Source organism: Nocardioides hwasunensis (genome assembly GCF_014779665.1).
Classification (GTDB): Bacteria; Actinomycetota; Actinomycetes; order Propionibacteriales; family Nocardioidaceae; genus Nocardioides; species Nocardioides hwasunensis.
Genome location: NZ_JACXYY010000007.1, coordinates 1 through 54,355, shown reverse-complemented (window position 1 = coordinate 54,355; position 54,355 = coordinate 1). Strand labels below are relative to the sequence as shown.

General features: G+C 71.8%; 57 protein-coding genes. 25 read left to right on the top strand and 32 right to left on the bottom strand.

Translation table 11 applies throughout. The features are described 5' to 3' along the window. Positions 1-80: 80 nt before the first annotated feature. Positions 81-2,522 (top strand): immune inhibitor A domain-containing protein, encoded by a 2,442-nt coding sequence (locus IEZ25_RS16635; protein ID WP_191200583.1) that lies wholly within the window; start codon positions 81-83, stop codon positions 2,520-2,522. Between the two features lie 4 nt (positions 2,523-2,526). Here IEZ25_RS16635 and IEZ25_RS16630 read toward each other — a convergent pair whose 3' ends face one another. Next, complete coding sequence (locus IEZ25_RS16630; RefSeq protein ID WP_191200582.1) at positions 2,527-2,808, bottom strand: hypothetical protein; 282 nt, start codon at positions 2,806-2,808, stop codon at positions 2,527-2,529. A 164-nt stretch (positions 2,809-2,972) separates the two neighbouring features. Further along, on the bottom strand, positions 2,973-4,100 hold the full coding sequence (locus tag IEZ25_RS16625; protein ID WP_224749175.1) for an alpha/beta hydrolase family protein: 1,128 nt from the start codon (positions 4,098-4,100) through the stop codon (positions 2,973-2,975). Between the two features lie 99 nt (positions 4,101-4,199). On the opposite strand from IEZ25_RS16625, the gene IEZ25_RS16620 reads away from it, so the two are divergent. After that, positions 4,200-5,066, top strand: a complete 867-nt coding sequence (locus IEZ25_RS16620; RefSeq protein WP_191200581.1) for a sigma-70 family RNA polymerase sigma factor — start codon at positions 4,200-4,202, stop codon at positions 5,064-5,066. A gap of 68 nt (positions 5,067-5,134) precedes the next feature. Continuing rightward, positions 5,135-5,371, top strand: coding sequence for a DUF1059 domain-containing protein (locus tag IEZ25_RS16615; protein WP_191200580.1), 237 nt, complete (start codon positions 5,135-5,137; stop codon positions 5,369-5,371). Between the two features lie 52 nt (positions 5,372-5,423). On the opposite strand, the gene IEZ25_RS16610 is transcribed toward IEZ25_RS16615, so the two are convergent. Beyond that, complete coding sequence (locus tag IEZ25_RS16610) at positions 5,424-5,735, bottom strand: hypothetical protein (protein WP_191200579.1); 312 nt, start codon at positions 5,733-5,735, stop codon at positions 5,424-5,426. A 58-nt stretch (positions 5,736-5,793) separates the two neighbouring features. On the opposite strand from IEZ25_RS16610, the gene IEZ25_RS16605 reads away from it, so the two are divergent. Continuing rightward, a complete protein-coding gene (locus IEZ25_RS16605; RefSeq protein ID WP_191200578.1) occupies positions 5,794-6,087 on the top strand; it encodes a putative quinol monooxygenase in 294 nt (97 codons plus the stop codon). A 13-nt stretch (positions 6,088-6,100) separates the two neighbouring features. On the opposite strand, the gene IEZ25_RS16600 is transcribed toward IEZ25_RS16605, so the two are convergent. Together IEZ25_RS16600 and IEZ25_RS16595 are read right to left on the bottom strand one after the other, a co-directional pair. Then, the gene (locus IEZ25_RS16600) at positions 6,101-6,349 is read right to left on the bottom strand and encodes a hypothetical protein (protein WP_224749174.1); all 249 of its coding nucleotides are present in this window, start codon (positions 6,347-6,349) and stop codon (positions 6,101-6,103) included. A 36-nt stretch (positions 6,350-6,385) separates the two neighbouring features. Further along, positions 6,386-7,477 carry an oxidoreductase gene (locus IEZ25_RS16595; RefSeq protein ID WP_191200577.1) on the bottom strand — a complete coding sequence of 364 codons (1,092 nt, stop codon included), beginning with the start codon at positions 7,475-7,477 and terminating at the stop codon, positions 6,386-6,388. Between the two features lie 97 nt (positions 7,478-7,574). Here IEZ25_RS16595 and IEZ25_RS16590 point away from each other — a divergent pair, with 97 nt between their 5' ends. Continuing rightward, a complete protein-coding gene (locus IEZ25_RS16590; protein WP_191200576.1) occupies positions 7,575-8,153 on the top strand; it encodes a mycothiol transferase in 579 nt (192 codons plus the stop codon). A 19-nt stretch (positions 8,154-8,172) separates the two neighbouring features. Continuing rightward, positions 8,173-8,397, top strand: a complete 225-nt coding sequence (locus IEZ25_RS16585; protein WP_191200575.1) for a hypothetical protein — start codon at positions 8,173-8,175, stop codon at positions 8,395-8,397. Between the two features lie 18 nt (positions 8,398-8,415). Here IEZ25_RS16585 and IEZ25_RS16580 read toward each other — a convergent pair whose 3' ends face one another. After that, positions 8,416-8,625: a hypothetical protein gene (locus tag IEZ25_RS16580; RefSeq protein WP_191200574.1), complete on the bottom strand. Its 210-nt coding sequence runs from the start codon at positions 8,623-8,625 to the stop codon at positions 8,416-8,418. Positions 8,626-8,734: 109 nt separating this feature from the next. Here IEZ25_RS16580 and IEZ25_RS16575 point away from each other — a divergent pair, with 109 nt between their 5' ends. Further along, positions 8,735-9,112 carry a DUF1304 domain-containing protein gene (locus IEZ25_RS16575; RefSeq protein ID WP_191200573.1) on the top strand — a complete coding sequence of 126 codons (378 nt, stop codon included), beginning with the start codon at positions 8,735-8,737 and terminating at the stop codon, positions 9,110-9,112. Between the two features lie 47 nt (positions 9,113-9,159). Here IEZ25_RS16575 and IEZ25_RS16570 read toward each other — a convergent pair whose 3' ends face one another. The 6 genes from IEZ25_RS16570 to IEZ25_RS16545 form a co-directional block, all read right to left on the bottom strand. Next, complete coding sequence (locus IEZ25_RS16570) at positions 9,160-10,821, bottom strand: NAD(P)/FAD-dependent oxidoreductase (RefSeq protein WP_191200572.1); 1,662 nt, start codon at positions 10,819-10,821, stop codon at positions 9,160-9,162. 97 nt (positions 10,822-10,918) lie between these two features. Next, positions 10,919-12,763, bottom strand: a complete 1,845-nt coding sequence (locus IEZ25_RS16565; protein ID WP_191200571.1) for a Na+/H+ antiporter — start codon at positions 12,761-12,763, stop codon at positions 10,919-10,921. Between the two features lie 70 nt (positions 12,764-12,833). After that, a complete protein-coding gene (locus IEZ25_RS16560; RefSeq protein ID WP_191200570.1) occupies positions 12,834-13,397 on the bottom strand; it encodes a dihydrofolate reductase family protein in 564 nt (187 codons plus the stop codon). Positions 13,398-13,433: 36 nt separating this feature from the next. Then, positions 13,434-13,922 carry an SRPBCC family protein gene (locus tag IEZ25_RS16555; RefSeq protein ID WP_191200569.1) on the bottom strand — a complete coding sequence of 163 codons (489 nt, stop codon included), beginning with the start codon at positions 13,920-13,922 and terminating at the stop codon, positions 13,434-13,436. A gap of 5 nt (positions 13,923-13,927) precedes the next feature. Then, the gene (locus tag IEZ25_RS16550) at positions 13,928-14,290 is read right to left on the bottom strand and encodes an ArsR/SmtB family transcription factor (protein WP_191200568.1); all 363 of its coding nucleotides are present in this window, start codon (positions 14,288-14,290) and stop codon (positions 13,928-13,930) included. 115 nt (positions 14,291-14,405) lie between these two features. Next, positions 14,406-15,089, bottom strand: a complete 684-nt coding sequence (locus IEZ25_RS16545; protein ID WP_191200567.1) for an alpha/beta fold hydrolase — start codon at positions 15,087-15,089, stop codon at positions 14,406-14,408. A gap of 94 nt (positions 15,090-15,183) precedes the next feature. Between IEZ25_RS16545 and IEZ25_RS16540 the strand changes: the two genes are divergently transcribed. Continuing rightward, positions 15,184-16,137, top strand: coding sequence for a helix-turn-helix transcriptional regulator (locus tag IEZ25_RS16540; protein WP_191200566.1), 954 nt, complete (start codon positions 15,184-15,186; stop codon positions 16,135-16,137). Between the two features lie 22 nt (positions 16,138-16,159). Here IEZ25_RS16540 and IEZ25_RS16535 read toward each other — a convergent pair whose 3' ends face one another. After that, the gene (locus IEZ25_RS16535) at positions 16,160-16,792 is read right to left on the bottom strand and encodes a hypothetical protein (RefSeq protein ID WP_191200565.1); all 633 of its coding nucleotides are present in this window, start codon (positions 16,790-16,792) and stop codon (positions 16,160-16,162) included. A 29-nt stretch (positions 16,793-16,821) separates the two neighbouring features. Between IEZ25_RS16535 and IEZ25_RS16530 the strand changes: the two genes are divergently transcribed. Further along, positions 16,822-17,007, top strand: coding sequence for a hypothetical protein (locus IEZ25_RS16530; protein WP_191200564.1), 186 nt, complete (start codon positions 16,822-16,824; stop codon positions 17,005-17,007). 147 nt (positions 17,008-17,154) lie between these two features. On the opposite strand, the gene IEZ25_RS21900 is transcribed toward IEZ25_RS16530, so the two are convergent. Then, positions 17,155-17,433, bottom strand: a complete 279-nt coding sequence (locus tag IEZ25_RS21900; RefSeq protein ID WP_318152283.1) for a LysE/ArgO family amino acid transporter — start codon at positions 17,431-17,433, stop codon at positions 17,155-17,157. Next, complete coding sequence (locus IEZ25_RS21895) at positions 17,409-17,756, bottom strand: LysE/ArgO family amino acid transporter (RefSeq protein WP_318152282.1); 348 nt, start codon at positions 17,754-17,756, stop codon at positions 17,409-17,411. The genes IEZ25_RS21900 and IEZ25_RS21895 overlap by 25 nt, the downstream gene beginning before the upstream one ends. Before the next feature lie 123 nt (positions 17,757-17,879). Between IEZ25_RS21895 and IEZ25_RS16520 the strand changes: the two genes are divergently transcribed. The 4 genes from IEZ25_RS16520 (at position 17,880) to IEZ25_RS16505 (ending at position 23,458) form a co-directional block, all read left to right on the top strand. Continuing rightward, positions 17,880-18,659 (top strand): ABC transporter ATP-binding protein, encoded by a 780-nt coding sequence (locus IEZ25_RS16520; RefSeq protein WP_191200563.1) that lies wholly within the window; start codon positions 17,880-17,882, stop codon positions 18,657-18,659. After that, entirely contained in the window at positions 18,659-21,214 is a 2,556-nt protein-coding gene (locus tag IEZ25_RS16515; RefSeq protein ID WP_191200562.1) for an ABC transporter permease, read from the top strand. The genes IEZ25_RS16520 and IEZ25_RS16515 overlap by 1 nt, the downstream gene beginning before the upstream one ends. Before the next feature lie 62 nt (positions 21,215-21,276). Then, on the top strand, positions 21,277-22,755 hold the full coding sequence (locus IEZ25_RS16510) for a peptide MFS transporter (protein ID WP_191200561.1): 1,479 nt from the start codon (positions 21,277-21,279) through the stop codon (positions 22,753-22,755). Between the two features lie 10 nt (positions 22,756-22,765). Next, positions 22,766-23,458: a ZIP family metal transporter gene (locus tag IEZ25_RS16505; RefSeq protein ID WP_191200560.1), complete on the top strand. Its 693-nt coding sequence runs from the start codon at positions 22,766-22,768 to the stop codon at positions 23,456-23,458. Here the strand turns inward: IEZ25_RS16505 and IEZ25_RS16500 are convergent. Beyond that, positions 23,455-24,498, bottom strand: a complete 1,044-nt coding sequence (locus IEZ25_RS16500) for a DNA polymerase IV (protein WP_318152281.1) — start codon at positions 24,496-24,498, stop codon at positions 23,455-23,457. The two genes, IEZ25_RS16505 and IEZ25_RS16500, sit on opposite strands and share 4 nt — an antisense overlap. Before the next feature lie 334 nt (positions 24,499-24,832). Between IEZ25_RS16500 and IEZ25_RS16495 the strand changes: the two genes are divergently transcribed. Together IEZ25_RS16495 and IEZ25_RS16490 are read left to right on the top strand one after the other, a co-directional pair. Beyond that, the gene (locus IEZ25_RS16495; RefSeq protein WP_191200559.1) at positions 24,833-25,537 is read left to right on the top strand and encodes a slipin family protein; all 705 of its coding nucleotides are present in this window, start codon (positions 24,833-24,835) and stop codon (positions 25,535-25,537) included. Positions 25,538-25,735: 198 nt separating this feature from the next. Further along, complete coding sequence (locus IEZ25_RS16490; protein ID WP_191200558.1) at positions 25,736-25,978, top strand: hypothetical protein; 243 nt, start codon at positions 25,736-25,738, stop codon at positions 25,976-25,978. 48 nt (positions 25,979-26,026) lie between these two features. On the opposite strand, the gene IEZ25_RS16485 is transcribed toward IEZ25_RS16490, so the two are convergent. Both IEZ25_RS16485 and IEZ25_RS16480 read right to left on the bottom strand, forming a co-directional pair. Then, positions 26,027-27,226 (bottom strand): cysteine desulfurase-like protein, encoded by a 1,200-nt coding sequence (locus IEZ25_RS16485; protein ID WP_191200557.1) that lies wholly within the window; start codon positions 27,224-27,226, stop codon positions 26,027-26,029. A 10-nt stretch (positions 27,227-27,236) separates the two neighbouring features. After that, the gene (locus IEZ25_RS16480; protein WP_318152280.1) at positions 27,237-28,184 is read right to left on the bottom strand and encodes a succinylglutamate desuccinylase/aspartoacylase family protein; all 948 of its coding nucleotides are present in this window, start codon (positions 28,182-28,184) and stop codon (positions 27,237-27,239) included. A gap of 210 nt (positions 28,185-28,394) precedes the next feature. On the opposite strand from IEZ25_RS16480, the gene IEZ25_RS16475 reads away from it, so the two are divergent. Then, positions 28,395-33,380: an Ig-like domain repeat protein gene (locus IEZ25_RS16475; protein ID WP_191200555.1), complete on the top strand. Its 4,986-nt coding sequence runs from the start codon at positions 28,395-28,397 to the stop codon at positions 33,378-33,380. Positions 33,381-33,393: 13 nt separating this feature from the next. Here the strand turns inward: IEZ25_RS16475 and IEZ25_RS16470 are convergent, their stop codons facing one another. Continuing rightward, positions 33,394-33,906, bottom strand: a complete 513-nt coding sequence (locus IEZ25_RS16470; RefSeq protein WP_191200554.1) for an ATP-dependent zinc protease family protein — start codon at positions 33,904-33,906, stop codon at positions 33,394-33,396. A gap of 52 nt (positions 33,907-33,958) precedes the next feature. Between IEZ25_RS16470 and IEZ25_RS16465 the strand changes: the two genes are divergently transcribed. Further along, entirely contained in the window at positions 33,959-35,149 is a 1,191-nt protein-coding gene (locus tag IEZ25_RS16465; RefSeq protein ID WP_191200553.1) for a RimK family alpha-L-glutamate ligase, read from the top strand. Between the two features lie 21 nt (positions 35,150-35,170). Here IEZ25_RS16465 and IEZ25_RS16460 read toward each other — a convergent pair whose 3' ends face one another. From IEZ25_RS16460 to IEZ25_RS16445, 4 genes are read right to left on the bottom strand one after another with little or no spacing between them, the layout of a single operon-like run. Beyond that, complete coding sequence (locus IEZ25_RS16460) at positions 35,171-35,563, bottom strand: hypothetical protein (protein WP_191200552.1); 393 nt, start codon at positions 35,561-35,563, stop codon at positions 35,171-35,173. Beyond that, positions 35,560-35,919 (bottom strand): hypothetical protein, encoded by a 360-nt coding sequence (locus IEZ25_RS16455; protein WP_191200551.1) that lies wholly within the window; start codon positions 35,917-35,919, stop codon positions 35,560-35,562. The genes IEZ25_RS16460 and IEZ25_RS16455 overlap by 4 nt, the downstream gene beginning before the upstream one ends. Before the next feature lie 40 nt (positions 35,920-35,959). Continuing rightward, positions 35,960-36,670 carry an EcsC family protein gene (locus tag IEZ25_RS16450; RefSeq protein WP_191200550.1) on the bottom strand — a complete coding sequence of 237 codons (711 nt, stop codon included), beginning with the start codon at positions 36,668-36,670 and terminating at the stop codon, positions 35,960-35,962. A gap of 32 nt (positions 36,671-36,702) precedes the next feature. Further along, complete coding sequence (locus IEZ25_RS16445; RefSeq protein WP_191200549.1) at positions 36,703-37,263, bottom strand: TetR/AcrR family transcriptional regulator; 561 nt, start codon at positions 37,261-37,263, stop codon at positions 36,703-36,705. 89 nt (positions 37,264-37,352) lie between these two features. On the opposite strand from IEZ25_RS16445, the gene IEZ25_RS16440 reads away from it, so the two are divergent. Both IEZ25_RS16440 and IEZ25_RS16435 read left to right on the top strand, forming a co-directional pair. After that, positions 37,353-38,246, top strand: coding sequence for an SDR family oxidoreductase (locus tag IEZ25_RS16440; protein WP_191200548.1), 894 nt, complete (start codon positions 37,353-37,355; stop codon positions 38,244-38,246). A 110-nt stretch (positions 38,247-38,356) separates the two neighbouring features. Continuing rightward, the gene (locus IEZ25_RS16435; protein WP_224749173.1) at positions 38,357-39,763 is read left to right on the top strand and encodes an alpha/beta hydrolase family protein; all 1,407 of its coding nucleotides are present in this window, start codon (positions 38,357-38,359) and stop codon (positions 39,761-39,763) included. 12 nt (positions 39,764-39,775) lie between these two features. On the opposite strand, the gene IEZ25_RS16430 is transcribed toward IEZ25_RS16435, so the two are convergent. From IEZ25_RS16430 to IEZ25_RS16415, 4 genes are read right to left on the bottom strand one after another with little or no spacing between them, the layout of a single operon-like run. Next, positions 39,776-42,082: a heavy metal translocating P-type ATPase gene (locus IEZ25_RS16430; RefSeq protein ID WP_191200547.1), complete on the bottom strand. Its 2,307-nt coding sequence runs from the start codon at positions 42,080-42,082 to the stop codon at positions 39,776-39,778. Beyond that, positions 42,072-42,989, bottom strand: a complete 918-nt coding sequence (locus IEZ25_RS16425) for a hypothetical protein (RefSeq protein WP_191200546.1) — start codon at positions 42,987-42,989, stop codon at positions 42,072-42,074. The genes IEZ25_RS16430 and IEZ25_RS16425 overlap by 11 nt, the downstream gene beginning before the upstream one ends. Continuing rightward, entirely contained in the window at positions 42,986-43,189 is a 204-nt protein-coding gene (locus IEZ25_RS16420) for a heavy-metal-associated domain-containing protein (protein ID WP_191200545.1), read from the bottom strand. The genes IEZ25_RS16425 and IEZ25_RS16420 overlap by 4 nt, the downstream gene beginning before the upstream one ends. A 13-nt stretch (positions 43,190-43,202) precedes the next feature. After that, positions 43,203-43,505 (bottom strand): metal-sensitive transcriptional regulator, encoded by a 303-nt coding sequence (locus tag IEZ25_RS16415; protein ID WP_179619099.1) that lies wholly within the window; start codon positions 43,503-43,505, stop codon positions 43,203-43,205. Between the two features lie 201 nt (positions 43,506-43,706). Here IEZ25_RS16415 and IEZ25_RS16410 point away from each other — a divergent pair, with 201 nt between their 5' ends. Further along, on the top strand, positions 43,707-44,375 hold the full coding sequence (locus IEZ25_RS16410) for a helix-turn-helix transcriptional regulator (protein ID WP_191200544.1): 669 nt from the start codon (positions 43,707-43,709) through the stop codon (positions 44,373-44,375). Here IEZ25_RS16410 and IEZ25_RS16405 read toward each other — a convergent pair. The 3 genes from IEZ25_RS16405 to IEZ25_RS16395 all read right to left on the bottom strand — a co-directional run bounded on the left by IEZ25_RS16405 (position 44,362) and on the right by IEZ25_RS16395 (position 46,265). Beyond that, on the bottom strand, positions 44,362-45,171 hold the full coding sequence (locus IEZ25_RS16405) for a glycerophosphodiester phosphodiesterase family protein (RefSeq protein ID WP_318152279.1): 810 nt from the start codon (positions 45,169-45,171) through the stop codon (positions 44,362-44,364). The genes IEZ25_RS16410 and IEZ25_RS16405 overlap by 14 nt on opposite strands. A gap of 186 nt (positions 45,172-45,357) precedes the next feature. Next, on the bottom strand, positions 45,358-45,864 hold the full coding sequence (locus IEZ25_RS22325; RefSeq protein ID WP_191200542.1) for a 4'-phosphopantetheinyl transferase family protein: 507 nt from the start codon (positions 45,862-45,864) through the stop codon (positions 45,358-45,360). 14 nt (positions 45,865-45,878) lie between these two features. Then, a complete protein-coding gene (locus IEZ25_RS16395) occupies positions 45,879-46,265 on the bottom strand; it encodes a tetratricopeptide repeat protein (protein ID WP_224749172.1) in 387 nt (128 codons plus the stop codon). Positions 46,266-46,434: 169 nt separating this feature from the next. On the opposite strand from IEZ25_RS16395, the gene IEZ25_RS16390 reads away from it, so the two are divergent. From IEZ25_RS16390 to IEZ25_RS16380, 3 genes are all read left to right on the top strand, one after another. Then, the gene (locus tag IEZ25_RS16390; protein ID WP_191200803.1) at positions 46,435-47,613 is read left to right on the top strand and encodes an LLM class flavin-dependent oxidoreductase; all 1,179 of its coding nucleotides are present in this window, start codon (positions 46,435-46,437) and stop codon (positions 47,611-47,613) included. Further along, positions 47,610-48,278 (top strand): CE1759 family FMN reductase, encoded by a 669-nt coding sequence (locus tag IEZ25_RS16385; protein WP_191200541.1) that lies wholly within the window; start codon positions 47,610-47,612, stop codon positions 48,276-48,278. Before IEZ25_RS16390 ends, IEZ25_RS16385 begins: the two co-directional genes overlap by 4 nt. A gap of 88 nt (positions 48,279-48,366) precedes the next feature. Then, complete coding sequence (locus IEZ25_RS16380; RefSeq protein WP_191200540.1) at positions 48,367-48,900, top strand: SGNH/GDSL hydrolase family protein; 534 nt, start codon at positions 48,367-48,369, stop codon at positions 48,898-48,900. 33 nt (positions 48,901-48,933) lie between these two features. Here the strand turns inward: IEZ25_RS16380 and IEZ25_RS16375 are convergent, their stop codons facing one another. Then, on the bottom strand, positions 48,934-49,572 hold the full coding sequence (locus IEZ25_RS16375) for a hypothetical protein (protein ID WP_191200539.1): 639 nt from the start codon (positions 49,570-49,572) through the stop codon (positions 48,934-48,936). Positions 49,573-49,645: 73 nt separating this feature from the next. Between IEZ25_RS16375 and IEZ25_RS16370 the strand changes: the two genes are divergently transcribed. Further along, entirely contained in the window at positions 49,646-50,110 is a 465-nt protein-coding gene (locus tag IEZ25_RS16370; protein ID WP_191200538.1) for an SRPBCC family protein, read from the top strand. A 22-nt stretch (positions 50,111-50,132) separates the two neighbouring features. Here IEZ25_RS16370 and IEZ25_RS16365 read toward each other — a convergent pair whose 3' ends face one another. Beyond that, positions 50,133-51,656 (bottom strand): SDR family NAD(P)-dependent oxidoreductase, encoded by a 1,524-nt coding sequence (locus IEZ25_RS16365; protein WP_318152278.1) that lies wholly within the window; start codon positions 51,654-51,656, stop codon positions 50,133-50,135. Positions 51,657-51,911: 255 nt separating this feature from the next. On the opposite strand from IEZ25_RS16365, the gene IEZ25_RS16360 reads away from it, so the two are divergent. Further along, on the top strand, positions 51,912-54,355 hold a 2,444-nt coding region (locus IEZ25_RS16360; protein WP_191200537.1), incomplete at its 3' end, for an Ig-like domain-containing protein.

Below are 54,355 nucleotides of genomic sequence, written 5' to 3'. Positions count from 1 at the left end.
GGTCCGCCTAGTGTCCACAGGGCAGGGAGTCGTCGTGGCTGATCCAGCCCGCCTTCCTGTCTCTCGGAAAGGAAGACCTCGTGAGATCCACGACCCTTGGGCTTTCGCTGGCCCTGATCGCCGGAGCAGGAGCATTCACCCTCGCTCCCTCAGCCGCCGCACCCGCGGCCGACAACCGCAGCGCCGGGGAGGCGCAGACGACCAACGTCGAGCACGTGCTGCCCAACCCGCAGGCGGAGAAGCAGCAGGCCCTGCGTCAGCAGGCGTGGGCCGAAGTGCTGAGCGGCGAGGCGACGCCGCAGACCATCAACGGCACGACGGTGCTCAAGACCGGCAAGAAGCCGAAGGCGGCCACGCGCGCCACCGCGAACGCCCGGGGCAAGGCCGGCAAGAAGACCGGCACGCAGGACCAGTACGTCGAGCTCGGCAACGAGCGCACCGACGAGGTCTTCGTGCTGCTCGTCGACTTCGGCACCCAGCGCCACCCCGACTACCCCGACCGCGACACCAGTCCCGCGACCCCGGGCCCGGTGAAGTTCGACGGGCCGGGGTTCAACGAGATCCCGAAGCCGGGTCCCGACGACAACTCGACGCAGTGGCGCAAGAACTTCAACAAGAAGTACTACCAGGACCTCTACTTCGGTGACGGCGAGCTCAAGGACTCCCTGAAGAGCTACTACGAGCGCCAGTCCTCGGGCCGCTACAGCGTCGACGGCATGGTCACCAACGTCGTGACCGTCCCCTACAACCAGGCGCGCTACGGCCGCAGCGACGGCTACCCGTGCGCCAGCAACGTCTGCTCGAACACGTGGAACCTCGTCGAGGACGCCATGACGCAGTGGGTCGCCGACCAGAAGGCGGCCGGCAAGACCGACGCGCAGATCAAGAAGATCGTCTCCAAGTACGACCTCGTCGACCGCTACGACTTCGACGGTGACGGCAACTTCAACGAGCCCGACGGCTACATCGACCGCTTCCAGATCATCCACGCCGGCGGCGACCAGGCCGACGGTGACCCGATCTACGGCGAGGACGCCATCTGGAGCCACCGCTGGAAGGCCTTCCAGGACCGGATCGGCACCCAGGGTCCGGCCAACAACCTCGACGGCGGCACGCAGATCGGCAGCACCGGCATCTGGGTCGCCGACTACACGATCCAGCCGGAGAACGGCGGCATCTCGGTCGTCGCGCACGAGTACGGCCACGACCTCGGCCTGCCCGACCACTACGACACCGCCGCCTCGGGTGACAACCCGGTCAGCTGGTGGACGCTGATGGCGCAGAGCCGCGTGTCGGCCACCGGCGACCAGGGCATCGGCACCCGTGCCGCCGACCTCGGCGTGTGGGACAAGCTGCAGCTCGGCTGGCTCGACTACGAGACCGTGGTCGCGGGTCAGGACCGCACGATCGACCTCGGCCCCCACGAGTACAACACCAGCAAGGCCCAGGGCGTCGCGGTGGTGCTGCCCGACAAGGTGACGACCACGACCCTGCCGACTCCGCCCGAGGGCACCAAGCAGTGGTACTCCGGCGCGGGTGACGGCTACTCCGCCTCCATGTCCCGGGCCGACCTGGCCGTGCCGGCCACCGGCACCACGACCCTGTCGCTGAAGGCGGCGTGGAACATCGAGGAGGACTACGACTTCGGGTTCCTCGAGGTGGAGGCGCCTGCGGGCTCCGGCACCTGGACGGCGCTCGACACGTCCGCCATCGACCCCGACACCGACGCTGCGGCCGAGCCGGCGATCGACGGCGTGAGCGACGGCTACGTCGACGCCACCTTCGACCTGTCGGCCTACGCCGGTCAGACCGTCGGCTTCCGGGCCCGCTACGTCACCGACGGTGCCGTGCAGGGACAGGACCCCGACCTCGGCTGGTCGGGTCTGCTCGTGGACGACATCTCGGTGACCAACGGTGGGGCCACGGCCTTCGCCGACGGCGCGGAGACCTCGCCCAACGGCTGGACGCTCGACGGCTTCTCGTCGGTGGGTGCCAGCTTCGACACCACGAACGACCAGTTCTACCTGGCCAGCAACCGCTCCTACGTCTCCTACGACAAGTACCTCCAGACCGGTCCCTACAACTTCAGCTTCCCGGACCGGCCCGACTTCGTGGAGAAGTTCCCCTACCAGGACGGCCTGCTCGTCAACTACTGGGACTCGTCCTACAGCGACAACAACACCAGCCAGCACCCCGGTGGCGGTCTGGTGCTGCCGGTCGACGCCAACCCCTACGTTCACTACAACCTGCAGGGCCAGGCGTGGCGTGGGCGCATCCAGAACTACGACGCGCCCTTCGGCCTGCAGACGTCCGACTCGTTCTACCTGACGGCCGGTGGCCGGAAGAGCTACATCCGGGGCCGGGCGGCCAACCCGCTGTTCGACGACAGTGACGTGAACCGCTACTTCCAGCCGTTCGCCGACGCGGGTCTGCCCCGGGTCGGGGTGAAGGTGGCCGGGGTCGGCGTCAAGATCGAGGTGCTCTCGCAGGACGGCACCAGCATGCGGATCCGGGTCCGGTGACCCGCTAGCCCGACGGCAGGACGCTGATCGTCCTGGCACGCACCAACGGTCCGCCACAGCCCGTGGCGGTCAGGTCCGGAGCCCCGGTGACCGACACTCGGTCACCGGGGCTCAGGCCGTCCGCGCCCTCGCCCTCGATGGTCCAGGTGGTCGCGTTGTCGTCGCGTACGACGACACAGTCGCCGGTCTGCACGACCTCGCCGACCACGCGGATCTTCTGCAGGCCCTCGCTGGGTGGCGTGGTGGCCCCGGCCGAGGGCGAGGCGGTGGGCGGATCGGTGGTCATCGTCGACTCCGTCGCTGTCGGGGGACTCGCGGGCGGGTCCGTGGCGGTCCCGCTCTGGTCGCCGCACCCGGCCGCGAGGACGACGAGGAGCGCTGTCGCCACCAGTGTGCTCGTGCGCCGCAGGCTCATGGAGGTGGGACGCGCTCGGTGGCCTCGCGGCTCCGTCAGGCGGGCATCCGGTTGCGGAGGAACCGCACGGTGCGCTCCATCGCGGCCACGAACGCCGGACCGAACGCGTGCCCGTCGTCGTACCACTCCAGCGTGGAGTCGACACCTGCCGCGGTCAGCGCCCGCTGGCTGGCGCGCGCCCACGGCGGCGGGCAGGTGTCGTCGTAGCGACCGTGGGCGAGCAGCACCGGCGCGGTGATGTCGCCGAACACCGGCCGCGAGGACACCCCGCGCCAGAACTCCGGGTCCTCGCCGGGCAGGCCGTGTCGACCACGGAAGCCGGCCTCCAGCTCGGCCGCCGGTGCGTCGGGTCGCTGGAACTGGTCGAAGTTCTCCGCCTCCAGGCTCGACACCGACGCCCAGCCGACGCCGGCGGCGAAGAGGTCGGGCTCGATCGCGAGCGCCTTGAGCATCACCCCGCCACCCATCGAGCGGCCGAAGAGCCCGACGCGCCCGGGGTCGACGCGTACGTCGGTGGAGTCCTGCAGCGCCTTCGCCGCGGCGATGACGTCGCTGGCGTAGCCGAGCCGGACGGCGGTCTCGATCCGCGGGTCGTCGCTCGACTCGGCGTGGTTGCGGTAGTCGACGTGCAGCGCCACGAACCCGCGCTCGGCCAGGAACCCGCGCTCGCGCGTCATGCCCTGGCCGCGGACGTAGGAGGAGGGGTCGATGTAGCCGTGGGCCAGCACCACCGCGGGCCACCCCTGGTCACCCTGCGGCTCGGGACCGGTCGGCACGTTGAGCACCCCGCTGATGCGCAGCGGGTTGCTGCCCTCGCCCGCGGTGGTGGAGGCGAAGGTGACGTCGTACGACGTGTAGGCGGGCGTGCGCTCGCGGACCGCGCCGAGGCGGAGGTCGCCGCCGGTGAGCTCGACGCCAGCGAGCGCGGCGACGGAGATCGGGTGCGGCGGCTCGGTGGTCGGCGTCTCGGTGGGGGACTCGGTCGGGTCCTCCGACGGTTCCTCGACCGGCGTCTGCCTGGGGTCGGTCGCCGGCGACGAGGAGCTCGACTCGTCGGACGGGGCCGGGGCCGCGTCGTGCTCGCTCGAGCAGCCGGCGAGCAGCACGAGGCTCGCGGTGACGGTGGTGATCGGGCCGGCGGCGCGGAGCCGAAGGGCTGCCATGTCCTCCAGTGTGCGGCAGGGCCGGTCACATCCGTACCCCCTCACGCGTCGAGGGATTGGAACAATGGGAACGAGCAGGACGGACGAGGGCAGGCAGGCATGGAGCGTACGGAGATCTTCGAGGCCGAGCGGCCGCGGTTGGTCGGCATCGCGAGCCGGGTGCTCGCCGACCACGCGGAGGCCGAGGACGTCGTCCAGCAGGCGTGGCTCCGGCTCGAGCGCGCGGTCACCCGCGACCGCACCGAGATCGAGAACCTCCCGGCCTGGCTGACCACCGTCACCACCCGGCTCTGCCTGGACCGGCTGCGCGCGCGCACGCCGATGCCGCTCGCGGACGCCGACCTGGACGCCGAGCTCGCCGGCACGCACACCACCGCCGCCGATCCGGCCGACGACGTCGCGCTCGCCGACACCGTGGGCATCGCGCTGCAGGCGGTGATCGACCGCCTGTCCCCGCGCGAGCGCGTGGCCTTCGTGCTGCACGACAGCTTCGGCTTCGAGTTCGCCACGATCGCGGCGGTCCTCGACACCTCGCCGGCAGCCGCTCGCAAGCTCGCCTCGCGTGCCCGGTCGAAGGTCGCCCAGCCTGCCGCCGAGGACGCGCTCGCCGACTGGGAGGTGGTCGACGCCTTCATGGCCGCCGCCCGCGGCGGAGACCTCGAACGGCTCCTCCAGCTCCTCGCTCCCGACGCCCACATCGGTGCCGACGAGGTGGCCGCACTGGCCGGCACGCCGACGGCCATCGAGGGCCGGGACTCGGTGGCGACCTTCTTCAACGGCAGCGCGCACGCCGCCCTCCCCATCTACGTCGGCGACCGGCCGGCCTTCGCCTGGTACCACCGAGGCGAGGCGCGGGTGGTCTTCGACTTCACGATCGCCGAGGGGCACGTCCAGAGCATCATCTGCCGGGCCGAGCCGGCCGTGCTCGCCCAGGTCGTGCGGCGCCGCGGCGCGGACGCCCGCTGAGTCACGTCCGCGGCCCAGAGGTCGTCAGACCGTCAGACCGTCAGAAGCAACCCCACGAGGAGGAGACGATGAAGACTATGACCTGCCGCCAGCTCGGCGGCCCGTGCGACCTGGCCCACCACGGCGAGACCCACGACGACGTGATCAACGCGCAGGACCAGCACCTCAAGCAGGCCGAGAAGGACGGCGACGCCGCCCACCAGCCGGCGCGCGAGGAGATGAAGAGTCGCTGGCGTCACCCGAAGAGGTCGTTGGGGTGGTACCGCGACGTGAAGCAGGCCTTCGCCGACCTGCCCGAGGACTGATCCTTTTCGAGGACCGGCCCGTGCGAGGACCGGCTCGTGGGAGGACCGCCGCTCAGCGGCGGCGGTCGGCCAAGGCCCACGCCGCGCCCGCGGCGGACGCCGTGACGCCGAGCACCGACGGCCAGGTGCCGACCCTCCTCGCCAGCGGGTGGGCGGCACCCATCGCGGTCCAGTAGGCGGCGGTGAGGCCGAGCGTCAGCGGGGTCCCGCCGACGGCGTACCACTGCCGGGCGGCGACCACGTTGGCGCCGAGCATCGCGGCTGCGCCGAGAGGACGTACGCCGGTCTGCTGCGCGACGGCGAACCCGCCGACGAGGCCGGCGGCGAGCAGGGGAGCGGTGGGGAGGCGGGAGAGGTCAGGCACCTGACAGAGCGTAGCCAGCGGCGCACACTGGGGGTCCACCTCTGAAAAGGACTCCGCCATGAGTGAGCTCCAGGTCGTCGCCACCATCCCCGCCAAGCCCGAGGCCGCCGACCAGGTCCGGCAGGCGTTGCAGACCCTGGTCGAGGCGACCCGTGGCGAGGAGGGATGCCTGGCCTACGACCTCTTCGAGTCGACGAGTGCGCCGGGCACCTTCGTCACGGTCGAGCGCTGGACCGACGCCGAGGCGCTCGACGCCCACATGGGCATGCCCCACGTGGCCGACGCCTTCGCTGCTGCCGACGGCGCGCTGAGCGGTGAGGTGGCGATCCACCCGCTGCAGCCCGTCGGCTGAGGCGGGGACGAGGTCAGTCGCCCGTCGACGGCCTCGCCGGGCGCGGGACCGCGCAGGTCTGCGCGAGCCCGAGCGCCCAGCACGTCGGGCAGCCGCGCAGCAGCACCACCGCCGGCACGACGAGCAGCAGCGCGAGCGGGCCGAGCCACGGCACCAGCGCGAAGGCCGCCACCAGCATCGGCAGTCCCAGCGCGCCCCGCACCAGGTGGCGGGGCACGCTGCGGCTGGCGAACATGGCGAGGACGGGGTCGGGCTGGCTCACACGTGCTGTTCGGCGCGTGCTGACGGCGCGGATGGGTCAGCCGCGCCCGACGCGGCCTGTGCTCCCGGCCGCCCAGCAGGTCGTCGCGACGCAGTCGATGACGTGGTAGCCCTTCTTCGAGACGCGCGTCCACGTGCGCCCGCCGTCGGAGGTCAGGCTGGTGCCCGCCGAGCCGTCGTAGTCACCGGTCGCCAGGGCGTACCTCCAGCCGCGCAGGACGGTGACGTCCTCGCCGACGTGGCGCAGGTCCCCGCCGGAGGTCCACGTCCGTCCGTCGCGGGTGTACGCCGTCGTGTCCTCGGTGTTGCCCGCGTCGGCGAAGTCGCCGCCGACGACGATGCCGTGGCGCGGGGAGGCGAAGGCGCCGGCGAAGCCGCCGGCGGACTCACCGGCCGGGATGCCGGAGGCGGTGGCCTTCCACGTGAGCCCACGGTCGTCCGACCGCAGCACCCGCGACTTCGCGCCGCCGGTGATGATGAAGGCGGACGTGCCCGAGGTGACGAGGCAGTCCCCGCTCGCCGCGAAGCCGAACTCGTCGGCCGTGGCGGGCATGCCCCTGCTGGGGAGCACCGACCACGACCTGCCGCGGTCGTCGGTGGAGAGGATCCGGAGCTTGCCCTCGACCGGGTCGCTCACCGCGAGGCCGCGCCGGCCGTTGCCGTAGAACGCCATGCAGTCGTAGAACGCCTTCTCGTCGGTGTTGCGGAAGGCCTCCGTCCACGTGGCACCGCCGTCGGTCGAGCGGTAGATGCGGGAGGCCTCACCCGGTCCGATGGCCAGCACGTGCGCGACCTTCCCGTGCACCTCGACGTCGCGGAACGACAGGCCAGCACTGTCGGCGGGGCTGACGTCGGCCCAGGTCCTGCCGCGGTCCGTCGTGCGGAAGACACGGGCCACGCCGCCGTCGGTGAGGCTCTCACCGGTGACCCAGGCCTCGGTGCGGCTGACCGCCTCGAGGCCGCGGAAGTTCTGGTCGGCGTCGAGGACCGACTCGTGCCAGCCGTCGCGGAACGGGTTGGGTCCCTGGGCCGTGGCGTCCGCCTCGCCGGGGACGGCGGTGGACGGGGCCGGCGGCAGGGAGAGGAGGACAGCCAGGGCGGGGGTGAGGAGGACTCCGAGTCGTCGCATCGGGTCACGATCCTCCCGGAGGGGCGACGGTGTCCAGACCCCTGTGCGTCGGAGCAGGCGGTCGCCGAACGTCCGGAACCGGGTCTAGCGTCGAGCCATGAGCACTGACGACATCTGGGTCCCGCCACCGTGGGAGCCGCCGCTGGCCGGCACCGAGGTCGAGCACCTCCTCGGCTCACTGGGTCGGATGAGGGCCACGTTCCGCTGGAAGGCCGACGGGCTCGACGAGGCGGGTCTGCGGCAGCGGCTCGCGTCGTCGGCCATGTCGCTCGGTGGGCTGCTGCTCCACCTCGCCGTCGCCGAGGACTACCTCCTCCTGACCAAGCTGCGGGGGATCCCGCTCGACGAGCCCTGGAGCTCGATGGGTCACGACGGGACCAACGAGTGGGAGTTCGCCCGGGCCGACGCGCTGTCCGCCGCCGAGCTCTACACGGCGTACGACGAGGCGGTCCTGCGCGCGGACGATCTGGTCGCGGACGCCCTCGCCGACGGCGGTCTCGACCTCGTCGCGCATGTCGACGACGGCAACGGCAACCACCCCAGGTTGCGGCGGCTCCTGTTCGACATGGTCGAGGAGTACAGCCGCCACACCGGTCACGCCGACCTCCTGCGCGAGGCGGTCGACGGGCGCGTGGGGGAGGACCCGCCGGACGACTGGACGCCGACCTGGCTCTGAGCCGTGGCAGGCTGGCTCCGTGCCAGGTCCCGAGGGATTCGACTACGACGTCCGCGGCGGCGAGGTCGTCATCACCCACCACGGCCGCCGCGCCACCGTGCTGCGGGGCGGCGCGGCCTCCCGCTTCCTCGCCGACGTCGCGGACGGCGACGACGAGCAGGAGCTGATGGCCCGCGTCACGGGCAACTACCGCCGCGGCAACGAGCGCACCGCGAAGGACCACCCGCGCAACCGCGGCCGCTGACCGTCCGGGCCGGGAGTCCTACTGCGAGGGCTCCGGGACGTCGATCTTCGAGCAGTCGGTCTTGGGGTTGACGCCGGTGTAGTTGAGCGGCCCGGCGACGATGTTGAGGACGATGTCGCTGGTCTCGGAGCAGTTCTTGTCCCCGCCCTCGAAGTACCCGCGCTGGTAGGCGGCGAAGGCCCCGATCACGAGCCAGATGACGAGCAGGATGCCGATCAGTCGTCCCATCAGGGTTCCTCCTCGATACGCGCGGCGGGTGCCGCTCGCGTCGACTATGCGCCCATCGGCGCGCTCGCGTCACCTACCCAGGGGTGCGTCACACCCCTAGGGTGCGGGCATGACGATCATCGCGGTGGTGCTCGCGGCCCTGGCGGCCCTGCTCCACGTCTACATCTGGGTCCTCGAGTCCTACCGCTGGACCGAGCCCGCGACGCGCAAGACGTTCGGGATCTCCGAGGCGGACGCCGAGATCACCCGGCCGCTGGCCTACAACCAGGGCTTCTACAACCTCTTCCTGGCGATCGTCACCGCCGTCGGACTGCTGCTGCTCGGCGGCAACCACGACGTGGGCACGGCCCTCGCCCTCGCTGGCACCGCGTCGATGCTGGCCGCCGCGCTCGTCCTCGTCACCCACGACCGCTCCAAGGCGCGCGCCGCCGTCACCCAGGGGCTGTTCCCCGCGCTCGCGGTGGTCTTCCTGCTGATCCAGCTCTGACCCCGTGTCGTAGTCCCCGACGATCCGGTCGGCGAGAACGTAGGGGACTACCCGGCCAGCCAGGTGTGCACCGACGACACGACCGAGGCGCCCTCGCCGGTGGCGGAGGCGACCCGCTTCATCGATCCCGACCGGATGTCCCCGCCGGCGAAGATGCCCGGGACGGTGGTGGCGAGCTCCTCCGGCGGCACGTCGCCGACCCACTGCTCGGGCGGGATGTCGCGGCCGGTGAGCACGAAGCCGCGCTCGTCGCGCAGCACCTCGGGAGGCAGCCACCCGCACTCCGGGGCCGCGCCCAGGAGGAGGAACAGCCCGCGCGCGTCGACGTTCTCCCGCGCGCCGGAGTCGACGTCCTCGACGGTCAGCCAGTCGAGGTGGCCGATGTCGTCGGCGCCTCCGTCGACGACCCGGGTGCAGCCGCGCACGCTGATGCGCGGGTTCCACTGGATCTCGTCGATGAGGTACGACGACATGGTGGCGGCCAGGTCGGGACGGCGTACGACGATCGTGACCTCCTTGGCGAACCGGGCGGCGTGGATCGCGGCCTGCCCCGCGGAGTTGCCGCCGCCCACGATGACCACGTGGTCGCCGGCGAGCTCGCGCGCGGCGGCCATCGCCGCTCCGTAGTAGACGCCGCGGCCGACGAGCTCCTCGAGCGAGTCGACGCCGAGCCGGCGGTAGTTCACGCCGGTCGAGACGAGGACCGACCGGGTGTGCACGTCGCCGCCCTCGGTGTGCACGACGTGGTGGCCGCCGTCGTCGCACGGCGAGATCCCGGTCGCCGGCCAGCCGGTGAAGAAGCGGGTGCCGAACCGGAGGGCCTGACCGCGGGCGCGCTGGGCGAGCCGCATGCCGGAGATGCCGCGCGGGAAGCCGAGGTAGTTGCGGATCATCGAGCTGGTGCCGGCCTGCCCGCCGATGGCCTCGGCCTCGAGACAGACCGTCGAGAGGCCCTCGCTCGAGGCGTACACGCTCGCGGCCAGCCCGGCGGGGCCTGCGCCGACCACGACGAGGTCGACCACCTCGTCGACGTCGATCTCGTCGGGACGTCCGTAGAGCTGGTTGGCCAGCGACCGCACGCTCGGGCAGTGCCCGGACCAGCCGGCGAGCGAGCTCACGACCGGCCAGCGGCCGACGTCCTCGGGGCAGGTGGCCATCACCTCCCGGCCGATCTCGCTGTCGGGGTGGTGCACGCCGGTGGGCATGCCGACCCGGCTGAGGTAGTCGAGCAGCTCGCGGGTGAGGGCGTCCTTCTCCGGCGTGATGATCCGCACGTTCTCCACGACCGGCGTCGCGACGGTGGCGTTCCACTCGTTGAGCAGCTCGCCCACCGCACCGTGGAACTCCTCGTCGCGCGGCCCCTGCGGCATCAGCAGCAGAGCGTCGACCTTGCCGGCGGCGACCGCATGGCGGAAGTCGGCGTTGTCGGCGCGGAAGCGGCTGATGTGCGACACGATCAGCCGCCGCGCGGTCGGCACGACCTTCCGGGTGCCGCCGATGAGCATGTAGAGCTTCTCCCGGTCGTGGTCGCTGTCGATGACGAACAGCGCGACCTGGTGGCCCGAGGAGATCAGCTCCTTGGCCGTCACCTTCGCGCTGATCTCGTCGCCGACCAGCCGGACGTCGTACTCCCGCTCGTAGCGGGCGAAGGCCTCCGACAGCTCCGGGCCGTGGTTCGCCGAGGCGATGACGATGGCGGGTGCTCCCATGCTTTCCAGCCTAGTTCTCGATATCTGGGGACGTCACGGACGAGATCCGGCGGTCCAGACGTACGCCACGTCCTCAGATATCGGACGGGCGAGGTGGTCAGCCGGTGAGGTTGTGCACGAAGCACCATCGCCAGGACTCGTCAGGCTCGGCCGACTGCATGACCGGGTGCAGGGTCTGGTGGAAGTGCGCGGTGGCGTGCTTGCCGATCGAGGAGTCGCAGCAGCCGACGTGCCCGCACTGGAGGCACTGGCGCAGGGAGACCCAGCGGGTGCCGTCCTCGACGCAGGTGGCGCAGACCGGGTCGGGCACGGTCTCCACGGCCGGGAAGGAGCCGAGGTCGTCGCACTGCCGGCCGGCGGTGAAGGCGAGCGTGCCGCTGCGGATGCCGTCGTTGGCCTCGACGCCCGCGTCGAGCATCGACTCCTCGATGTCGAGCATCCCGAGCACCCGGGTGACCACGTCGGAGGGGATCTTGCCCTTGCTCCGCACCAGCAGCACCTTGGCGCGCTCGGCGTCGATCATCTCCCCGCGGATCCGGGCGTAGAGCTCGGACGGCGTCTCCTCGCCGCTCGCGGTGGAGAGCTGCTCCCAGGCGGCGAACGAGCGCTGGTCGAGACGCGCCCGGATCTGCTCGCCGACGCCGTGGTGGTCGTCGTACTCCAGCTCCTCGAGCTTCCTCAGCCCGGCGTCGGCCGCCTGCTGCAGGAGTGCGGCCCGGGCGAGCGCGTCCTCGGCCGGGTCGGGGGACGGTACGCCGAGCAGGCGGGTGAGCAGCGGCAGCGTCAGTCCCTGCAGGAACAGCGTGCCGGCCACGACGGTGAAGGCCACCAGCAGCAGCACCTCTCGGTGGGGCGCGTCGGAGGGGATGACGAACGCCGCGGCCAGGGTGACCACGCCGCGCATGCCGGCCCAGCCGATGAGGAAGGTCCACGACGCCGGGAGCGGGTCCTCGCCGAGGCGGCGGAAGAGCCAGGTGGCGTAGATCCACGCCAGCCGCACGGCGATCACGGTCGCGAGGGTCGCCCCGCACACCAGCGCGATCCGGCCCGGCGACAGCGACGACTCGGCCACGTCGGTGAGGATCCAGTGGAGCTGGAGGCCGATGAGCAGGAAGACGGTGTTCTCCAGGACGAAGGCGATGGTGCGCCAGGTGATCCGCTCGGTGATCCGCGACTGCGCGGTCTGGATGATCGGCGCCTTGTGGCCGAGCAGCAGCCCGACGACCACGACCGAGATGACGCCCGACGCCTCGATCTCCTCGGCGGCGACGAAGGCGGCGAAGGGGATGAGGAACGAGATGGCGGTGTCCATCAGCGGGTCGGTGATCCGCTTGCGCAGCCGTGCCACCAGGACGAAGAGGACGAACCCGATGAGGGCCCCGCCGCCGGCGGCCCGGACGAAGTCGAGCCCCACGTGCGCGAGCGCCACCCCGCCCGACAGCGCTGCGACGGCGGTGCGGAGCGCCACGAGGGCGGTGGCGTCGTTGAGCAGCGACTCGCCCTCGAGGATCGTCACCACCCGTCGGGGCAGCCCGATGCGCTTGGCGACCGCGGTGGCCGCGACGGCGTCCGGCGGGGCGACGACCGCACCGATCGCGATGGCGGCCGCCCAGCCGATGCCCGGCACCAGCCACTGCACGACCGCGCCGACGGCGAACGTGGTGAGCACGACCAGCACCACCGAGAGCCGCAGGATGGAGCCGCGGTTGGCGTTGAAGTCGACCAGCGAGGTCTGGATGGCCGCCGCGTAGAGCAGCGGTGGCAGCAGTCCGAGCAGCACCACCTCGGAGGAGAGGTGGATCGTCGGCACGTGCGGGACGTACGACGCCAGCGCGCCGACCGCGATGAGCAGCAGCGGCGCGGGGACGTGCAGGCGGTCACTGACGGCGGTCGCGACCAGGACGACGGCCGCCATCGAGACCAGCAGCAGGGCGAGCTCCACCTGCCGAGTCTGGCACTAACCGCGCCTCGAGGCTCGTCGCTGGTGCTCTCGCACCTCGACGTGCGGGTGGTCAGCGCACGACGTCGTAGCGCTGCAGGGTGATCCCGTTGTCGTACGCCGCGTGCTCGACGAGGCGGAGCCTGGTCTTGTCGGACTCGCCGAAGAGCCGCTTGCCGGTGCCGAGCAGGAGCGGGAAGACGAGCAGCGTGTAGCGGTCGACGAGACCGGCCGAGGCGAGGCCCTGGGCCAGGTCGGCGCTTCCGTGGACGTGGATCTCCCCGCCCTCGGTCTCCTTCAGCGCGGCGACCGCGTCGAGGTCGCGCAGCACCTGCACCTGTCCCTCGCCCCAGGGTGCGGTGTCGCCCTCGATGGTGGTGGACACGACGTACTTCGGCATCGCGTTGTAGGTCGCGAACTCCTCCATCGACGGCCACACCGGGGCGAACTCGTCGTAGGACCGGCGACCCAGCAGCAGGGCGCTGGCCTCCTGGGTCTCGCGGCCCTTGACGTCGTAGGCCGCGGGGTCGAACTCGACGTCCTTGAAGGTCCAGCCGGCGTGGGGGTGCTCGCCCCCGCCGGGTGCCTCCATGACGCCGTCGAGGGAGAGGAAGGTGGTGACGACGATGGGTCGCACGGGTCGGGTCTCTTCTCTGTGGGGTGTGGTGGCCGCTCAGGCGGCGACGAGGTCGTCGATCTGGTTGATGGCCTGCGTCGAGCCCTCGACGGCGCCCATGTCGAGCACCTTCTGCAGCGACTCGGTGTCGGCGTAGGTCCCGACGTAGGTGGCGCGGGTGCGTCCGTCGGCCTCGGTGAAGGAGAACGCGTTGGACGAGACCGGCATGTCGGGGTTGGGGGTGAAGTCCTCGTCGAGGGCGAAGCCGTCGTCGAAGGTGAAGCCGGCCGGGCCGTCGACGCCGGTGACGGTCCAGTAGGCGTAGAAGCGCTCGCCCTCGGGACTGGTCATGTAGTAGTTCATCCGGCCGCCCTCGCTGAGGTCGTGGTCGACGAACGTCGAGGGGTAGCCGGGCGGGCCCCAGACCCGCTCGAGCTGGCGCGGGTCGGCGTACACCGCCCAGACACGCTCGATCGGGGCGGCGAACTCCGCGTGGATGGTGAGGGTGCGGGCGTCGAGGTCGTGGGTGACGTGGGTGACGGGCATGTCGATCAGTCCTTCTGGTTGTCGGTGTGGGTGGCGGTGGCTTCCTCGGCGAAGAGCTCGTCCATGCGTGAGATGCGACCGCGCCAGAGCGCCTCGAGGTCGGTGAGCATCGCGCCCACCGAGCGGACCGCGGCCACGTCGCCGCTGGCCAGGGCCTCGCGACCCTGCCGACGCTTGGTCAGCAGGCCAGCGCGCTCCAGCACGGCGACGTGCTTCTGGACGGCGGCGAAGCTCATGTCGTAGCTCTGCGCCAGGGTCGAGACCGAGTGCTCGCCGGCCAGCACGCGACGCAGGATGTCGCGCCGGGTCCGGTCGGCGAGCGCGTGGAACCAGGCATCCGCCCGGTCCTCGTCCTCGGTCTCGTTCATGGCCCTAACGTACAACCATGTGGTTGTACGTTGTCAAGGGACCTGCGGAGACAGAGGTAGTCCCCTACGAAGTGGCGCACCATTTCGCAGGGGACTACGTCGAGACGGCTGGAGGTCAGCGGCCGCTGGCCTCGTCGATCAGCGCGGCGAGCGCGGCGGGCTGGGTGAACATCGGCCAGTGCCCGGAGTCGATGTCGGCGAGCTCGAGCGCCGTCGCCGCGGAGAGCTCGGGCACGTCGCCGGCGTCGATCCACTCCTGGGCCTCGGCGGGGCTGAACTCGGGGCAGATCAGCGTCAGCGGTACGCCGTGGCGACGCTCGCTGGTCCAGTGCACGACGCCGCGGGTGACCCCGACCGGCACCGGGAGCATCCTCGCGAGCAGCGACTCCTTGAGCTCGTCGGACATGTCGTCCGAGTCCGGGCCCTCGAACTTCTCCCACCCCGGGAAGGGCATGACGCCGTCGACCGGCTCGAAGAAGTCGGCGTACGCCTCGCCCTCGGTGGAGGGGAAGCCGCCGATCAGCGCGACGCCCGTGACCGCGTCGGGACGCTGGTCCGCCGCGACCCACGCCAGCGTGCACGCAGCCGAGTGGCCGACCACGAGCGGCGAGCCGTCGGCGCCGTCGACCGCGGCGAGCACGGCCGCCACCTGGTCGTCGTACGTCGCCGAGGTGGCGCCGTCGCCCTGCCCGGGCAGCGTCACCGGGATGCCGCGGTGGCCGAGCGTCTCCAGCTCGGGGAGCACGTCGTCCCAGGCCGAGCCGTCGAGCCAGAGTCCGGCGATCAGCACGATGTCCATCAGGGGTCTCCTCGGAGGGTCGGTGGAGGGGCTGTCCCCACGCTAACGAGCATTCCGGACGCTCCACGACCGGTTCTGGTGGGACGATCGGCGGATGAGCGAGATCAGCCCCACCGCGCGGGCCCTGCGCGCGCTGGACATCCTGCAGGGACGCCCGGGGATCACCGCCACCGAGCTGGCCGAGCGCCTGGGCGTCACCGAGCGCGCCGCGCGCCGCTACGTCGCGATCCTGCGCGAGGCCGACATCCCCGTCGAGTCGACCCGCGGCCCCTACGGCGGCTACACGCTGGGTCGCGGGCTCCGGCTGCCGCCGCTGGTCTTCTCCGCGACCGAGGCGCTCGGCCTGGTGATGGCCGCCCTCGACTCGCAGCACGCGGTCGCCGACCCGTCGGATCCCGTGGGCTCCGCGCTCGGCAAGATCCTGCGCGTGCTGCCGACCAACGTCGCGCGCCAGGCGACGACGATGCGCGAGACCGCTCGCACCGTGCCCGAGCGGTCGCCCTCCCGTCCGGACCCGGAGGTCACCAGCGCGCTCGTCGCGGCGGTTGCTGCCCAGCAGCAGGTGCGCCTCGGCTATCGCACGGCGGCCGGCAACGCCCGGACGTTCGAGGTCGACCCGTGGTCGGTGGTGGTGCGCTACGGCCGGTGGTACCTGCTCTGCCTCTCCCACCACGCCGGCGAGCTGCGCACCTTCCGCATCGACCGGATCAGCGAGGTCGCCGCGCTCGACGGCACGTTCGAGGTGCCGGCCGATCTCGACCCGGCGGCCGCGCTCGAGGCCAACCTCGGCAAGGGCTGGGAGCACGAGACCCACGTCGTGTTCGACGCCCCCTTCGAGCAGGTCCGACCGTGGATCCGCCCCACGCTCGGCGAGCTCCGCGCGAGGGGTGACGATCGCTGCGAGCTGGTGGGCAGCACCAGCAACGCAGCGGCGTACGCGGGGGAGTGGCTGGCCGGCGTGCCGTTCCCCTTCACCGTGGTGGGCGGCGACGAGCTGCGTGCGGCCACGCGCGAGATCGGCGAGCGACTGCTGCGCGCGGTCGAGTGAGTCGAGTGCCGAGCCTCGCGGATCAGCGGACGATGCCGACTTCCTTGCCGAGCGTCCACCCGTCGGAGATGGGGAGGTAGTCGCCGCTCCAGAACTTGCCCGGGTCGTACCACGTCGCGCGGCGGTCGTCGCGCAGGATGCCCATCTCGATGTAGCAGGTGGCCACGATCTCCGCGCAGAACGCGGCCTCCGGGGTGACCCGCTTGCCGCGCTTCCTGCGGGGCACGTAGGCGTCGCGGCCACGCAGCCACCGGGCACCGAGCTTGGTGAGGCTGGGGAAGGACACGCCGTCGAGGCGGGCGACCGCGCGGAGCATGCCGTCCTCCTCGTCGCGGCCGATCTCCGGCTCGAGCTGGCGCAGCCACGCGTCCTGCTTGTAGTCGCCCTGCCAGCGGGCGACGGCCTCGCGCAGGTCGTGGAGCTGGACCCCTCGGTGGTGGTCGCCGGTCCACATGTCGACCTGCTTCTTGCCGAGCTCGGCGTGGAAGATCAGCGGCGGCAGGTCGTCGACGACGACCGCCATGCCGACGTGGTTGACCGGCGAGTTGGTGACGGCCCGGATCGCCCGGTCGGGCGCGCGGCGGCCACGGAAGAGCCAGATGTCCCCGCTGCGGGTGAGGTCCACCGCCTCGTCGAGGCTCAGCGCCGATGCCATGGGCGGAAGTCTGCCTTAGGCTCGCCCCCATGCGCGCGTGGAAGCTGCTCGGACTGGCCGGCATCCTGGCCGGGGTCGCCACCGGCGCCGCGGTCGCGCGCGACGAGCGCGTACGCCGCCACTACGACGCGGGCGAGATCCGCGAGCGGCTGCACAAGCGGCACGACGAGGCCGTCGCCCGCGAGACTCCCACCGCTCCCGGCGACCAGGGCTGAGGATGTCGAGGCCGGCCTCCGGCCCCGACGTGTGGTAGTCCAGTGGCAAACGGTCGTACATCGGACCTCGCGACGACCACCTGCCACCGGACTACCCCGACAGGCCAGCCACCTGCCACTGGACTACCGCGGCCGGGAGTCGGGAGGTCAGGCGCCGAGCGCCAGGCGTACGGCGATCGCGAGCATCACGAGCCCGATGAGGACGTCGAGCACCTGCCACGCGCCGGGCCTGGCCAGGCGCGGGGCGGCCAGCCGGGCGCCGTACCCCAGGCCGGCGAACCACAGCAGGCTCGCCACGCAGGCCCCCAGCGCGAACCACCAGCGACCCGGGTCGCCGTGGGTGCCGGCGATCGAGCCCAGCAGCAGGACGGTGTCGAGGTAGACGTGCGGGTTGAGCCAGGTCAGGGCGACCGCCTTCGCGACCACCCGCCACGCGACTCGACCACGCCGTCGCCGACCGCCAGCGCCTGCGGCCGTCGGGCGCGCAGCAGGGAGCTGACGCCGTACGCCGTCAGGAACGCGACGCCGAGCCAGCGGATCACCTCGACCGCCCAGGCGGCGCGATCGACCACCACCCCGATGCCGGCGACGCCCGCGAGGATCAGCACCACGTCGGAGAGCGCGCAGATCGCCACCACGAGCGCGACGTGGCTGCGTCGGAGGCCCTGGCGGAGCACGAAGGCGTTCTGCGCGCCGATGGCGACGATCAGCGTCAGGCCGGTCACCAGCCCGGCCGCGAGGTCTCCCACGCCGACAACCTAGGAGGCTGCGTCGCCCTCGCGGCACCCTGACCGATCCCTGACACATGTCAGGGTCGGGTGCGGGTGATGTCCCATGGCAGGCGTGACGCGTGCCCTGACACACTCGACGACATGACTGAAGAGGCCTCCGGGGAGGCGACGCCGGGCGTCGCGGCGAGCGCACACGACCTGGTCAAGGTCTACGGCAAGGGCGACGCCGAGGTCCGCGCGCTCGACGGCGTCACGGTCGACCTGATGGCGGGGGAGTTCACCGCCGTGATGGGTCCCTCGGGATCGGGCAAGTCCACGCTGATGCACTGCCTGGCCGCGCTGGACGCCCCGAGCGGCGGCGAGGCGGTCGTCGACGGCACGTCGCTGGGCCGGCTCAAGGACAAGGACCTCACCACCCTGCGCCGCGAGCGCGTCGGCTTCGTCTTCCAGTCGTTCAACCTGGTGCCGACCCTCACCGCCGAGGAGAACATCCTGCTGCCGCTGAGCCTCGCCGGCCGCAAGCCCGACCGTGCGTGGTTCGACCAGGTCGTCGACGCCGTCGGCCTGCGCCCGCGGCTGGGCCACCGGCCGAGCGAGATGTCGGGCGGGCAGCAGCAGCGCGTCGCGTGCGCCCGCGCGCTGGTCAGCAAGCCGTCGATCGTCTTCGCCGACGAGCCCACCGGCAACCTCGACTCGACCAGCTCCGCGGAGGTCCTCGGGTTCCTGCGGCGCAGCGTCGACGAGTTCGGCCAGACCGTGGTGATGGTGACGCACGACCCGGTCGCGGCGTCCTACACCGACCGCATCGTGTTCCTCGCCGACGGCACGATCGTCGACGAGCTCCGCAACCCCGACCGCGACGCCATCCTCGAGAAGATGGCCAGCCTGCAGGACATCGCCGCCAACAGGTCGGCCGGCTGATGTTCCGCCTGACCTGGCGCAACCTGCTGGCCCGCAAGGTGCGCCTGCTGATGAGCACGCTCGCGATCGTGCTCGGCATCGGCTTCCTGGCCGGGGTGATGACCTTCAGCACCGGCCTCAACGCCACGTTCGACAACATCGTCTACGGCTCGACCTCCGATGCCGTCGTACGTCCCGCGGGCGACGTGCAGGGCACCAGCTCCGGAGTGAGCACGGACCAGGTCGTCACGCCTGCCGACGTCGACAAGCTGGCCGCACTGCCCGAGGTGGAGAGCGCGGTGGGTTCGGTCGACGGCGTCGGCTCCTACCTGCTCACCAAGTCCGGCAGGGCGCTCACCGGCACGGGCGCGCCGACGCTGGCGTTCAACTACGCGCCCAGCGAGAACATGGCCGGTGAGCAGATCCTGGAGCTCAACCAGGGCCGCTGGCCCGAGCAGGCCGACCAGATCACGCTCGACACCTCCACGGCCGAGCGCGGCGGCTACACAGTGGGCGACACGGTCACCATGTTCGTCCCCACGGGGGATCCCCGTCAGACCTTCACCCTCGTCGGCACTGCGGACTTCAACGGCGGCGGCACCGCGGGCGCCTCGCTGGTGCTGCTCACCACGCCGGAGGCGCAGAAGATCTTCCTCGACGGCGAGGACGCCTTCACCAGCGTCTCCCTGACCGGTGCGGACGGCGTCTCGCAGACGCAGCTCGCCACGGCGGCGGACACCGTCGTGCCCGAGGGCTTCACGGCGGTCACCGGCGACAAGGTGGCCCAGGAGACGCAAGAGCAGATCGGCCAGTTCCTCGACGTCATCTCCTACTTCCTCGTCACCTTCGCCGTGATCGCGATCGTGGTCGGCGCCTTCATCATCTTCAACACCTTCTCGATCCTCGTCTCGCAGCGCGTGCGCGAGTCGGCGCTGCTGCGGGCGCTCGGAGCCAGCAAGGGCCAGGTCACCCGCTCTGTGCTGGTCGAGGCCTTCATCATGGGCGTGATCGGCAGCGGGATCGGCGTGCTGCTCGGGCTGGGCGTGGCACGGGTCGTGGCGTGGGTCTTCCGCACGCTCTTCGGCCTCGACGTCTCCGGCGAGGTGCTGACCCTCACTCCGTGGACGGTCGTTGCCGGCTTCGCCGTCGGTGTCGTCGTCACCATGGTCGCGGGCTTCGTGCCGGCCTGGCGGGCCGCGAAGGTGCCGCCGGTCGCGGCGATGCGCGACGACCTCGTGGTGCAGGAGAAGGGCATGGCGCGCCGCCTCGCGCTCGGCGCCGTCGCCATGGTCGTCGGCACGGCGCTGGTGGTGCTCGGCCTCGTCGGCGCACCCGGCACCGACGCCATCTGGATCGGCGCCGGCGCGGTGATCTGGGTCGTCACGACCGCGGTGCTCGCCCCGGTCATCGGCTACCCGGTGCTCGTCGTCTGCCGCGCCGTCTTCGGTGCGGTCTTCCGGACGCCCGGCCGGCTCGCCGGCGAGAACGCCCTGCGCAACCCACGGCGTACGGGCGCCACTGCCTCCGCGCTGATGATCGGCCTCGCGGTCGTGTCCGCCGTCGGCGTCCTGGCCTCGTCGCTGAGCGCGACCCAGGACGCGATCGTCGACGACCAGTTCAAGAGCGACTTCCTCGTGCAGACCCCGACCTTCCAGGGCTTCAACCCCGAGTTCGGCGACCAGATGCAGGACGTCCCCGGCGTCGACCTGGTCTCGCGCCAGCAGGGCACCCCGGTCAGCGTGGAGGTCGACGGCTCGCCGGACCAGACCTTCGCCTCCGGCGTCGACCCGGCCTTCTTCCAGATCTACGACCTCACGATGCTCGACGGCACCGACCAGATCTCGGGTGACCAGGCGGTGCTGAGCGACAGCCGCGCGGCGGACCTGGGGGCGAGGCCGGGCGACACCATCGACGTCCAGTTCCCGGGTGGCAGGACGATCCCGCTGGAGGTGAGGGGCGTCTTCGAGGGCACCCCGACCACCAGCGGGCTTACCGTGCCGCTGTCGGTGCTCGAGCAGGCCGGGATCAAGCGCAGCGACTCCCAGCTGAGCATCACGATCGATCCCGGCGCCGACCGGGCGGCGGTCAAGAAGGACCTCGAGGCCGTGGTGAAGGACCTGCCGGTGCTGGCCGTGCAGGACAAGGTCGAGTTCAAGGAGCTCATCAGCGGCCAGGTCAACCTGCTGCTCGGGATGATCTACGGCCTGCTCGGCCTGGCGGTCGTGATCGCGGTGATCGGCATCGTCAACACCCTCGGACTCAGCGTCCTCGAGCGCACCCGTGAGATCGGGCTCCTGCGCGCGGTCGGTCTCTCGCGCCGCAAGCTGCGGTGGATGATCACGCTCGAGTCGGTGGCGATCGCCGTCCTCGGCGCGGTGCTCGGCATGGCCCTGGGCCTGGTCATCGGGGTCGTGCTGCGCGAGTCGCTGAAGGACGACCTCACCGAGCTCTCCCTGCCGCTCGGCAACCTGGCTCTCTTCTTGGTGGTCGCGGTGATCTTCGGCGTCCTGGCCGCCATCGTGCCGGCGATCCGTGCCTCGCGGATGAAGGTGCTCGACGCGATCGCCACGGAGTGACGGACTACCCCGCGGGAGGGTCGGGGGGAGACATCCGCGGGTCGCGGTGGCACCGTGGAGCGGTGAGTGAACAACAACAGAAGACACCACAGAACACGCACGGCACGCGATCCGACACCGGCTTCCTCGGCCAGCCCGGTGTGCTGGCGAACCTCTTCGGCGTCGAGCTGTGGGAGCGGTTCAGCTTCTACGGCATGCAGGGCATCCTGCTCATCTACCTCTACTACTCCGCCGCCCGCGGTGGGCTCGGCATCGACGAGGGCGTGGCGACCGGCATCGTCGGCGCGTACGGCGGTGCGGTCTACCTCTCCACGATCCTCGGCGCGTGGCTCGCCGACCGGGTGCTCGGTCCGGAGCGGACGCTGTTCTACTCGGCCGTCTGCGTCATGCTCGGCCACATCGCGCTCGCGCTGCTGCCCGGCCTCGGCGGCGTCGGGGTCGGCCTGGTGCTGATCGCGCTGGGCTCCGGCGGCGTGAAGGCCAACGCGACCTCACTGGTCGGCTCGCTCTACGACGAGCACGACGCTCGCCGCGACGCGGGCTTCTCGCTGTTCTACATGGGCATCAACATCGGCGCGTTCTTCGGCCCGCTGCTGACCGGCCTGCTGCAGAAGGAGGTCGGCTTCCACTGGGGCTTCGGCGCCGCCGCGGTCGGCATGGCGCTCGGCCTGACGCAGTACGCGATCTATCGCGGCAAGCTGCCCGAGGAGACCCACCACGTCGCCAACCCGCTTCCCGCGGGACGCGGCAAGGCGTACGCCGGTGGTGCGGTCGTGGTGCTCGCCGTCGTCCTCGTGCTCGTGCTGGCCGGCGTGATCACCGCCGGCCGCCTGTCCAACATCGTCATCGGCATCAGCCTCGTCGCGGCGATCGCCTACTTCGCGGTGATCCTCACCGACAAGGAGGTCACCGGCGTCGAGCGCAGCAGGATCTTCGCCTTCATGCCGCTCTTCGTGTGCAACGTGGTGTTCTGGTCGCTCTACCAGCAGCAGTTCACCGTCGTGACGATCTACGCCGACAAGCGCCTGGACCGCGACCTGTTCGGCTGGGAGATGCCGGTGTCGTGGGTCAACAGCATCAACCCGATCTTCATCATCGTGCTGGCCGGCGTCTTCGCCGCGGTGTGGACCAAGCTCGGCGACCGGCAGCCGGTGACGCCGCTCAAGTTCGGCGCCGGCACGACGCTGATGGGCGTGGCCTTCTTCGCGTTCCTGCCCATGCCCGGCGGCCAGAACACCGCGCCGCTCCTGGGCCTGGTCGGCATCCTGCTGCTCTTCACGCTCGCCGAGCTGCTGATCTCCCCGGTGGGGCTGAGCGCGACGACCAAGCTGGCGCCCAAGAAGTTCACCACGCAGATGGTGGGGCTCTACTTCCTCTCCATCGCCCTCGGCACCGCCCTCGCCGGCACGCTGGCCGGCTACTACGACGAGAACGCGGAGACGCCGTTCTTCGTCTGGGTCGGGCTCGCCTCGGTGGTCACCGGCATCGTCGTGATGGCCGCGTCGAAGCCGATCCACAAGCTGATGGCGGGCGTCGACTGAGGACGGGCACGTGATCGGGGCGCTGGGCTGGGGAGCGCTGGCCGCCGGCTCGCTTGTGGTCGGCGCCGCCCTGGCGCTGGTGCGGTCGTGGTCGGACCGCGTCGTCGGGCTGGTGCTCGGCTTCGGTGCCGGCGCACTGATCGCCAGCGTGTCCTTCGAGCTCGCCGAGGAGGGCCTGAGGATCGGCAGCGCGTGGTCCGTCGCCGCCGGGCTGACGATCGGCGCCGCCACCTTCTACCTCGCCAACCGGTGGGTCGAGTCGCGCTCCACCGGTGGCGGGGCGACGCTGGCGCTCGGAGCGTTCCTCGACGGCATCCCCGAGCAGGCCGTGCTCGGCATCGGTCTCGCCCAGGGGCACGGCGTCAGCGCCGCACTGCTCGTGGCGATCTTCGTCTCCAACCTGCCCGAGGGCATCGGGTCGGCCGCCGACATGCGCTCGTCGGGTCGCAACTCGGGCCAGGTGCTGCGGCTCTGGTTCGGGGTCGCCGTCGCGTGCGCGCTCGCCACGGTCGGCGGCTACCTCGCCGCCGACGCCGTGCCCGCCGAGGGTCGCGCCGTGGTCGACGGCTTCGCTGCCGGCGCGCTGCTCACGATGCTGATCGACTCGATGGTCCCCGAGGCCAAGGAGAAGGCGAAGGACCTCGCCGGGCTGGCGACCGTCGCCGGGTTCGCCCTGGCCGCCGGGCTCTCGCTGCTGGGCTAGTAGCCGCCCTCGGGCGGCACCATCTCCCCCCGCACCCCGAGCAGCCGCACCGGTCGGGCGTCGTCCAGGGCGAGGTAGAGCTCGAAGGCGGTCTGCGCGACCACCTCGACGTCGTACGTCGGCGCGGCGAGCTTGCGCACCTTGGTGAACGTGAAGAACGGCGCGAAGCGGATCTTGAGGTGCACCCGCGCCACCTGCCGGTCCTCACGACGGCAGTCGTCGACGACCCGCGTGGCCAGCTCGACGAGCGCGGCACGGACCTCCTCGGGCGTGACGAGATCGGACTGGTACGTCGTCTCGCGGCCGTGGGCACGGGCGACCCAGGGCGTGTCGTCGGGCCGGGACCGACCACCTCCGCGGCCGAGACGGCCGAGGTGGGGGCCGTTCGTGGGTCCGAACGCCGCCACGAGCTCGGACTCCTCCGCGCCCGCGAGGTCGGCGACCGTCCGGATGCCGATCGCATCGAGCCGCCCGCCGATCTTCGAGCCCACGCCCCACAACGCGGTGGTCGGGCGCTCACCCATGACCTCCATCCAGTTGTCACGGGTGAGCAGGAAGGTCCCCTGCGGCTTGCCGAAGTCGGTCGCGATCTTGGCGCGGACCAGGGTGTCGCCGATCCCGACCGAGCAGTGCAGCCCGGTCGCCTCGAGCACGGCAGCCTGGATCCCTCGCGCCGCGGCGAGCGGGTCGCCGGTCTCGACCCCGACGAACGCCTCGTCCCACCCCAGGACCTCGACCACCGCACCCGGCGTCGCGCGCAGGGTCTCCATCACCTGCGCCGACGCCGCCTCGTAGACCGGGAAGTCGACCGGGAGGAAGACCGCGTCGGGGCACCGTCGCACCGCGAGCTTCAGCGCCAGCCCGCTGCGTACGCCGTGCTCGCGCGCCTCGTAGGACGCCGTCGAGACGACGGCCCGCTCGGTCGGGTCGCCCCGCCCACCGACCACGACGGGGAGGCCGACCAGCTCGGGTCGGCGCAGCAGCTCGACCGCGACGAGGAACTGGTCCATGTCGACGTGGAGCACCCAGGGCTGGGACACCTGCCCATTGTGACCGGCCCCGCCGACAGCGGGCGGCTGTGGAAAACCGGATGCGGCCAGCGCGGTCGGTCGTCTACTGTCGGGTCCGGCGAGATCAGCGGCGGGGCCGGAGTTCTGGACCTCGTTCCGCGTGTCGTACCTCGCCACTGCCCTGCGAAGGCAAACAGCATCCGAGCTGCTCTCTCACCACCGGTGGTGGCCGGCGACGAGGCACGGCAGCGCGCCCTGAGGCGGATCCGGTCAGCACGACGGTTCCGGTCCCCGCGTGCCGTCGTGGTCGCCGGCCACCACCTCGCAGCACCCATCCACCACGTGCCTCGAAGGAGGTCCGCCCATGTCCCTCGATCCGACGAGCCTCAAGCTCCGCTTCCTGCCCAGCCACACCGTGCAGCCGTGGGAGGCCTGCCTCGAGCGCCGCGACGGTGAGCCCACACGGGTGCTCGCCCCGGGCCGCCACCTCGCGCGGCGCCGGGCGACGCACCAGACCGTCGACCTGCGCGAGCGGATCGACCTGGTGCCCGCGCAGGAGGTGCTGACCGCCGACGGCGTGACGGTGAAGGTGTCCGCCGTGTTCGCCTGGACGGTCGAGGACCCGGTCGTGTTCACCGAGCGGGTGCAGGACCCGGTCGGCGCGGTCTACCTCGCTGTCCAGCTCGGCCTCCGCGACGTCCTCGTCGAGCACGAGGCGGAGGCGCTGGTCCGGGCGCCGCGGACGCGGCTGGCCGACGGCGTGCGCGAGCGCGTCGCGGCTGCCGCTGCCCAGGTCGGTGTCCGGCTGATCGACGTCGTCGTCAAGGACGTCGTGCTGCCCCACGACCTGCGCGAGGCCTACGCCGAGCTGGTGGTCGGTCGGCACCGGGCGCAGGCCCAGCTCGAGGCGGCGCGCGCCGAGACCGCGGCGCTGCGCTCGCTGGCCAACGGCGCCAAGCTGCTCGACGACCACCCCTCGCTCGCGCAGCTGCGGCTGGTCCAGGCGCTGCCGCCCGGCTCGCGCGTCGAGCTGGTGCAGCCCGGCCGCGAGCCGCGAGCGGCGGACTGACGCCGGCTTTGCACTCTCCCTGCCCAGGGTGGCGGCGAACGACATCGGATGTGGCCTTTCGGCTGTCGTACGCCGCCAGGGTCGCGGCAGCTCCGCCGAGGGTGGCGGCACATCGCACGCTGGAGACCCCCGCGGCGCGATCTGCCGCCACCCTTGCGGGCGAACCCGGCCGTACGTCGTCGGCGTACGGTCGAGCGCATGACCACCGGCGATCAGACCGAGCCCGACCCCTACGCCGAGCACCCGGAGGAGTCCGCGTTCCCCGGAGCGGGGGAACGGGTCGACGACGCCGACCGGCAGCGCGCCCTCGACGCCGAGCCCAGTGGCAACGCCACCGTCGGCGACACGGTCGACACCGACGACGTCGACTCGAGCGCCGAGGAGGGGACGTCCGGCGAGGAGGTCGCCGACCAGGCGCGGGGCGCCTACCGCCCGGACTGAGGCCACATTGTCGACGTTCACTCACACGGGTTACGAGTGAACGTCGAGTCAGGCCAGGAAGTCGCCCAGCCCCTCGAGCAGCCGGTCTACGTCCCGGTCGTCGTTGTAGGCAGCGAGCCCGATGCGCAGGCCCGAGTCGACGGGGAGGCCGAGCGCGCGGAAGGTCTCGACGGCGTAGAACGTGCCGGCCGGGACGAGCACGTCACGCGCGGCGAGGTGCTCGTACGCCTCGACAGGCTCCCGGTCGCGCAGCGTCAGGAACAGCGTCGAGGTCCGCTCGACCGCGCGCGAGTGCAGGGTGAGGTGGTCACCGAGCGCGGCCAGGCCGTCCTCGATCCGGGTCCGGAGGCGCAGCTCGTGCTCGGCGATCTCGGCGGTCACCGCGACGAGCCGCTCGCGGCGGTTGCCCTCGGCCGGGGACCACGAGGCGATGAAGTCGACGGCCGCGGTCGTGCCGGCCAGCAGCTCGTAGGGCAGGGTGCCGAGCTCGAACCGCTCCGGCACGGCGTTCGACGAGGGCACCAGCTTGTCCGGCCACAGCGTCTCCAGGAGCGCGGGGTCGGCGACCAGTGCGCCGCAGTGCGGGCCGAAGAACTTGTAGGGCGAGCACACGACGAGGTCCGCGCCCATCGCCGTGATGTCCGGGGCGGCGTGGGCGGCGTGGTGCACCGCGTCGACGTACACCAGCGCGCCGACCTCGTGCGCCCGTGCGGCGACGGTCGCGACGGGCGGGCGGGTGCCGAGCAGGTTGGAGGCGGCGGTCAACGCGACCAGCCGGGTCCGGGGACCGATCACGTCGAGCGAGGACAGGTCGAGCTCGCCGGTCGCGGGGTCGAGCCGCAGCCACTTCACCGCGATCCCGGCGCGCTCGGCGGCCTGCACCCACGGGCGGACGTCGGAGTCGTGGTCGAGCTCGCAGACGACGACCTCGTCGCCGGTCTGCCAAGTCTTCGCGAGCGTGCGGGAGAAGTCGTACGTCAGCGCGGTGGCACTGCGGCCGTGCACCACGCCGCCCGGGTCGGCGCCGAGCAGGTCGGCCACGGCGGAGCGGAAGCCGCTGACCACGGCCTCGGCGTTGCGCTGGCTCACCGTCGCAGCGCCGCGCTGCGACAGCGGGGCGGTCAACGTCTGGGCGATCGCCTCGCCCACGACGGCCGGCGTCTGGGTGCCGCCGGGGTTGTCGAAGTGTGCGATGCCCGAGGCGAGGGAGGGAAAGCCGGAGCGGAAGACGGCGACGTCGAAGACCATGCCCGCCACGCTAGTTCGCGATGTGCACGACCGCGTCGCCGGAGTTCACCAGAGGGGCCTCGGTGCGACCGATCACGATGCCGTCGCGGTTGGCGTAGACCGCGCGCAGGGTCTTGCCGAAGGAGTCGAAGAGGGTGCCGAGCCGCTCGCCGTCGCTGACCTTCTGCCCGAGCGCGACGTCGAGGTGCAGGATGCCGGTGCGTCGCGCACGGACCCAGCCGCTGGCCCGGCACTCGAGGCTGGGCTCGACGGACGGCTCGTCGACCGGCTCGGTCATGCCCAGCGCGGCCAGCACCCGGCGTACGCCGATCACGCCGGCGTCGACGGCGTAGGCGTCGAAGCGGAGGGGCTCGCCGGCCTCGTAGAGCAGCACCTTCGCGCCCTGCTCGCGAGCCGCGTGGCGCAGCGACCCGTCGCGGATCTTGGCGTGCAGCATGACCGGCGCCCCGAAGGCGGCGGCCAGGTCGCGCGTGCCGGGGTCGTCGAGGTCGGCACGGATCTGCGGGAGGTTGCTGCGCCGGTCGGAGCCGGTGTGCAGGTCGATGCCGACCTCGCACCCCGCCACGATCTCGCGCATGAACAGGTGGGCGATCCGGCTCGCGAGCGACCCGCGGGCCGAGCCGGGGAAGGAGCGGTTGAGGTCGCGGCGGTCGGGCAGGTAGCGGTCGCCGGTCATGAAGCCGAGCACGTTGACGACCGGCACCGCGACGAGGGTGCCGCAGAAGGTCTTCGGGTCGAGCCCGGCCATCACCTGCCGCACGACCTCGACGCCGGCGACCTCGTCACCGTGGATCGCCGCGTCGATCCACACCGAGGGTCCGTCCTCGCGACCGTGCACCACGCGCACCGGAAGGGTGACGTCGGCGCCGGTCACGAGACGGGTGATCGGCAGCTCGAGCGCGCGCACCGAGCCGGCGCGGATGCGCACGCCGCCGATCGCGAAGGACTCGCGCGCCACTAGGAGAGGCCTCGGCGAGTGGGCGCGGCATCGGTCGAGGTCACGAGCGTCAGGGTAGTCGCCCGTCTCCGTGCCGACCGGCCCCGGACCACCCGATCGGCCAGCCCCCATGGCCCGAAATGACTACTTGTCCTCGATCCCGCGGCGACCGCCCGTGCCACGTCCTACCGTCTCGTCGTCGGTCCACGGGGGCCGCAGGGGGGATCACGCATGTCCACGTCAACAGCATCGGCGCTTCGCCGTGTCGTGCACGGTGGGGTGGCGGTCGCGGTCGTCGCCGTCGCGCTCCAGGGTTCGCCGGCATCCGCCGCACCCTCAGCGCCGGAGATCACCGCGCCGACCGGCACCAGCGGTCCCACGATCGAGATCTCCTGGACCGCGGGCTCCACAGCCGCAGGCTACGAGGTACAGGTCGACAACGACCCCTCCTTCGGCAGCCCCGAGTGGAGCACGGCGACCGTCAGCACGGTGTCGGTGCCGACGCGGATGTTCGCGGCGGGCTCGCAGTACGTCCGGGTGCGGGCCAAGGACGCCACCAACGCGTGGAGCGACTGGGCGAGCAGCTCCTTCACGGTCGCCGCGCTGGCCGGCCCGAGCCTCACCAGCCCTCCCGACGGCGCGATCCTCGCCCAGCCGCACGAGCCGTCCGTGCTCACCTGGACGCCGGTTCCCGGTGCTGTCAGCTACACCGTCGAGATCGACACCGAGGACGGGTTCATCGACTCGGCCACGACGACGACCAAGGCCAACAGCTTCGTCGTCACGACCAACCAGGCGCCGTACGTCGGCTACTACTGGCGCGTCCGCGCCAACCTCTCCGACGGTGTCGCGAGCGACTACTCGGCCACCCGCTCCTACCGGGTCCTGCCCATCGGCACGCCGCGGGTCAGCGGTCCGCCCGACGACGAGGACATCACGGACGTGGTGCTCGACTGGGAGCCGGTCGACGGAGCGAAGTACTACGAGCTGGAGGTCGACGACGACGTCAACTTCGGCAGCAAGGTGACCGGCATCCCGTCGCGGATCTTCGGCACCCGGTTCTCCCCGAGGACCACCTTCCTCAATGATCAGTACTTCTGGCGGGTCCGTGCGCGCGACCTCGACGACAACCCCACCGAGTGGGTGCGGCTGGCCCCGGAGGTGCACTACGCCTTCGACCGGGTCTGGCGCGACGTCCCCCAGCCGGTCTACCCCGCTGGCCCGGCCGGATCCACGCAGTTCGTGGGCAACGACCTCTACTACGAGTGGACGCCGGTCCCGCACGCCTCCCACTACGACCTGTGGGTCAGCACCGATCCGAACTTCACGACCACGAATGCGACGGCACGGTGCGAGATCGCCGGAACCACCTACACGCCGGGCGAGATCAGTGATCCGTGCATGCCAATGGCGGAGGGCGTCGTCTACTACTGGAAGGTGCGGCCGATGGACGCACCCTCCGGTGAGGTCGGCATCTTCTCGCCGACCCAGAAGTTCGTCTACGAGGACCAGGACGCCATCACCATCACCTCCCCGGCCAACGGTGCAGTGGTCGACGTACCGACGCTGGACTGGGCGCCGGTGCCCGAGACCGATCAGTACGAGGTGTCGCTCTACGATCGCTCCGGCACGCGGCTGCTGCAGGAGCGGACCTACTCCACGTCCTACACCGCAGCCTTCGAGCTGCGCCCCGAGCAGGGCCCCTTCCGCTGGCGGATCCGGGCCATCGACGTCGCCGGTCGCACCGGCCTCGAGTACGCCGTGCGCACCTTCGACATGTCGCCCACAGCCCCGTCCGGCGGCTCGAGCATCGAGCTCTCCAACGGTGCGCCGACCTACGACGCGCCCGCGCTGAGCTGGACGCCGGTCACCAACGCGTCCTACTACCGCATCGAGATCGGTGACGCGGTCGCCGGCACGTGGTTCGCCAGCAGCTACAGCCCGATCCTGTCGCGGACCTACCGCTACCCGGCCGCGACCGACCACGGCTCCGCGCTCCTCGCCGACGGCACCTATCGCTGGCGGGTCACGGCCTACTCGGCGACCAACGCACCCATCACGACGAGCCCCGTCGGTCAGTTCCAGGTGCTGGCGCTCGGTCCGGTCACCGGCCAGCGGCTGGCCCTCACCGGGTTGGCGCTCGACCGGGGCCAGGCGTGCACGGAGACCCTCACGAACGGGCCGGACCGGCTGTGCGACGCCCTCCCCGCGACGCCGGTGCTCGACTGGAACCCGGTGCCCTATGCGGCGGAGTACCGCGTGCACGTCTCCAAGGACGGCGACTTCACCTCCGGAGCGATCGCCTCCAGCCCACCGCGGACCACGAACACACGGTGGACGCCGCGCTTCGGCTACCCGCAGCGGGCCCTGCAGGACAGCCAGGCGCAGACCCCCTACTTCTGGTTCATCCAGCCGTGCAAGACGGCCTCGCTCTGCGGGCCGGACCCGCGCTCGACCGTGAACCCGGCGCGGCACGCGTTCCGCAAGACGTCGCCGGCCGTCGAGCTGCTCACCCCGGTGGACAACAACGGGGCCGAGGACAACCTCGCCGGCACCGAGGTGACCTTCACCTGGCGCGACTACCTCGACACCAACCAGGCCACGACCGCCGCGGCCACCGGCGAGAAGAGCTACCAGTCCGCCAAGTCGTACGAGATCCAGCTCTCGCTGCAACCGACGTTCTCGTCCACCCTCGAGACGGCCATCGTCGATCAGCCGACCTACACCTCGGCCGAGATGCTCTATCCCGAGGGACCGGTCTACTGGAGGGTCCGTGCGATCGACGCCAACGACAACCGCCTCGGCTGGTCGTCGGTCCGCAAGCTCGTCAAGGCCAGCCCGAGGCCCACGCTGACCTCGCCGGTCACGCCCACAGCCGGCCAGACCCCGGTCGTCAGCGGTGCGGTGCCGTTCCGCTGGCAGGCGATGCCCTATGCCGGGTCCTACGACATCCAGGTCGCCGCGAACAACGACACGAACTTCTCCGCGACCAACCTCCGCGTCGCCCGCTCCACCAAGCGGTCCGCCTACGCGAGCGGAGCCGGCGGGCAGGCGACCCTCCAGGCCTCGGAGGTCCCCTACGTCTGGCGCGTGCGCCGCGTTGATGCGTACGGCAACGCCGGCCCCTGGTCGGCACCCGCTTCCTTCCTGGTCTCGCTGCCGGCGCCTGGGCTGCTCGCGCCCGGATCCGACGCGATGGTCGGTCCTCGCGCGGTCGTGATGCGCTGGGTGCCCGAGGCCACCGCCACGAAGTACCGCGTCGAGTACCGCCGGACCGGGACGACCTCCCTCACCTCCGCGGTCACGCCGGCGCCGTCGTTCTCGCCGACGACGGCCCTCGTCGTGGGCGCGTCCTACGAATGGCGCGTCGCCTCGCTCGACGTCGACAGCAGGGCCTCCGATGCCGGTGCCTGGCGGACCTTCACCGTCGGTGGCCCCCCGACCGCGACGGCGCCCGCCCGGATCCAGGGAACGGCGGAGTTCGACACCACGCTGACGGCCCTGTCACCGACCTGGAGCACGCCCGGCGTCACCGAGACCTATGCCTGGCGCCGCAACGGCCAGGCGATCCCGGGTGCCACCTCGCAGACCTACACGGTCGCCTCGCTCGACGTCGGCGCCTCCCTCACGGTCGTCGTCACAGGTGTCTCGGCGGAGTACGGCACCGGCACATCCACCAGCGCGGCCGTCGTCGGCCGGGCCGCGGGCGGACCTGTGGCGCTCACCCCGCCGACGGTGTCCGGCAGCGGACAGGTCGGCTCCGTGCTGACCTCCACCGCCACCCAGTGGGACCGCTCCGACGTGCAGACCTCGCTGCAGTGGATGCGCAACAGCGCTCCGATCAGCGGCGCCACCTCGGCGACGTACACCGTGATCCCCGGCGACCTCAACGCTGCCATCTCGCTGACCGTCACCGGCAGCTCCCCGGGACGGACGCCGACCGTGGTGACCAGCAACGCCGTCACCGCGGTGCAGGGGAGCGCCGCGACGGCCTCCACGCCACCGTCCATCGACGGAGCGGCGAAGGTGGGTGCCACGCTCGCCGCCACCGCGCCCACGTGGAACCAGTCCGGTGTGCAGAACATCGTGCAGTGGTTGCGCAACGGCCAGGTGATCAGCGGCGCCACCACGATGAGCTACACGGTCGTGGCTGCCGACGTGGATGCCGCCATCAGCGTGCGGTTCGTCGGCAGGCTCCAGGGCCGCGCGGACGGCACCGCGACCAGTGCCCCGGTCACCGGCCTGGCTGGGGATGCGCCGACCGTCGTCTCTGCGCCGAGCATCTCCGGCAGCGCGAAGGTCGGTCGGACGCTGACCGGCTCGGCCCCCACGTGGAACCTCAGCGGTGTGCAGCACCTCGCGCAGTGGCTGCGCGACGGCCAGCCGATCACCGGCGCCACCGCGGCGACGTACGTCGTCCGTGCCACCGACGTCGACGCCTCGATCTCAGTGCGTTGGACCGGCAGGCTGCCCGGGAGGGCAGACGGGGTCGCGACCAGTGCCGCCACGACCGGACTGGTCGGCGACGCACCGACGGCATCGACGCTCGCCGCGCCTGCAGGCTCGGGCCAGGTCGGCACCGTGCTGACCGCGCCCTCGGTCGTGTGGTCCCCGGCCGAGGTCCAGGAGTCGCACCAGTGGCTGCGCGACGGCCAGCCCATCCCGGGTGAGACGGGCACCAGCTACCTCGTCACCGGCTCCGACGTCGGCAAGCCCCTTGCCGTGCGCGTCGTCGCCATCGCGCCGGGACGCGAACGCGGCGAGGCTGTCTCCCGGACGATCGTGGCGACCCCGACCCCGACCCCGACCCCGACCCCGACCCCGACCCCGACCCCGACCCCGACGCCGACCCCGACGCCGACCGCGACGCCGACCGCGACGCCGACGCCGACCCCGCAGCCGGGCCCGACGACGCCGACGGGGCAGGCCACGCAGTCGCGGACCACGGTCAAGGCCCCGAAGAAGGCCGTGGCCGGCAAGCGAGCCTCGGTGGCGATCACCGTCTCGACAACGGTCCCCGCGCCCACGGGCACAGTGAAGCTCTACGTCGGGTCGAAGGTCGTCGGTACCGCCACGCTCAAGGCATCGGCCAAGGGGGTGGTGAAGATCCGGCTGCCCAAGCTCAAGAAGGGGCGCTACACCCTGCGCGCCGAGTACTCCGGCTCCGGCTCCGTGCTGGGATCGAAGTCGGCCAAGGTGGCCCTGGTCGTCCGCTGAGGCGGGCGGGCCACTACCGGCCCCAGTTCTTCTTGCGCACCGACCGGCGGGGTCGTCCACCGGCGTAGGACCTCGACGAGTCGACGAGGTAGCCGCGCTCGAGGGCCTCGCGGCCGATCAGCATCCGGAAGCCCATCTCGTCGCGGTTGCTGAGCGTCATCACCGTGGTGACGGTGCGCCCGGCGAGCGTGACGTCGAGCGCGACGGCGTACCTCTTCTCGACCTGGCCGTTGCTCGATCGCACCTCGCGCACGTCGAGGACGGGCAGGCTGAGCTCCACGTGGTCGTCGTCGGACTTCTGCCAGGGGTGGATCGAGAAGCGCACCCAGTCGTGCCCGTCGCGGTCGAACACCTCGAGGTCGAAGGCGTGGATGGACGACGAGCGGGCGCCGGTGTCGATCTTGGCCTTCACCCACGCCACGTCGGCCTGCGGGAGCGCCACCCACTCGCGCCAGCCGACGACGGTGGGCGGGCCGTCCGGCGCGGACGGCTCCGGTGCGTCGGGCGCGCTCGGGGTGGTGGACACCGGCCCATCTTCTCAGGTGGGCTCGACGGGACGGGTGGTTGGATGGGTGACCATGAAGCTCGCCATCCTGTCTCGGGCCCCGCGCTCCTACAGCACCCAGCGCCTGCGGACGGCCGCCGTGGACCGCGGCCACGACGTGAAGGTGCTCAACACGCTGCGGTTCGGCATCGACCTCTCCGGGCCGGAGCCCGACCTGCTCTTCCGCGGCAAGCAGCTCTCGACGTACGACGCCGTGCTGCCGCGCATCGGCAACTCGGTCACCTACTTCGGCACCGCGGTCGTGCGCCAGTTCGAGCAGATGGACGTCTACACGCCCAACACCAGCTACGGCATCGCGAACAGCCGCGACAAGCTGCGCGCGACGCAGATCCTTTCGCGCCACGAGATCCCGATGCCGGCGACCACCTTCGTGCGCGACCGCGCCGACGTGATCCCGGCGATCGAGCGGGTCGGCGGTGCGCCCGTCGTGATCAAGCTGCTCGAGGGCACCCAGGGCATCGGCGTGATCCTGGCGCCGACGATCAAGGTCGCCGAGGCGATCATCGAGACGCTGCAGAGCACCCGGCAGAACGTCCTCATCCAGCGCTTCGTCAAGGAGAGCAAGGGTCGCGACATCCGCGCGCTGGTCGTCGGCGACCGGGTCGTCGCGGCGATGCGGCGGGTGGCGCAGGGCGATGAGTTCCGCTCCAACGTGCACCGGGGCGGCAGCGTCGAGCCCGTCGAGCTCGACGAGGAGTTCGAGCGCGTGGCCGTGCGGTCCGCGCAGATCATGGGCCTGCGCGTCGCCGGCGTCGACATGCTCGAGGGGCGCAAGGGCCCGCAGGTGATGGAGGTGAACTCCTCGCCCGGCCTGGAGGGCATCGAGGCCGCGACCAAGCTCGACGTCGCCGGCGCGATCATCGACTACATCGACAACCAGGTCGCCTTCCCCGAGATCGACGTACGCCAGCGGCTGACCGTCTCGACCGGCTACGGCGTGGCCGAGATCGTCGTGCACACCGGCTCCGACATGGTGGGCAAGAAGCTCGGTGACTCCGGGCTCGACGAGCGCGACATCACGGTGCTGACCCTCCACCGCGGCCCGCAGGTCATCCCCAACCCGCGCAACAAGACCGTGCTCGAGGGCGAGGACCGGCTGCTGTGCTTCGGCAAGCTCGAGGAGATGCGCTCGATGATCCCCGACCGCAAGCAGAAGCGCGTGCGGCGCCTGATGAAGAAGCACCTGCCGCCCGAGACCCCCTGACGTCCGGCTCGGCGATCCGCCTCAGCCGCGCGGACGCGTGCGCCAGAGCCAGGCGATCCCGACGAACGGCAGGACCAGCGGCAGCCAGCCGTACCCGCTGCCGTAGTCGGACCACACGGTCGCGTCGGGGAAGAGCGCCGAGTCGAAGACGGTCAGCGTGCCGACGGTGAGCACGCCCACCAGCTCGAACCCGACGGCCATCCACGCCAGCCGTCGCGGGGACGGACCGACCTCGGCGAGGCCGAGGGTGGCGGCGATGTAGACCAGCCCGGCGACCGCGGAGAGCGAGTACGCCAGCGGCGCCTCGTCGGCCTTGGTCAGCAGCTGCACGAGCGAGCGGGCGGTCGCGGCGAGCGCGAAGACGCCGTAGACCGCGACCAGGACCCGACCGGCGCCGGTGCGGGTGGAGCTCATGTCGGCCACACCTGCTCGACCCGGACGACGACGAAGGCCTGCGCCAGGCCGGCGACGAGCAGGACCGCGGTCGCGCCCCGTGAGCGCTCGGCCAGCGACCAGACGAAGCCGATCGGCAGGAGCACCAGCCCGGCGACGAGATAGCCGAAGAGCGTCACCAGGGCACCGCCGTGCAGGTCGACCCCGCCCACCTGCACCGCCGCGATCACCAGCAGCACCAGGGTCGCGGCCTCGATCGCGCCGGCGAAGCCGAGCAGTCCCCAGTCCGGCGTGCGGTCGAGCACGACGTAGACCAGCACCACCGCCGCGAACGCGAGCGAGGCGACGATCAGCGCAAGGGGGAACCAGCCGTCCACAGGGGTCGATTCTCGCAGAGGGTCCGCGTCCGGCCCGACCTCAGCCCTCGCTCGCAGGCGCGTGGGGGAACTCCTCCATCGCGTGGTCGGCGATCTTCTTCATCATCCAGCCGTCCACACCGCCGCCGATGACGCCACCGGCGACCGGGATGCCGCGGCCGAAGCGGGCGAGCACCTTCTCGCTGACCCCGCGCAGGAGGCGGAAGCCGACGGCCTTGTTGACGACCATCAGTGCAGCCGGCGGCAGGCCCTTGAGGGCGTACGACGTCACGGCGCCGGTGGCCGACGACATGCCGGTCTTCTTGAGGACGTCGTCGGCGTCGGAGCCCACGAGGGTGAGCAGGATCGCGGTCCGCACGCGAGGCTCGTGGACGTCGTAGCCGCGCAGCGTGGCGATCGCGCCCACCAACCGCACGGCCTGGAGGTAGAACTCGGCGACGTTGACCGGGAGGGAGACGGGCATCGTGACGAACCCGCCGAGGCCGGTGACGAAACCGCCGACACCGCCGGTGAGGGTGGAGCGACGGGCCAGCGCGGCGATCGCCTTCTCGCGGTCCCCGTCCGCCTTGGCGAGGGCCTGGTCGGCCACTGCGGTCACGGGGGACAGCGGGCCGCGGCCCTTGATCCCCACGTCGACCAGCAGGTCGACGAGCTTGTCGACCGTGCCCGGGTCCGGTCGGGGGTCGTCGGCCGCCTCGAGCGCCGAGCGCTTGTCCTTGGTGCCCCCGGTGACGAGGTCCTTGATGCCCATGTGCTCCAGCCTAGGCGGGGCAGGACAAGAGGTCAGGCGAGCGCGCGCTGCGCGGCGAAGAGGTCGGCCTGGATGTCCCTGATGCCGCGGGTCTCGCCCGGGGCCACCCACTGCACGAAGGACACCCGGAAGACCGAGATCGCCGCGTCGGCCGCGAGCTCGGCGGCCGGGTCGGTGACCCCCCGGTCGCGCAGTGCCTGGGCGACCGCGGACGCGAGCGCGCCCATCTTGAGCGACTCGCGCTCGCGCAGGCCGTCCTCGGTCTCGATCGCCTGCTGTCGTCGGCGCGACCAGGGTCGGCGCTCGTCGGTGAAGAAGGCGCCCGATCCGGCGACCGCGGCCTCGGCGAGCTCACGGGGACTTGCCCCGTCGGGTGCCTCGGCGACCGCGTCGACGAACGCGTGCAGCAGCACGTCCTGGCCGTCGAAGAGCACCTCGCGCTTGTCGGCGAAGTGGCGGTAGAAGGTGCGCTCGGTCAGGTCGGCGCGGCCGGCGATCTCGGCGACGGTCGTCGCCTCGAAGCCCTGCTCCACGAAGAGGTCGAGCGCGGCGAGCTGGAGCCGCTGCTTCGCGCCCGGTTCCCAACGTGCCATGTGGTCGATCCTACGTGATGTCAGTCCCTGACATCTTGGTGCTACGGTGATGACAGAACATGACATCACTCATCAGGAGGAGGAGCACCATGAAGGTCTTCGTCACCGGCGCATCCGGGTGGATCGGCTCGGCCGTCGTGCCCGAGCTGCTGGCCGTGGGCCACGACGTCATCGGACTCGTCCGCTCCGACGAGGCGGCCGCTGCCGTCTTCGCCGCGGGCGCCGAGCCCCTGCGCGGCTCGCTCGACGACCTCGCCTCGCTGCGCGCCGGCGCCGAGCGGGCCGACGCCGTCGTCCACCTCGCCAACAAGCACGACTGGTCGGACATGGCCGAGTCCAACCGCGCCGAGCGCGCCGCGGTCGAGACGCTGCTCGACGTGCTCGCCGGATCGGACCGCGCCCTCGCCCTCGCCTCGGGCACGGCGTTCGCGCCGGGCCGGGTCGTCACCGAGGACGACGCCAACCCGGCCGCCGGTCCCGACGCACCCCGCGGCGGGACCGAGGCGCTCGCCCTCGAGGCCGTCGACCGTGGTGTGCGCAGCATCTCGCTCCGCTTCGCCCCGACCGTCCACGGCGCCGGCGGCGAGCACGGCTTCATCCCGCAGGTCGTCGACGCGGCCCGGCGCAACGGCGCCGCCGGCTTCGTCGGCGACGGCGCCAACCGCTGGTCGGCCGTCCACCGGGCCGACGCGGCCCGGCTCGTCGCCAGGGCGATCAGCACCGCGCCGGCCGGGTCCCGCCTGCACGTCGTCGGCGAGGAGGGCCTCGCCACCCGCGACGTCGCGGCCGCCATCGGCGAGGCGCTCGGCGTACCGACCGTGTCGGTCGACCCGGCCGACGCCCCGGCGCACTTCGGCTGGATCGCCGGCTTCTGGGGCCTCGACATCCCCGCCTCCAGCGCCCTCACCCGCCAGCGCTTCGACTGGACGCCGACGCACCCGACGTTGCTCGAGGACATCGCGTCCGGCGCCTACACGGAGTGACCCGGGCGAGCGAACTCAACGCACACAAGGGTGAGACGGGCGTCACATCTTCGTAGCGTCGAGGGACCGGTCGTACTCGGCGGCCGGCGTCCCGGTTCGAGAGGATCGTCATGTCCCACCTCATCCGCCCCCTGCGACGGCTCACGGTCGCGGCCCTGCTCACCGTCGGGCTGCTCGCGCCGGTCCCGGCCTCGGCGTCGACCGGCCCGACACCGACCGCCTGCCCCGCCTCGGTCGCCGAGGTCGCCGACTGCTGGACCGGTCAGGACGCCACTGGCGCGTTCTACGCCATGGCCGTCCCGCACCAGTGGAACGGTGACCTCGTCGTCCACGCGCACGGAGGTCCCGACCTCGCCGACCCCACCGACGCGTCGCGGAGCCTCGACGACCTCGACCGCTGGTCGGTGATGCCGCGCGAGGGCTACGCCTGGGTGGGCTCGGCCTACCGCCGTGGTGGCTTCGGCACCCGGATGGCGGTCGCCGACACCGAGGGAGCGCGGCTCGCCTTCGAGGCGGCCTTCGGCGAGCCGGAGCGCACCTTCGCGCACGGGCAGTCGTGGGGTGGCGACGTCGCGGCCAAGCTGGTCGAGGTGCACCCGACGTCGTACGACGGCGTGCTGCTGACCAACGGCGTGCTCGCCGGGGCGTCGCGCGGCTACGACTACCGCGTCGACCTTCGCGTGGTCTACCAGTACTACTGCGGCAACCACCCGCGACCGAGCGAGCCGCAGTACCCGCTCTGGCAGGGTCTGCGCGCCGACTCGACGATGACCTCGACCGGGCTCCGCGCGCGGCTCCAGGAGTGCACCGGCATCGAGTCCGCGCCTGCTGATCGCACCCCGCTGCAGCAGCGCAACCTCGACGACATCCTCGCCGTGACCCACGTGCCCGAGCGGACCCTGTCGTCGCACCTGAGCTTCGCGACGTTCACCTTCCGCGACATCGTGACCAAGCGCCTCGGTGGTCGCAACCCGTTCGGCAACCTGGGCGTGCGCTACTCCGGCAGCCACGACGACCGGGCGCTCAACCGCGGCGTCGAGCGATTCGTCCCGAACCTGCGCGCGAAGCGGGACCTCACCTGGGACAGCGACCTCACCGGCGCGGTCCGGGTCCCCACGGTGACGCTCCACGCGATCGACGACCCGACGGCGTTCGTCGAGCACGAGTCGGCCTACCGTGCCACCCGCCAGGGTGCCGGCACCGCGGACGACCTCGTGCAGGTCTTCACCGCCGAGTCCGAGCACAGCTCGCTGAGCAACAGCGGGTACGCCGCCGCGATGCACGCGCTCGACACGTGGGTCACCACGGGCGAGAAGCCGACGCCCGCCTCGGTCGCCGCCTCCTGCCCCGACTACGACGCCACCTACGCCACCGGCTGCTTCATCGACCCGGCCTTCACGCCGTCGTCGTACGACTCGCGGGTGAACGCGCGGCCTCTCGGTCGCCACTGGCCCACGATGCCCGCCTGGCTCGAGCGAGCCTGGTCGCACGTGCCGGGGATCGGCATCGCGCCGTGAGGTCCGGGCGGGTCAGATCGACGAGCGGAAGCCCCGCAGCCGGAGCGAGTTGGTCACCACGAAGACGCTGGAGAACGCCATCGCGGCGCCGGCGAGCATCGGGTTGAGGAGCCCGGCCGCCGCCAGGGGGAGGGCGGCGACGTTGTAGGCGAAGGCCCAGAACAGGTTGCCCTTGATCGTGCCGAGCGTGCGGCGCGAGAGCCGGATCGCGTCGACCGCGACGCGCAGGTCGCCGCGCACGAGCGTCAGGTCGCTCGCCTCGATCGCCACGTCGGTCCCGGTGCCCATCGCCAGCCCCAGGTCGGCCTGGGCGAGCGCGGCGGCGTCGTTGACGCCGTCGCCGACCATCGCCACGACGAGGCCCGTCTCCTGCAGGCGCCTGACCTCGGCGACCTTGTCGGCCGGCAGTACGTCGGCCACGACCGTGGTGATCCCGACCTGGGCCGCGACGTGGCGGGCCGAGCGCTCGTTGTCCCCGGTCAGCAGGATCGGTTCGAGCCCGAGCGCGCGGAGCCCGTGGACCGCCTCGGCGGAGGTCGGCTTGATCGTGTCGCCGACGACGACCACGCCCCGCGCCTTCCCGTCCCAGCCCACGGCGACGGCGGTGAAGCCCTCGTCCTGCGCCTGGTCGACGGCCTCGGCCAGCTCGGCCGGCAGGTGCTGTGACCCTTCGTCACGCCTCGTCCCTCGGCTGCTCAGGACAGGCCAGCTCTGCAGGAGGCTCGGCCGACCCACGACGACCGCGTGGCCGTCGACGACGCCCTCGACGCCGAGGCCCTCGCGGTTGGTGAAGCCCTCCACCGGCGATACCTGAGGACGTGGCGTACGGATCTCCGAGCCGATCCCGACCGTGGCGTCCTCAGGTATCGAGGCGGCGGCGATGGCCCGGCCGATCGGGTGCTCGGACGCCGACTCGAGCGCGGCGGCAAGGCGACGTACGTCGTCAGCCGACTCGCCCTCGGCGGCCACGACCGCGTGGACGGTCATGTCGCCGGTGGTGACGGTGCCGGTCTTGTCGAGCACGATCGTGTCGACGCGACGGGTGGACTCGAGGACCTCGGGGCCCTTGATGAGGATGCCGAGCTGCGCGCCGCGGCCGGTGCCGACCATCAGCGCGGTCGGCGTGGCCAGGCCCAGGGCGCAGGGGCAGGCGATGATCAGCACCGCGACGGCCGCGGTGAAGGCGGCCGTCGCGCCGCCACCGGCGCCGAGCCAGAAGCCGAGCGTGGCGACGGCGAGGGCGATGACGATCGGCACGAAGACGCCGGAGATCCGGTCGGCGAGGCGCTGCACCTCGGCCTTGCCGTTCTGCGCGTCCTCGACGAGGCGGGCCATCTGGGCGAGCTGGGTGTCGGCACCGACCCGGGTCGCCCGCACGACGAGCCGGCCGCCTGCGTTGACGGTGGCACCGACCACGTCGTCGCCCGGGCCGACCTCGACCGGCACGGACTCGCCGGTGAGCATCGACGCGTCGACGGCACTGGTCCCCGAGACGACCTCGCCGTCGGTGGCGATCTTCTCGCCGGGGCGGACGACGAACTCGTCGCCGACGACGAGCTGGTCGACGGGGATCCGGACCTCGCTGCCGTCGCGCAGCACGGCCACGTCTCGCGCGCCGAGTGACATCAGGGCGCGGAGGGCCGCCCCGGCCTGGCGCTTCGAGCGGTGCTCGAGCCAGCGCCCTGCGAGCAGGAACGTCGTCACGCCGGCTGCGGCCTCGAGGTAGATGTTGCCCGCGCCGTCGGTCCGGTCGATCGAGATCCGGAACGGGTGCGTCATGCCGGGTTCGCCGGCCGTGCCGAGGAAGAGCGCCCACAGCGACCAGCCGAAGGCGGCCAGCACGCCGACCGAGACGAGGGTGTCCATCGTCGTCGCACCGTGGCGCAGGTTGGTCCACGCGGCGCGGTGGAACGGCCACGCGCCCCACACCACCACGGGCGCGGCGAGCACGAGCGAGGCCCACTGCCAGTAGGTGAACTGCCACGCCGTGACCATGCCGAGCGCGATCACCGGGGTGCTCAGCAGCGCGCTGACGACCAGGCGCTGCCGCAGCGGATCGGCCTCCGACGCCTCGGCGGCCGGCTCGGCGGACGGGCCTGACGAAGGGGGCGTCGGGAGGGCGGCGGCGTAGCCGGCTGCCTCCACCGTCGCCAGCAGGTCGTCGGTGGAGACGGTGCCGGGGTAGGAGACCTTCGCCTTCTCGGTGGCGTAGTTGACCGTCGCGGTGACGCCCTCGAGCTTGTTGAGCTTGCGCTCGATGCGGTTCGCGCAGGACGCGCAGGTCATGCCGGTGATGGCCAGCTCGACGTCAGTGCTCATGGGTCCCGCCCTCCTCGTGGTCACCCGACGGCGCGCCGGCCGACTCGACGGTGAACGCCGCCGTGCGGACCTCGCTGCGGTGCTGGAAGTCGAGGAAGAGGCGGTACGTCCCCGCGGTCGGGAACGCGGTGGCGAAGTCGATCCCCGGACCGGGCTGGCCCTCCTCGGGGTGGACGTGGAGGTAGCCGAGGTCGCCCGAGCGGATCGCGACCAGGTGGCCGAAGGCGCCGAGGTAGGGCTCGAGGTCGGTGACCGGCTCGCCGTCGAGCTCGATCGTCGTGGTGAGGACGGTGCCCACGCCGGGCGCGGTGTCGCCGTCGAGGGTCATGGTGTAGGTGCCCTCGTCGGTCTCGACCGTCACGGTGCGGGTGTCTGCAGGGAGCTCTTCCGGCTCGAAGTCACCCGTGACCGACAGGTCGTCGGCGAGCGTGATGCCGTCCCAGCCCGCGGGCGTGAGGTCGGCGATCACGCGCCACACGCCGGGCGTCAGCCGCACGTCGACCGACCAGGTGCCGGTCGCCCGGTCGAGCGTCGGGTGCACGTGCTGGAACCCGGTCAGGTCGCGGCGTACGACGATGAGGTGCAGGTCCTTGGTGTGCGTCTCGGTGTAGTCGAGCAGCGGCCGGCCGCCGGAGGTGAGGACCTGGAAGTCGAGCCGTGCGCGGCCCGGCTGCATGCTCCGGTCGGCCAGCGCGAGCGTGTAGCCGTCCGCCTGCGCGGTGAGCCCGGAGACGTCGGCGACCTTGGACGTGTGGGCACCGTGGCCGCCCTCGCTCGCGTGACCGTCGGCGTGGGCTGCGGCGGGTGCGGCCTCGATCGGTCCGACGAGCCGGCCCCCGCCCCACGCGACCGCGAAGGCGGCGGCGAGGACGGTGACGAACGCGGCGACGCGCAACGGCGTACTCATGACAGGGCGTAACCGGCTTCCTCGACGGCTGCCCGGACAGCGGCGGGATCGAGGGGCGCGGCGCTGGTGACGGTGACGGCTCCGGTCTCGACGACGACGTCGACGCTGTCGACGCCCGCGATCTCGGAGATCTCCTCGGTGACCGAGGCGGCGCAGTGGCCGCAGGTCATGCCGGTGACGGTGTAGGTCTCGGTGGTCATGAAGGTGTCCTCCCTATGACCTCACGAGGCGGGCGATCGCCTCGGAGGCCTCCTTGAGCTTCTGCTCCTGCTCGGCCCCGCCCTGGCGGGCGGCGTCGACGACGCAGTGGGCCATGTGGTCGTCGAGCAGCGACAGCGCGAGGGCTTGGAGGGCCTTCGTGGCGGCGGAGACCTGGGTGAGGATGTCGATGCAGTACTTCTCCTCCTCGACCATCCGCTGGATCCCGCGCACCTGGCCCTCGATCCGGCGCAGTCTCTTGAGGTGCGCCTGGACCGCTGCGTCGTTGCCCTCGAGGTGGCCGTGCTGCTCGCTCATGACGAGAACAATACCCCTAGGGGGTATGAAGTCCACCTTTTCGGTCACCCCATGGGGTGGAATTCGACGCGTTCTTCCGCGTGCGGCGCACGGTGGTGCTGGCACTACCTCCGCACGCCCCTACAGTGGCAAGGACGGTCCTCAGGGCGTAAGAAGCGCACGGCCGCACCTGAGTGGGAACACATGATTCGAGGACCTCACATGATCATCCGAGTAGCCATGCTCGGCGGAGACGAGCTCGTCAGACGCGGCCTGGAGGGCATGCTCCGCACCCTCGGCGGCTTCGAGCTCGGCACCGTCAAGGACCGTCAGCGCCAGCCCATCGACGTCGCGCTCGTCGAGACGTACGGCACCTCGCCGCAGGACCGCACGCTCGCCAAGGCCCTGGCCGACCCCTACATCCACCGGGTCGCGGTCTACACCTGGAACCACCACCCGGGCCTGGCCAACGAGATGCTGCGCCCCGGTGTCAGCGGATACCTCGGCAAGGGCCTCTCCGCGATCCAGCTCGGTCGGGCGCTGCACGCGATCCACACGGGGCAGACGGTGGTCGCGCCAGGTCTCCTCGGTCACGAGGTGGCCGATCCGGCGCAGCCGAGCGAGGTCGACATGCTGACCACTCGCGAGCGCGAGACGCTCGGCCTGATCGCCACCGGCAAGAGCAACGCCGACATCGCAAGCACGATGGAGATCTCGCTCAACTCGGTGAAGTCCTACATCCGCAGCGCCTACCGCAAGACAGGCGTGCAGAGCCGCAGCCAGGCCGTCCTGTGGGCTGTCCAGCACGGTCTGGGCTCCGACGTGCTCAAGCGCGTCGACCCGGTCCCGACCACGGTGCCGAGCCGACCGGCCCAGGTCACGACGGGCTGACCGCGTCGGCCGGGACCGGTCGTACGCCGCCGGGGCGGGTCCACTCGGCCCGGCTGATCAGCACCTCACGCAGCACGTCGGGCCGGTCGGTGATGATCCCGTCGACGCCTGCGTCCAGGAGCGTCCGCATCGTCGCGGGCTCGTCGACGGTCCACACGACGACCCGGATGCCCATCTCGTGGGCGCGCGCGATGACGCGCTCGGAGTGGATCGGCATCCGGCCGAGCTTGATCGGCACGTGGGCGAAGACGCCGCTGCCGGGCCGCACGCCGACAGGACGTACGCCGCCTCGTGAGCACGCGACCAGCGCCGTGAGCGAGCGCCAGCCGAGGGCCGTCGTCACCCCGGGTGCCTCGTCCTGCAGGCGCCGCAGCCAGCGGCTCCAGGCGCCGGCCACGCAGATGCGCTCGGCCCAGCCCGGGTTGGCCCTCAGCAGCCGCGCCATGGCGCCGATCGACGCCTCGTCCTTGAGGTCGATCGCGAACCGGGCCTGGGGGAAGGTCGCCATCGCCTCGATGAGCGTGGGGATCTGGTCGGTGCCCCCGACGCGCAGCCGGCGCAGGTCGGCGAGGTCGAGGTCGGCGACCCTGCCCGGGTGGCCGGTGACCCGCTTGAGGGTCGCGTCGTGGAAGCAGACGACGTGCCCGTCGCGGGTGGTGTGCACGTCGGTCTCGAGGTAGGTCAGGCCCAGGGACGTGGCACGTCCGAAGGCGGCGAGGGTGTTCTCGGGTGCGAGCGCCATGCCGCCGCGGTGCGCGATGGCGAGCGGTCCGGTGTGGTCGCCGTAGCTGGTCACGCGCCCCAGCATGAGCCGCTGGCGACCGGTCTGTCGCGCTCGGAGGGCGCGGTGCAGCGAGTGTTCATCCAGGCTTCTCCGCGGCGTCCGTGGGCCGACACGGCGTTCACCTGCCGGTCGCCGGGCGGGGTAGTCCAGTGGCACGTGGCTGCCCCGGAGCCCGTCCGACGACCATCTGCCACTGGACTACCCCCCGGCGGTGGCGGAGGCCCAGCTGACCGCGGCGACGTGGCCGACGGGCGCGTCGAGGTCGGCCCAGTGCTCACCGGAGAGGTCGGCCAGGACGACCGAGGTCATGGGGGCGAGGAGCCCGGTGCCGCGCTGCTTGAGCACGGCCTCCTTGCGGGACCACGCCCGCGCTTGATCGACGTCGGTCTCGGCCGACTCACCGGGTGCGAGGACGAGCGAGGCGTCCCAGCCGCGGGCCACGTCGGCGACTGACTCCACGTCGATCCCGACGGGCACGTCCGCGAGGACGGTGAGCAGGTGCGGACCCGAGCGCGAGAGGGAGACGTGGTGGGCGACGCCGTAGGCGCGCAGCCACGGGCGCCCGTGCCTCGACGAGCCGCACCGAGGACACAGGCGCCCGCTGTTCACGACGTCCGGCGTCACCCCGAGGTGGCCGGCGGCGTGGAGCGCGAGGGCGCGCTTGCTGGTGGTGCCGGCGGCGTGCCAGCGGACGTCGTACGGCACCGGGGTCGCGGCGCTCAGCTGCGGTAGCCGCCGAGCAGCTCGGCCAGGCGCAGGTGCGGCTGGGCCTCGTCCTGGCGGCCCTGGCGCTGCAGGGCGCGACCGACGAGCAGGTGGGCGTAGGGCTCGTTGGGGTCGTGCTCCAGCAGCTCGGTGGCGACGCGGATCGTGCCGTTGAGCTGGGCGGAGTGGAAGAGCGAGCGCGCCAGCAGGAGGCGTACGTCGGTCAGCTCGTGCACCACGTCGCCGGGGTCGTCGAGCAGCTCGGCCAGCAGCACGGCCGCCTCGCGGTAGGCGCGCTCCTCGAAGAGCGCCTGGGCCCGCACCCAGCGGTCGTGGACGGTGTCCTCGAGCAGGCCCGCATGTCCGCGCAGCAGGTCCTCGAAGGGGGTGAAGTCGGTCATCGTCGCTCCTCTCGGGTGGTTCTCCTCCGAGCGTGCGCCCGGACGCCGGTGCAACGCGGGAGGGTGCCCGGCGATTCCACGGACACCTCGGAGGAATACTGGAGGTCGCACGCTCGTTGGAGGTGGTACAACCTTCAACCACACCGTGTCATCTATGCAGGAGGACACCATGCAGTTCGGCATCTTCAGCGTCGGCGACGTCACGCCCGACCCGACCACCGGCACGGTGCTGTCGGAGGGCGAGCGGATCGCGCTCATGACCGACGTGGCACTCAAGGCCGAGGAGGTCGGGCTCGACGTCTTCGCGACCGGCGAGCACCACAACCCTCCGTTCGTCGTGTCCTCGCCGACGACCCACCTGGGCTACATCGCCGCGAAGACCGACAAGCTGCTGCTCTCGACGAGCACCACCCTGATCACCACCAACGACCCGGTGAAGATCGCCGAGGACTACGCCTTCCTCCAGCACCTCTCCGGTGGCCGCGTCGACCTGATGATGGGGCGCGGCAACACCGGCCCGGTCTACCCGTGGTTCGGCAAGGACATCCGCGACGGCATCAAGCTCGCGGTCGAGAACTACCACCTGCTCCGCAAGCTCTGGCGCGAGCCGGTCGTCAACTGGCAGGGCCAGTTCCGCACCCCGCTGCAGGGCTACACCTCGACGCCGGCACCGCTCGACGGCACGCCGCCGTTCGTGTGGCACGGCTCGATCCGCAGCACCGAGATCGCCGAGCAGGCCGCCTACTACGGCGACGGCTTCTTCCACAACCACATCTTCTGGAACAAGGAGCACACCGAGCAGATGGTGGCGCTCTACCGCCGTCGCTTCGAGTTCTACGGGCACGGCGCGGCCGACCAGGCCTACGTCGGGCTCGGCGGGCAGGTCTTCATGGGTGCCACCGAGGCGGAGGCCAAGCGCGTGTTCCGGCCCTACTTCGACAACGCCCCGGTCTACGGCCACGGACCGTCGCTGGAGGACTTCACGAAGATGACGCCGCTGACCGTCGGCACCCCGGAGCAGGTCATCGAGCGCACACTGGGCTTCGCCGACTACGTCGGCGACTACCAGCGCCAGCTCTTCCTGATCGACCACGCCGGCCTCCCGGCCTCCCTGGTGATGGAGCAGCTGGAGATGCTCGGCACGGAGGTCGTGCCGGTGCTGCGCGCGGAGTTCGAGCGCCGTCGTCCGGCCCACGTGCCGAGCGACCCGCCCACCCACGCCTCGCTCGTCGCAGCCGGTCCGGACGCGCCCTTCCACCTCGTGGAGCCCGCGCTCGAGCGGGTCAAGCAGATGCAGGCCGAGCAGGCCGCCGCGTCCGCTGCGGAGCCGGTCGAGGTCCGGGCATGACCCGACGCATCGTCGTGGTGACGGCGGGACTCACCGTCCCGTCGTCCACCCGACTGCTGGCCGACCAGCTCGCCGAGGCCACCCAGGCGCAGGCCACCGCTCGCGGCGAGGCGCTCGCCGTCGACTTCGTCGAGCTGCGCGAGGTCGCCGCCGAGCTGGCCGCGTTCATGGTCACCGGTGGCGTCCCCACCCCGCGGCTGACCGAGCTGCGGGAGCTGGTTGCGTCCGCCGACGGGCTCGTCGCGGTGACCCCGGTCTTCAACGGCGGCTACAGCGGTCTGTTCAAGATGTTCTTCGACGCCCTCGACAAGGACTCGCTGACCGGTACGCCGGTCCTCGTCGCCGCCACGGCCGGGTCGGCCCGGCACTCGTTGGTCCTCGACCACGCGATGCGACCGCTCTTCGCCTACCTCCGCGCGGTCGTCGTGCCCACCGGGGTCTTCGCGGCCACGGAGGACTTCGGCAGCCACGGTCTCTCCGAGCGCATCAGCCGCGCCGCCGCCGAGCTCGCGGCGCTGGTGCTGAGCCAGGACGGCTACGGCGTCGGCGGGTTCGTGCCCGACCTCGCCGCGCGGCCCCGGCGCACGTCCGGCACGCAGGTCGAGGCCGACGTGACCCCCTTCGGTGAGCTCCTGCGCGGGCACGCCGGGGACAACGCTCCCTGACACACCCCGTCAGGAACCCACGAGATCGGCGTCCACCCGGCTCGGTCGACAACGCCGGCGCCGGCCCGTCGTGGCTAGCGTGGGGGCCATGTCCGTCGCCGCCGGCACCGTCCGCACCGTGCTGCTCGGCGACAGTCACCTGGCCCGGCTGCGGCGGCAGGCGTCGCGACTCCCGGGCGAGGTCGCGAACCGCGCGGTCGGCGGGTCGTCGTCGCGGGACCTGCTCGCTCAGGTGTCTGCCGCCGGTGTGCTCGCCACCGACCGCGTGGTCGTCTCGGTGGGCAGCAACGACGCGGCACCGTGGAAGCAGGTGCCGGTGGCCGAGTTCGCCGAACTGCTCTCCGCCGGCCTCGCGTCGCTGCCCGATCCGCGGTCCGCGGTGTACGTCGCCCCGCCGGGTGTCGTCGAGGACCGGCTGGAGCGCGCGAACGACCGCACCAACGACCTCATGGACACCTACCGCGACGCGGCCGTGCGCGGCTGCGAGGAGCAGGGCGTGCGCGTGCTGCGCGCCGACCTGGTCGTCATGTCGCTGGGTGCGGCTGCGTTCGCAGCCGACGGGCTGCACCTGAGCGGGGTGGGCTACCGCGCGCTCCTCGAGGAGCTGCGAGAGCTGCTGTGACCCGCGCGACGGTGTCGTGCCGCGCCGGACGGGTCAGGCCTCCCAGGCCGGACCGGCGCCGCCGAGTCGCTCCACTAGCCTGCGGCCGACGAACCCGGCGTTGGTGCGGCGTACGTCGTCGGGCACGGCGGGCAGGTTCTCCTCCCAGTCGAGCACGCACGACCCGCGCAGCTGCGGCATCCGCGCGGGACGACCGAAGAAGAACGGGTGCAGGTGCGCGCCCCCGTCCCCGTAGCGACCCACGTGGCACCGACCCACGCTCGGGAGGGCCTCGACGGCGGCGGTGATCGCCACCATCAGCCGGCCCATCTCCGAGGCGAGGTCGTCGGGCAGGTCGGCGAGGTCGTGGTGGGCGCGCGGCTTGAGGATCAACGTGATCGGCAGCTGCATGCCGACGTCGGAGACGACCCACCGCTCGTTGCTCCACACGACGCGTGCCTCCTGCTCCGGCGTCGGTGGCCGGAGGCAGTCGCAGTCGGCCGGGTCCTCTCCCCGGCGCGCGGGCTCGACGTCGGCCAGCGGCTCGAGGGGCTTGATCCGCAGGCCGTCGAGCTCGAACGGGAAGATGTCCCAGCCGGGCATCGACTCGATCGCCACCGCCAGGCGACCCTCGGCGTCGGTCGCCGCGGCGACCCGGTCGTAGAAGTCCTCGATCGACTCAGGCTCGCCCATGAGCCGCAGTCTTCCACCGCCCACACCCCTTGTGGGGTTGTCCGCGGCGGATCGGCGAGGGAACGTCGAGGACATGAGCGACAACAAGATCACTGTGGAACGGACCATCCAGGCCTCCAGCGCGGACGTGTTCGACGTGCTCAGCAACCCTGAGCGACACGTCGAGCTCGACGGCTCGGGCTTCGTCGTCAGCGACGACCGCTCGAACCGGATCCAGGGCACCGGCGACGTGTTCACCATGAACATGACCGGTGACCACATGGGAGGCGACTACCAGACCGAGAACCACGTCACCGGCTACTCGCCGAACCAGCTCCTCGCCTGGCAGACCGCGCCGGCCGGCCAGGAGCCCCCCGGCTGGCAGTGGGTGTGGGAGCTGGAGTCGGAGGGCTCCGACTCGACCCTCGTGCGCCACACCTACGACTGGAGCAACGTCACCGACCCCGACCTGCTGTCGAAGGTCAGCTTCCCGCTCGTGAGCGAGGCCCAGCTCGAGTCGACCCTCGACAACCTGAGCCAGGCGGTCACCGGGTCCTGACGCGTCCCGGCCCGTCCCGCGATCACCAGGCGGCGGGCCGGTAGTCCTTCAGGAAGCAGCCGTAGAGGTCCTGTCCCTGCTCGCCGAGGGCGATCGGGTCGTAGACCCGCGCCGCGCCGTCGACCAGGTCGAGCGGTGCGTGCCAGCCCTCGGCAGCGATCCGCAGCTTCTCGTGGTGCGGACGCTCGTCGGTGATCCAGCCGGTGTCGACGGCCGTCATCAGGATGCGGTCGGTCTCGAACATCTCCGCCGACGAGGTCCGCGTCATCATGTTGAGCGCGGCCTTGGCCATGTTGGTGTGCGGGTGGCCGGCGCCCTTGTAGCGGCGGCCGCCGAACTGGCCCTCCATCGCCGAGACGTTGACGACGTACGCACGTCGTGCGCCGTTCTGCACGGCTGCGCGCAGCGCGGGCCGCAGCCGGGAGTTGATGAGGAACGGCGCGATCGAGTTGCAGAACTGCACCTCGAGCAGCTCCAGGGGGTCGACCTCGTCGAGCACCTGGGTCCACGAGTTGTTGTCCTGGATGTCGGGGATCAGGCCACCGGCGTCGATCGCGGTGCCGGCCAGGTGCGACTCGAGCGAGGCGCTGCCCGCCTTGAGGGCGAGGGCAGTCAGCGACGCCGCGTTGTGGGCGGCGACCGCGTGCTCGGCGGACTCGCCGTCGTGGTGGGCGACCGCGGTCGAGGACAGCGCCCCGGCGATCGCGGCGGGGTGCGCCTCGGAGATCCGGTCGAAGGTCACCATCTCCGGCAGAGCCGCGACCCCCAAGGACTCAGCGGTCGGCAGCGGAGCGTCCTCGCCGTCGATCAGGTGTGCATACGCCCCCGGCAGCCGTCGTACGGTCTGGCAGGCGTTGTTGACGATGATGTCGAGCGGTCCGTCGGCCGCGACGTCGTCGGTCAGGGAGATCACCTGGGTCGGGTCGCGCAGGTCGATGCCGACGACCTTGAGGCGGTGCAGCCAGTCGGCCGAGTCCTCCATCGCCGCGAACCGGCGCACGGCGTCCTTCGGGAAGCGGGTCGTGATCGTGGTGTGGGCGCCGTCGCGCAGGAGCCGCAGCGCGATGTACATCCCGATCTTCGCGCGGCCGCCGGTGAGCAGCGCGCGCTTGCCGGTGAGGTCGGTGCGCTGGTCACGCTTGGCGTGGCTCATCGCCGCGCACGTCGGGCACAGCCAGTGGTAGAACGCGTCGACGAGCGTGAAGTCCTGCTTGCAGATGTAGCACCCGCGTGGGGTGATCAGCTCGCCCGCGAAGGCGCCCGCAGTGGTGGACGTCAGCGGGATGCCGGCGGTCTCGTCGTCGATCCGCATCGGTGATCCGGTCGCGGTCCGCGCGATGATCTCGCGGTCGTGAGCCTGCTCCGCGGCGCGCTTCACCGACTTGCGCTCGGCCTTGATGGACTTGTACATGTGCGAGGCCGCCCGCTTGACCGCGATGTGGTCGGGGTGGTCGCCCGGCAGGTGGTGGAGGGTCTGCAGCACGCGCAGGGTCGTCGCCAGGTCGCCGGGGTCGATGCCTGCCGGCTCAGGCTGCTGTTCGGTCACCGGAGAAGCCTACGAGCACGCCTCGACGACGCCGCGTGGGGCACCGGTGCCGGGGCGGGCGGTCTCGCACGCGGCGCGGATGGCCCGCAACGACCCATCCCGGTAGTCCGTAGTGACTAGGTCGACGGTACTTCTGGACGAATGTGTCCCGGTTTTCGGTGCGACATCTCCACGGGTCGGTAACAGTTCTGCCCGCCTGGGTAATCAGGCTGCCGCCGCACGTGTGGCGGACCCTTCTCTCCACAAGGTTGATCAATGAGTTTTCTGCGTCGTCCCGGCTCGCGCCGGGTCAGCGATCGGACGAGCCGCGCTCGTGGCACCCACCGGATCGGTGCCGGCCTGTTGGGGGGTCTGGTCGCGCTCGGCACCCTCACGTCGGTGGCCGGACCCGCTGCGGCGGCGGACCCGGGCGCGGCGGTCATCAGCGACGCCGGGTGCACCACCTCCACCCTCGGGCGCAACGACGACGGGTCCTCGCCCGGGCAGGCGTTGCCGTTCGAGCTCAACTTCTTCGGTACCCGCTACCGCACCGTGTTCGTGAACAACAACGGAAACCTCACCTTCAACGCCGGGATGAGCACGTACACGCCGTTCCAGGTCACCGCGAGCACGCCTCCGATCATCGCGGCGTTCCTCGCCGACGTCGACACCACCAACGCGGCCTCCGGGATCACCGCCTGGGGGACGACGACGTTCGACGGCCGCCCGACGTTCTGTGCCAACTGGCGCAATGTCGGCTACTACAAGCAGAAGGCGGACAGGACCAACGACTTCCAGCTGCTGCTGGTCGACCGCTCCAACGTCGGCGCCCCCGGCGACTTCGACATCGTCCTTAACTACAACCGGGTGACCTGGGAGTTCGGCGACGCCTCCAGCGGGATCTCGGCCGGCGCGGGCTTCAGCGCCGGGGACGGCGACGCCGGCCACTTCTACGACAGGCCCGGCTCCCGGGTCAACGGGGCCTTCCTCGACAGCAACGCGAACGGGCTCGCCCGGACCAGCACGAACTCGACGGTCGTCGGCCGGCACGTCTACCCCGTCCGCGACGGTGGCGTCGCAGGCGTGACGCCTCCGGACGTCGTGATCTCGGTGGCTCCGCCGACCGCGACCAACAACCCGTCGCCGACGATCACCTACACCTCGCGCCCCGCCTCGGAGAGCACGACCTTCGAGTGCCGGCTGCAGCCGCGGGGTGCGGCCACCGCATCCTTCCAGGCGTGCCCGCCCGGCGGCTTCGAGACCGGCACCCTGCCCGAGGGCACCTACACCGTCGACGTGCGCGCCACCGACGTCTACGGGCTCACCGACCCGACCCCGGCGAGCACCACCTTCACGGTCGACACGACCGCGCCCGGCGGCACGCAGGTGTCAGGCCCGTCGGGGGTGCTGACCGAGCGTCAGGCGCAGTTCACCTTCGCCTCGCCGGGTGACGCCGACGTCGCCGGTCACCAGTGCCGGATCTCTCCGGCACCTGCTGGTGGAGCTGTCGGGTGGTCGACGTGCACGAGTCCGGTGACGTTCGGTGACCTGGTCGATGGTGAGTACACGCTCGACATCCGTGCGGTGGATGCGGCCGGCAACACCGGCCCGATGTCGTCGCGGTCGTTCGAGGTGGATGCCACGCCGCCTGGTGGGGTGGAGTCGACGGGGACGTCGGGTCCGGTGAACCAGAGCACGGCGACCTTCTCGTGGCCCGGGATCGACGATGCGGTGTCCTACGAGTGCCGCATCGCGCCGGTGCCTGCTGGTGGGGTTGCCGGGTGGACGACGTGCACGAGCCCGGTGAGCTTCGAGGATCTCGCCGATGGTGACTACACGGTGCGGGTGCGTGCGGTCGACGCTGCGGGCAACCGTGGCGAGGCCACGGTCCACGAGTTCACCGTCGACACGGCGCCGCCCGCGGCGCTGGACCCGGCGACGCCTGGCAGTGGTCCGACGGGGACGACGTCGGACACGAGCCCGACGTTCTCGTGGACCGGTCCGCAGGACGCGGCGTCGTACGAGTGCCGGATCACGCCGGCTCCTGCCGGGACGTCCGGCGGGTGGTCGACGTGCACGAGTCCGGTGACGTTCGGTGACCTGGTCGATGGTGAGTACACGCTCGACATCCGTGCGGTGGATGCGGCCGGCAACACCGGCCCGATGACCTCGCGGTCGTTCGAGGTGGATGCCACGCCGCCTGGTGGGGTGGAGTCGACGGGGACGTCGGGTCCGGTGAACCAGAGCACGGCGACCTTCTCGTGGCCCGGGATCGACGATGCGGTGTCCTACGAGTGCCGCATCGCGCCGGTGCCTGCTGGTGGGGTTGCCGGGTGGACGACGTGCACGAGCCCGGTGAGCTTCGAGGATCTCGCCGATGGTGACTACACGGTGCGGGTGCGTGCGGTCGACGCTGCGGGCAACCGTGGCGAGGCCACGGTCCACGAGTTCACCGTCGACACGGCGCCGCCCGCGGCGCTGGACCCGGCGACGCCTGGCAGTGGTCCGACGGGGACGACGTCGGACACGAGCCCGACGTTCTCGTGGACCGGTCCGCAGGACGCGGCGTCGTACGAGTGCCGGATCACGCCGGCTCCTGCCGGGACGTCCGGCGGGTGGTCGACGTGCACGAGTCCGGTGACGTTCGGTGACCTGGTCGATGGTGAGTACACGCTCGACATCCGTGCGGTGGATGCGGCCGGCAACACCGGCCCGATGAC

What these genes read in the sequence shown, in the direction of transcription:
- IEZ25_RS16430 (WP_191200547.1), bottom strand. Translation starts at nt 42,082, where the DNA reads ATGAGCACTGACGTCGAGCTGGCCATCACCGGCATGACCTGCGCGTCC.
- IEZ25_RS16420 (WP_191200545.1), bottom strand. Translation starts at nt 43,189, where the DNA reads ATGACCACCGAGACCTACACCGTCACCGGCATGACCTGCGGCCACTGC.
- IEZ25_RS16465 (WP_191200553.1), top strand. Translation starts at nt 33,959, where the DNA reads ATGAAGCTCGCCATCCTGTCTCGGGCCCCGCGCTCCTACAGCACCCAG.
- IEZ25_RS16570 (WP_191200572.1), bottom strand. Translation starts at nt 10,821, where the DNA reads ATGGGAGCACCCGCCATCGTCATCGCCTCGGCGAACCACGGCCCGGAG.
- IEZ25_RS16615 (WP_191200580.1), top strand. Translation starts at nt 5,135, where the DNA reads ATGAAGACTATGACCTGCCGCCAGCTCGGCGGCCCGTGCGACCTGGCC.
- IEZ25_RS16620 (WP_191200581.1), top strand. Translation starts at nt 4,200, where the DNA reads ATGGAGCGTACGGAGATCTTCGAGGCCGAGCGGCCGCGGTTGGTCGGC.
- IEZ25_RS16595 (WP_191200577.1), bottom strand. Translation starts at nt 7,477, where the DNA reads ATGCGACGACTCGGAGTCCTCCTCACCCCCGCCCTGGCTGTCCTCCTC.
- IEZ25_RS16590 (WP_191200576.1), top strand. Translation starts at nt 7,575, where the DNA reads ATGAGCACTGACGACATCTGGGTCCCGCCACCGTGGGAGCCGCCGCTG.
- IEZ25_RS16535 (WP_191200565.1), bottom strand. Translation starts at nt 16,792, where the DNA reads ATGGCATCGGCGCTGAGCCTCGACGAGGCGGTGGACCTCACCCGCAGC.
- IEZ25_RS16475 (WP_191200555.1), top strand. Translation starts at nt 28,395, where the DNA reads ATGTCCACGTCAACAGCATCGGCGCTTCGCCGTGTCGTGCACGGTGGG.
- IEZ25_RS16410 (WP_191200544.1), top strand. Translation starts at nt 43,707, where the DNA reads ATGATCATCCGAGTAGCCATGCTCGGCGGAGACGAGCTCGTCAGACGC.
- IEZ25_RS16435 (WP_224749173.1), top strand. Translation starts at nt 38,357, where the DNA reads ATGTCCCACCTCATCCGCCCCCTGCGACGGCTCACGGTCGCGGCCCTG.
- IEZ25_RS16545 (WP_191200567.1), bottom strand. Translation starts at nt 15,089, where the DNA reads ATGGACATCGTGCTGATCGCCGGACTCTGGCTCGACGGCTCGGCCTGG.
- IEZ25_RS16450 (WP_191200550.1), bottom strand. Translation starts at nt 36,670, where the DNA reads ATGGGCATCAAGGACCTCGTCACCGGGGGCACCAAGGACAAGCGCTCG.
- IEZ25_RS16540 (WP_191200566.1), top strand. Translation starts at nt 15,184, where the DNA reads ATGAGCGAGATCAGCCCCACCGCGCGGGCCCTGCGCGCGCTGGACATC.
- IEZ25_RS16380 (WP_191200540.1), top strand. Translation starts at nt 48,367, where the DNA reads ATGTCCGTCGCCGCCGGCACCGTCCGCACCGTGCTGCTCGGCGACAGT.
- IEZ25_RS16520 (WP_191200563.1), top strand. Translation starts at nt 17,880, where the DNA reads ATGACTGAAGAGGCCTCCGGGGAGGCGACGCCGGGCGTCGCGGCGAGC.
- IEZ25_RS16375 (WP_191200539.1), bottom strand. Translation starts at nt 49,572, where the DNA reads ATGGGCGAGCCTGAGTCGATCGAGGACTTCTACGACCGGGTCGCCGCG.
- IEZ25_RS16440 (WP_191200548.1), top strand. Translation starts at nt 37,353, where the DNA reads ATGAAGGTCTTCGTCACCGGCGCATCCGGGTGGATCGGCTCGGCCGTC.
- IEZ25_RS16550 (WP_191200568.1), bottom strand. Translation starts at nt 14,290, where the DNA reads ATGAACGAGACCGAGGACGAGGACCGGGCGGATGCCTGGTTCCACGCG.
- IEZ25_RS16415 (WP_179619099.1), bottom strand. Translation starts at nt 43,505, where the DNA reads ATGAGCGAGCAGCACGGCCACCTCGAGGGCAACGACGCAGCGGTCCAG.
- IEZ25_RS16490 (WP_191200558.1), top strand. Translation starts at nt 25,736, where the DNA reads ATGACCACCGGCGATCAGACCGAGCCCGACCCCTACGCCGAGCACCCG.
- IEZ25_RS16605 (WP_191200578.1), top strand. Translation starts at nt 5,794, where the DNA reads ATGAGTGAGCTCCAGGTCGTCGCCACCATCCCCGCCAAGCCCGAGGCC.
- IEZ25_RS16580 (WP_191200574.1), bottom strand. Translation starts at nt 8,625, where the DNA reads ATGGGACGACTGATCGGCATCCTGCTCGTCATCTGGCTCGTGATCGGG.
- IEZ25_RS16425 (WP_191200546.1), bottom strand. Translation starts at nt 42,989, where the DNA reads ATGAGTACGCCGTTGCGCGTCGCCGCGTTCGTCACCGTCCTCGCCGCC.
- IEZ25_RS16385 (WP_191200541.1), top strand. Translation starts at nt 47,610, where the DNA reads ATGACCCGACGCATCGTCGTGGTGACGGCGGGACTCACCGTCCCGTCG.
- IEZ25_RS16485 (WP_191200557.1), bottom strand. Translation starts at nt 27,226, where the DNA reads ATGGTCTTCGACGTCGCCGTCTTCCGCTCCGGCTTTCCCTCCCTCGCC.
- IEZ25_RS16625 (WP_224749175.1), bottom strand. Translation starts at nt 4,100, where the DNA reads ATGGCAGCCCTTCGGCTCCGCGCCGCCGGCCCGATCACCACCGTCACC.
- IEZ25_RS16630 (WP_191200582.1), bottom strand. Translation starts at nt 2,808, where the DNA reads ATGACCACCGATCCGCCCACCGCCTCGCCCTCGGCCGGGGCCACCACG.
- IEZ25_RS16555 (WP_191200569.1), bottom strand. Translation starts at nt 13,922, where the DNA reads ATGCCCGTCACCCACGTCACCCACGACCTCGACGCCCGCACCCTCACC.
- IEZ25_RS16530 (WP_191200564.1), top strand. Translation starts at nt 16,822, where the DNA reads ATGCGCGCGTGGAAGCTGCTCGGACTGGCCGGCATCCTGGCCGGGGTC.
- IEZ25_RS16445 (WP_191200549.1), bottom strand. Translation starts at nt 37,263, where the DNA reads ATGGCACGTTGGGAACCGGGCGCGAAGCAGCGGCTCCAGCTCGCCGCG.
- IEZ25_RS16515 (WP_191200562.1), top strand. Translation starts at nt 18,659, where the DNA reads ATGTTCCGCCTGACCTGGCGCAACCTGCTGGCCCGCAAGGTGCGCCTG.
- IEZ25_RS16575 (WP_191200573.1), top strand. Translation starts at nt 8,735, where the DNA reads ATGACGATCATCGCGGTGGTGCTCGCGGCCCTGGCGGCCCTGCTCCAC.
- IEZ25_RS16395 (WP_224749172.1), bottom strand. Translation starts at nt 46,265, where the DNA reads ATGACCGACTTCACCCCCTTCGAGGACCTGCTGCGCGGACATGCGGGC.
- IEZ25_RS16460 (WP_191200552.1), bottom strand. Translation starts at nt 35,563, where the DNA reads ATGAGCTCCACCCGCACCGGCGCCGGTCGGGTCCTGGTCGCGGTCTAC.
- IEZ25_RS16390 (WP_191200803.1), top strand. Translation starts at nt 46,435, where the DNA reads ATGCAGTTCGGCATCTTCAGCGTCGGCGACGTCACGCCCGACCCGACC.
- IEZ25_RS16370 (WP_191200538.1), top strand. Translation starts at nt 49,646, where the DNA reads ATGAGCGACAACAAGATCACTGTGGAACGGACCATCCAGGCCTCCAGC.
- IEZ25_RS16495 (WP_191200559.1), top strand. Translation starts at nt 24,833, where the DNA reads ATGTCCCTCGATCCGACGAGCCTCAAGCTCCGCTTCCTGCCCAGCCAC.